The 57671-nt window shown below is 64.4% G+C and carries 50 protein-coding genes (2 of these 50 cut by a window edge); 16 read left to right on the top strand and 34 right to left on the bottom strand.

The genetic code is table 11. The annotated features are described in order from the left end of the window. Nucleotides 1–381, bottom strand: the beginning of a protein-coding gene (locus ACXJMY_RS21965) for an aldehyde dehydrogenase family protein (RefSeq protein ID WP_456621432.1). The gene continues 1050 nt to the left of window position 1, outside the view; only the first 381 of its 1431 coding nucleotides appear in the window; it begins with the start codon at nt 379–381; the stop codon falls past the left edge of the window. A 248-nt stretch (nt 382–629) separates the two neighbouring features. Continuing rightward, nucleotides 630–2993, bottom strand: coding sequence for a transketolase (locus tag ACXJMY_RS21960; protein ID WP_456621431.1), 2364 nt, complete (start codon nt 2991–2993; stop codon nt 630–632). 132 nt (nt 2994–3125) lie between these two features. On the opposite strand from ACXJMY_RS21960, the gene ACXJMY_RS21955 reads away from it, so the two are divergent. Next, nucleotides 3126–3587, top strand: coding sequence for an Lrp/AsnC family transcriptional regulator (locus ACXJMY_RS21955; protein WP_456621430.1), 462 nt, complete (start codon nt 3126–3128; stop codon nt 3585–3587). A gap of 96 nt (nt 3588–3683) precedes the next feature. Continuing rightward, on the top strand, nt 3684–4604 hold the full coding sequence (gene ppk2, locus ACXJMY_RS21950) for a polyphosphate kinase 2 (protein ID WP_456621429.1): 921 nt from the start codon (nt 3684–3686) through the stop codon (nt 4602–4604). A 75-nt stretch (nt 4605–4679) separates the two neighbouring features. On the opposite strand, the gene ACXJMY_RS21945 is transcribed toward ppk2, so the two are convergent. The 11 genes from ACXJMY_RS21945 to ACXJMY_RS21895 form a co-directional block, all read right to left on the bottom strand. Beyond that, nucleotides 4680–5759, bottom strand: coding sequence for a zinc-binding dehydrogenase (locus ACXJMY_RS21945; protein ID WP_456621428.1), 1080 nt, complete (start codon nt 5757–5759; stop codon nt 4680–4682). Between the two features lie 60 nt (nt 5760–5819). Next, nucleotides 5820–6761: a DMT family transporter gene (locus tag ACXJMY_RS21940; protein WP_456621427.1), complete on the bottom strand. Its 942-nt coding sequence runs from the start codon at nt 6759–6761 to the stop codon at nt 5820–5822. 188 nt (nt 6762–6949) lie between these two features. Next, complete coding sequence (locus ACXJMY_RS21935; RefSeq protein ID WP_456621426.1) at nt 6950–7789, bottom strand: aldo/keto reductase; 840 nt, start codon at nt 7787–7789, stop codon at nt 6950–6952. 166 nt (nt 7790–7955) lie between these two features. After that, nucleotides 7956–8852: an SMP-30/gluconolactonase/LRE family protein gene (locus ACXJMY_RS21930; RefSeq protein WP_456621441.1), complete on the bottom strand. Its 897-nt coding sequence runs from the start codon at nt 8850–8852 to the stop codon at nt 7956–7958. Nucleotides 8853–9107: 255 nt separating this feature from the next. Beyond that, a complete protein-coding gene (locus ACXJMY_RS21925) occupies nt 9108–11813 on the bottom strand; it encodes a molybdopterin-dependent oxidoreductase (protein ID WP_456621425.1) in 2706 nt (901 codons plus the stop codon). A gap of 14 nt (nt 11814–11827) precedes the next feature. Beyond that, on the bottom strand, nt 11828–13045 hold the full coding sequence (locus ACXJMY_RS21920; RefSeq protein WP_456621424.1) for an NAD(P)/FAD-dependent oxidoreductase: 1218 nt from the start codon (nt 13043–13045) through the stop codon (nt 11828–11830). A gap of 10 nt (nt 13046–13055) precedes the next feature. Further along, on the bottom strand, nt 13056–13484 hold the full coding sequence (locus ACXJMY_RS21915; RefSeq protein ID WP_456621423.1) for a globin family protein: 429 nt from the start codon (nt 13482–13484) through the stop codon (nt 13056–13058). 122 nt (nt 13485–13606) lie between these two features. After that, on the bottom strand, nt 13607–14986 hold the full coding sequence (locus ACXJMY_RS21910; RefSeq protein ID WP_456621422.1) for an MFS transporter: 1380 nt from the start codon (nt 14984–14986) through the stop codon (nt 13607–13609). Between the two features lie 338 nt (nt 14987–15324). Further along, nucleotides 15325–16119: an ABC transporter ATP-binding protein gene (locus ACXJMY_RS21905; protein WP_456621421.1), complete on the bottom strand. Its 795-nt coding sequence runs from the start codon at nt 16117–16119 to the stop codon at nt 15325–15327. 11 nt (nt 16120–16130) lie between these two features. Next, on the bottom strand, nt 16131–17027 hold the full coding sequence (gene ntrB, locus ACXJMY_RS21900; protein ID WP_456621420.1) for a nitrate ABC transporter permease: 897 nt from the start codon (nt 17025–17027) through the stop codon (nt 16131–16133). Nucleotides 17028–17085: 58 nt separating this feature from the next. Further along, nucleotides 17086–18405 carry a CmpA/NrtA family ABC transporter substrate-binding protein gene (locus ACXJMY_RS21895; protein WP_456621419.1) on the bottom strand — a complete coding sequence of 440 codons (1320 nt, stop codon included), beginning with the start codon at nt 18403–18405 and terminating at the stop codon, nt 17086–17088. 675 nt (nt 18406–19080) lie between these two features. Between ACXJMY_RS21895 and ACXJMY_RS21890 the strand changes: the two genes are divergently transcribed. After that, nucleotides 19081–19920, top strand: a complete 840-nt coding sequence (locus tag ACXJMY_RS21890) for a formate/nitrite transporter family protein (protein ID WP_456621418.1) — start codon at nt 19081–19083, stop codon at nt 19918–19920. 55 nt (nt 19921–19975) lie between these two features. Beyond that, nucleotides 19976–21712, top strand: coding sequence for a protein kinase domain-containing protein (locus tag ACXJMY_RS21885; RefSeq protein WP_456621417.1), 1737 nt, complete (start codon nt 19976–19978; stop codon nt 21710–21712). 157 nt (nt 21713–21869) lie between these two features. On the opposite strand, the gene ACXJMY_RS21880 is transcribed toward ACXJMY_RS21885, so the two are convergent. Next, nucleotides 21870–22070 carry a DUF6494 family protein gene (locus ACXJMY_RS21880; protein ID WP_130220955.1) on the bottom strand — a complete coding sequence of 67 codons (201 nt, stop codon included), beginning with the start codon at nt 22068–22070 and terminating at the stop codon, nt 21870–21872. 240 nt (nt 22071–22310) lie between these two features. After that, the gene (locus ACXJMY_RS21875; RefSeq protein ID WP_456621416.1) at nt 22311–22865 is read right to left on the bottom strand and encodes a hypothetical protein; all 555 of its coding nucleotides are present in this window, start codon (nt 22863–22865) and stop codon (nt 22311–22313) included. Nucleotides 22866–23174: 309 nt separating this feature from the next. Between ACXJMY_RS21875 and ACXJMY_RS21870 the strand changes: the two genes are divergently transcribed. After that, nucleotides 23175–23888 carry an imm11 family protein gene (locus ACXJMY_RS21870; protein WP_456621415.1) on the top strand — a complete coding sequence of 238 codons (714 nt, stop codon included), beginning with the start codon at nt 23175–23177 and terminating at the stop codon, nt 23886–23888. Between the two features lie 171 nt (nt 23889–24059). Here ACXJMY_RS21870 and ACXJMY_RS21865 read toward each other — a convergent pair whose 3' ends face one another. Continuing rightward, the gene (locus ACXJMY_RS21865; RefSeq protein ID WP_456621414.1) at nt 24060–24977 is read right to left on the bottom strand and encodes an intradiol ring-cleavage dioxygenase; all 918 of its coding nucleotides are present in this window, start codon (nt 24975–24977) and stop codon (nt 24060–24062) included. Nucleotides 24978–25153: 176 nt separating this feature from the next. On the opposite strand from ACXJMY_RS21865, the gene ACXJMY_RS21860 reads away from it, so the two are divergent. Next, the gene (locus tag ACXJMY_RS21860) at nt 25154–26428 is read left to right on the top strand and encodes a serine hydrolase domain-containing protein (protein ID WP_456621413.1); all 1275 of its coding nucleotides are present in this window, start codon (nt 25154–25156) and stop codon (nt 26426–26428) included. A gap of 51 nt (nt 26429–26479) precedes the next feature. On the opposite strand, the gene ACXJMY_RS21855 is transcribed toward ACXJMY_RS21860, so the two are convergent. From ACXJMY_RS21855 to ACXJMY_RS21845, 3 genes are all read right to left on the bottom strand, one after another. Beyond that, nucleotides 26480–27799, bottom strand: coding sequence for a TRAP transporter large permease (locus tag ACXJMY_RS21855; RefSeq protein ID WP_456621412.1), 1320 nt, complete (start codon nt 27797–27799; stop codon nt 26480–26482). Beyond that, complete coding sequence (locus tag ACXJMY_RS21850) at nt 27796–28311, bottom strand: TRAP transporter small permease (protein ID WP_456621411.1); 516 nt, start codon at nt 28309–28311, stop codon at nt 27796–27798. Before ACXJMY_RS21850 ends, ACXJMY_RS21855 begins: the two co-directional genes overlap by 4 nt. Nucleotides 28312–28392: 81 nt before the next feature. Then, nucleotides 28393–29391, bottom strand: a complete 999-nt coding sequence (locus ACXJMY_RS21845) for a TRAP transporter substrate-binding protein (protein ID WP_456621410.1) — start codon at nt 29389–29391, stop codon at nt 28393–28395. Nucleotides 29392–29774: 383 nt separating this feature from the next. Here ACXJMY_RS21845 and ACXJMY_RS21840 point away from each other — a divergent pair, with 383 nt between their 5' ends. Next, on the top strand, nt 29775–31232 hold the full coding sequence (locus tag ACXJMY_RS21840; protein WP_456621409.1) for a sensor histidine kinase: 1458 nt from the start codon (nt 29775–29777) through the stop codon (nt 31230–31232). 223 nt (nt 31233–31455) lie between these two features. Further along, on the top strand, nt 31456–34272 hold the full coding sequence (locus ACXJMY_RS21835; RefSeq protein WP_456621408.1) for a CHAT domain-containing protein: 2817 nt from the start codon (nt 31456–31458) through the stop codon (nt 34270–34272). A gap of 24 nt (nt 34273–34296) precedes the next feature. Here the strand turns inward: ACXJMY_RS21835 and ACXJMY_RS21830 are convergent, their stop codons facing one another. Both ACXJMY_RS21830 and ACXJMY_RS21825 read right to left on the bottom strand, forming a co-directional pair. Then, the gene (locus ACXJMY_RS21830) at nt 34297–35028 is read right to left on the bottom strand and encodes a cytochrome c biogenesis CcdA family protein (RefSeq protein WP_456621407.1); all 732 of its coding nucleotides are present in this window, start codon (nt 35026–35028) and stop codon (nt 34297–34299) included. Between the two features lie 206 nt (nt 35029–35234). Further along, complete coding sequence (locus ACXJMY_RS21825) at nt 35235–35501, bottom strand: hypothetical protein (RefSeq protein WP_456621406.1); 267 nt, start codon at nt 35499–35501, stop codon at nt 35235–35237. Between the two features lie 479 nt (nt 35502–35980). On the opposite strand from ACXJMY_RS21825, the gene ACXJMY_RS21820 reads away from it, so the two are divergent. The 4 genes from ACXJMY_RS21820 (at nt 35981) to ACXJMY_RS21805 (ending at nt 40121) form a co-directional block, all read left to right on the top strand. Beyond that, nucleotides 35981–37027, top strand: a complete 1047-nt coding sequence (locus ACXJMY_RS21820) for a LysR family transcriptional regulator (RefSeq protein ID WP_456621405.1) — start codon at nt 35981–35983, stop codon at nt 37025–37027. Between the two features lie 29 nt (nt 37028–37056). Continuing rightward, entirely contained in the window at nt 37057–37428 is a 372-nt protein-coding gene (locus ACXJMY_RS21815) for a helix-turn-helix domain-containing protein (protein WP_014497036.1), read from the top strand. Between the two features lie 386 nt (nt 37429–37814). Further along, nucleotides 37815–39179, top strand: coding sequence for a L,D-transpeptidase family protein (locus tag ACXJMY_RS21810; protein ID WP_456621404.1), 1365 nt, complete (start codon nt 37815–37817; stop codon nt 39177–39179). Nucleotides 39180–39299: 120 nt separating this feature from the next. Continuing rightward, nucleotides 39300–40121 carry an enoyl-CoA hydratase gene (locus ACXJMY_RS21805; protein WP_456621403.1) on the top strand — a complete coding sequence of 274 codons (822 nt, stop codon included), beginning with the start codon at nt 39300–39302 and terminating at the stop codon, nt 40119–40121. Nucleotides 40122–40180: 59 nt separating this feature from the next. Here the strand turns inward: ACXJMY_RS21805 and ACXJMY_RS21800 are convergent, their stop codons facing one another. The 6 genes from ACXJMY_RS21800 to ACXJMY_RS21775 form a co-directional block, all read right to left on the bottom strand. Then, nucleotides 40181–40852 carry a hypothetical protein gene (locus ACXJMY_RS21800; RefSeq protein WP_456621402.1) on the bottom strand — a complete coding sequence of 224 codons (672 nt, stop codon included), beginning with the start codon at nt 40850–40852 and terminating at the stop codon, nt 40181–40183. A gap of 56 nt (nt 40853–40908) precedes the next feature. Next, on the bottom strand, nt 40909–41082 hold the full coding sequence (locus ACXJMY_RS21795) for a hypothetical protein (protein ID WP_456621401.1): 174 nt from the start codon (nt 41080–41082) through the stop codon (nt 40909–40911). A gap of 158 nt (nt 41083–41240) precedes the next feature. Beyond that, on the bottom strand, nt 41241–42755 hold the full coding sequence (locus ACXJMY_RS21790; protein ID WP_456621400.1) for a DUF5939 domain-containing protein: 1515 nt from the start codon (nt 42753–42755) through the stop codon (nt 41241–41243). Between the two features lie 375 nt (nt 42756–43130). After that, nucleotides 43131–44210 (bottom strand): isocitrate/isopropylmalate dehydrogenase family protein, encoded by a 1080-nt coding sequence (locus tag ACXJMY_RS21785; RefSeq protein WP_456621399.1) that lies wholly within the window; start codon nt 44208–44210, stop codon nt 43131–43133. A 77-nt stretch (nt 44211–44287) separates the two neighbouring features. Beyond that, nucleotides 44288–45355: an alcohol dehydrogenase gene (locus tag ACXJMY_RS21780; RefSeq protein WP_456621398.1), complete on the bottom strand. Its 1068-nt coding sequence runs from the start codon at nt 45353–45355 to the stop codon at nt 44288–44290. A 146-nt stretch (nt 45356–45501) separates the two neighbouring features. Further along, nucleotides 45502–46698, bottom strand: coding sequence for a CaiB/BaiF CoA transferase family protein (locus ACXJMY_RS21775; RefSeq protein ID WP_456621397.1), 1197 nt, complete (start codon nt 46696–46698; stop codon nt 45502–45504). 193 nt (nt 46699–46891) lie between these two features. On the opposite strand from ACXJMY_RS21775, the gene glgA reads away from it, so the two are divergent. Beyond that, nucleotides 46892–48307 carry a glycogen synthase GlgA gene (gene glgA / locus ACXJMY_RS21770; protein WP_456621396.1) on the top strand — a complete coding sequence of 472 codons (1416 nt, stop codon included), beginning with the start codon at nt 46892–46894 and terminating at the stop codon, nt 48305–48307. A gap of 286 nt (nt 48308–48593) precedes the next feature. Here the strand turns inward: glgA and ACXJMY_RS21765 are convergent, their stop codons facing one another. After that, nucleotides 48594–49538, bottom strand: coding sequence for an oxygenase MpaB family protein (locus tag ACXJMY_RS21765; protein WP_456621395.1), 945 nt, complete (start codon nt 49536–49538; stop codon nt 48594–48596). A 90-nt stretch (nt 49539–49628) separates the two neighbouring features. Beyond that, nucleotides 49629–50777, bottom strand: a complete 1149-nt coding sequence (locus ACXJMY_RS21760) for a patatin-like phospholipase family protein (RefSeq protein ID WP_456621394.1) — start codon at nt 50775–50777, stop codon at nt 49629–49631. 198 nt (nt 50778–50975) lie between these two features. On the opposite strand from ACXJMY_RS21760, the gene ACXJMY_RS21755 reads away from it, so the two are divergent. Continuing rightward, entirely contained in the window at nt 50976–51863 is an 888-nt protein-coding gene (locus ACXJMY_RS21755) for a LysR family transcriptional regulator (protein WP_456621393.1), read from the top strand. Between the two features lie 132 nt (nt 51864–51995). Here ACXJMY_RS21755 and ACXJMY_RS21750 read toward each other — a convergent pair whose 3' ends face one another. Beyond that, nucleotides 51996–52712 carry a peroxiredoxin-like family protein gene (locus ACXJMY_RS21750; protein ID WP_456621392.1) on the bottom strand — a complete coding sequence of 239 codons (717 nt, stop codon included), beginning with the start codon at nt 52710–52712 and terminating at the stop codon, nt 51996–51998. Between the two features lie 275 nt (nt 52713–52987). On the opposite strand from ACXJMY_RS21750, the gene ACXJMY_RS21745 reads away from it, so the two are divergent. Further along, nucleotides 52988–53470, top strand: coding sequence for a cupin domain-containing protein (locus ACXJMY_RS21745; protein ID WP_456621391.1), 483 nt, complete (start codon nt 52988–52990; stop codon nt 53468–53470). 114 nt (nt 53471–53584) lie between these two features. Then, the gene (locus tag ACXJMY_RS21740; RefSeq protein ID WP_456621390.1) at nt 53585–54787 is read left to right on the top strand and encodes an MFS transporter; all 1203 of its coding nucleotides are present in this window, start codon (nt 53585–53587) and stop codon (nt 54785–54787) included. On the opposite strand, the gene ccoS is transcribed toward ACXJMY_RS21740, so the two are convergent. The 4 genes in view from ccoS to ccoG are tightly spaced (at most 15 nt apart) and all read right to left on the bottom strand, a layout consistent with a single transcriptional unit that may run on beyond the window. After that, nucleotides 54784–54951 (bottom strand): cbb3-type cytochrome oxidase assembly protein CcoS, encoded by a 168-nt coding sequence (ccoS, locus tag ACXJMY_RS21735; RefSeq protein ID WP_008138466.1) that lies wholly within the window; start codon nt 54949–54951, stop codon nt 54784–54786. The genes ACXJMY_RS21740 and ccoS overlap by 4 nt on opposite strands. Beyond that, a complete protein-coding gene (locus tag ACXJMY_RS21730; RefSeq protein ID WP_456621389.1) occupies nt 54951–57140 on the bottom strand; it encodes a cation-translocating P-type ATPase in 2190 nt (729 codons plus the stop codon). The genes ccoS and ACXJMY_RS21730 overlap by 1 nt, the downstream gene beginning before the upstream one ends. Nucleotides 57141–57151: 11 nt before the next feature. Continuing rightward, nucleotides 57152–57643 carry a FixH family protein gene (locus ACXJMY_RS21725; RefSeq protein ID WP_456621388.1) on the bottom strand — a complete coding sequence of 164 codons (492 nt, stop codon included), beginning with the start codon at nt 57641–57643 and terminating at the stop codon, nt 57152–57154. 15 nt (nt 57644–57658) lie between these two features. Next, nucleotides 57659–57671 carry the final stretch of a cytochrome c oxidase accessory protein CcoG gene (ccoG, locus tag ACXJMY_RS21720; RefSeq protein WP_456621387.1) on the bottom strand. It continues 1454 nt past the right edge of the window, so 13 of the gene's 1467 nt are visible here — the last part of the coding sequence; its start codon lies off the right edge, out of view; the stop codon is at nt 57659–57661.

The raw sequence follows: 57671 nt of genomic DNA, 5'->3' as shown, positions 1-57671 counted from the left end.
GACCGGTTCCTCGAAATGATAGTTCTTGAGCACGTCGAGCGTGGTCATGAGATGGCCGAGGCCGGCGCCGGCCTGGAGTTTTTCGGCCATCGGCAGCGGCGCGCCCATTTCGTCCGAGACGGCGGCGCCGATCTCCTTGAGGCGGCCCTTGTAGACCTCGATGACTTTCGTGAGCAGCGCCACGCGCTCGTCGCGGCTGGTCTGGGAGAACGTTGCAAAGGCGCGCTTGGCGGCGGCGACCGCCTTGTCGACATCGGCCTTGGAGCCCAGCGCAACCTCGTACATCGCCTCTTCCGTCGCCGGATTGACCACGGCGGTGGACTTCTTGACGGCGGGATCGACCCAGGCGCCGTCGATGTAGAATTGCATGCGATTGACCATCGTTAACCTCTTCTTGGGGGCTTGGAGGGGGCGTTTCGGCAGGCATCCTTGCACGAAAGCGCCGGCAATTGAACCCGCCATATGCGGGGCCAGCGTTGCGGCGGACGGAGGTTATATGAGCGGATGGCGGGAACGTGGCAAGGTGGCTCCGCCGTCATTCCGGGGCGCGCATCAGCGCGAACCCGGAATCTCGAGATTCCGGGTTCGATGCTTCGCATCGCCCCGGAATGACAGCACGGTTACCTCGACTAGACCGCCATCTTCCGATGCAGCACCGGCGCGCCGGTGGTGAGGCTTTCGGCCGCATCGATGATGGCGTTGGCGTCCAGGCCGTAGTGGCGGTAGAGGTCGGTGATGGTGCCGGTCTGGCCGAACTGCTCGACACCGAGCGCCTCGACGCGATGGCCGCGGACGCTGCCGAGCCAGCCGAGCGCTGCCGGATGGCCGTCGATCACGGTCACGATGCCGCAGTCGCGCGGCAGCGGCGCCAGCAGCTTCTCGATGTGGCTGAGGTGCTGCACGCCGCGCCTGTCACGCCGCAATTTCCGTGCGGTGGTCCATCCCGCATGCAGGCGGTCGGCCGATGTGATCGCGAGCAGGCCGATGTCGCGCCGGCTCTCGCCGATGAAGCCGGTCGCCTCGATCGCTTCGGGCGCCACCGCGCCGGTATAGGCGATCACGAGTTCGGCATTGGGGCCCGGCTTGCGCAGCCAATAGGCGCCGTCGGTGATGCCCTGCTGAAGCTCCGGCGTCATGATCCGCTGCGCCTGCTCGATGCTGCGCGTCGAGAGCCGCAGGTACACGGAACCGCCCTCGCCCGGATCGCGCTGCATGTGGCTGAACCCCCAGCCCATGATCACGGCGAGCTCGTCGACGAAAGCCGGCTCGAACGAGGCGAGCCCGTCCTGCGCCATGCCGATCAGCGGCGTCGCGATCGACTGATGCGCGCCGCCCTCGGGCGCGAGCGTAATGCCGGACGGCGTCGCCGCCACCATGAAGCGCGCGTCCTGGTAGCAGGCGTAGTTCAGTGCATCGAGACCGCGCTCGATGAAGGGATCGTAGAGTGTACCGACCGGCAAGAGCCGCTCGCCGTTGATCTGGTGCGAGAGGCCAAGCGCCGAGAGCATGATGAACAGGTTCATCTCGGCGATGCCGAGCTCGAGATGCTGGCCCTTCGGCGAGGCGTCCCAGTTGAACGTGGAGGGAATTTTCTCGCTGCGGAATAAGTCCGCCTTTTCGGCGCTTGCGAACAGGCCGCGCCGGTTCACCCAGGGACCGAGATTGGTCGAGACGGTCACGTCCGGCGACGTCGTCACGATGCGTTTTGCCAGCTCGCTGTCAGCGCGCGCGATTTCGTTCAGGACGAGGCCAAAGCCCTGCTGCGTCGACATCTGCGGCGACGGCTTGAAGGCGAGTTGCTGGGGCACCTCGACCACGGGCGCGGTCAGCCGGCGGCCGTCCTGGTTGAACGGCACGCGCGCGAGGAAGGCATCGAGCTCGGCGGCATCCTGCGCCAGGCCCTCGTACTTGTCCCATTCGTGGCCCGGGCGGATGTTCTGGCTCTCGCGATATTTCTCCATCTGCGCGACCGTCATCAGGCCGGCATGGTTGTCCTTGTGGCCCTGGAACGGCAGGCCGACGCCCTTGATGGTGTAGGCGATGAAGCAGACCGGACGGTCGTGGTCGATGGATTCGAAGGCCTCCAGCATGCTCGCCATGTCGTGGCCGCCGAGATTCGACATCAGCGCCAGCAGCTCCTCGTCGCTGCGCTTGTCGATCAGCTTGGTGATCGGGCCCTGGTCGCCGATCTCGTCGTGCAGATGCTTGCGGAAGGCCGCGCCGCCCTGGAAGCACAGCGCCGCGTAGAGCGCGTTCGGGCAATTGTCGATCCAGCGCTTCAGCGCCTCGCCGCCGGGCTCGGCAAAAGCCTCGCGCATCAGGCGGCCATATTTCACGATCACCACGTCCCAGCCGAAATTGCGGAACATGGTCTCGAACTTTTCCCAGAGCCCTTCGCGCACGACGGCGTCGAGCGACTGGCGGTTATAGTCGACCACCCACCAGGTGTTGCGCAGGCCGTGCTTCCAGCCCTCCGCGAGCGCCTCGAAGATGTTGCCCTCGTCCATCTCGGCATCGCCGACGAGCGCGATCATCCGCCCTTCGCGGCGATCCTTCATCCAGCCATGCGCCTTGACGTAGTCCTGCACCAGCGAGGCGAACAGCGTCTGCGCGACGCCGAGGCCGACCGAGCCGGTCGAGAAATCGACGTCGTCGATATCCTTGGTGCGCGAGGGATAGGACTGCGCGCCCTTGAAGCCGCGGAAATTCTCCAGCTTCTCGCGCGTCTGCCGGCCGAACAGATACTGGATGGCGTGGAACACCGGGCTCGCATGCGGCTTCACCGCGACGCGATCCTCAGGTTTCAACACGTGGAAATACAGCGCCGACATGATGGTGGCGAGCGAGGCGGATGAGGCCTGATGGCCGCCGACCTTGAGGCCGTCCGCGTTCGAGCGGACATGGTTGGCGTGATGGATGGTCCAGGACGACAGCCACAGCGCCTTGCGGGACAGTGCGGTCAGGGTGTCGAGACGAGCGGAATCAACGGGCATGGCGATGCTCCGAAAAACAAGGCCCGATCATACCCCTGCGGACGGCACCAAACTTCTCAATTTTTCGCGCCATACCCGCCGATATTGGGATATTTTACCAATGCATACCCCCGAAATATAGGTTTCATCCCAATGCCCGCGCTCGACGCCATCGATCGAAAAATCCTCAGCTACCTCCAGACCGACAGCCGTCTGACCATGCAGGAGCTTGCCGACAAGGTCGGCCTCTCGGTCTCGCCCTGCCACCGCCGGGTCAAGCTGCTCGAAGAGCGCGGCGTCATCTCGCGCTACATCGCCACCGTCGACCAGAAGGCGCTAGGCCTGCATGTCAGCGTGTTCATCTCGATCAAGCTGGCACGGCAGAAGGAGGAGGACCTCAACCGCTTCGCGCGCGCGATCTCGAAATGGGACGAGGTGCTGGAATGCTATCTGATGACCGGCAATCGCGACTACCTCCTGCGCGTGGTGGCAGCCGACCTCGCCTCCTACGAGAGCTTCCTGAAGACCAAGCTGACCCGGCTCGACGGCATCGCCTCGATCGAATCGAGCTTCGCGCTCAGCCAGGTGAAGTATTCGATTGCGCTGCCGGTGTGACTGCCCCACCAGGCCATTTCGGGGCCGGTGTCACATGGGCGCAATAAACCCCGCCGATGGTCACGGGCGACAGGCCCCCTGCCGAAAGAAGGACCCATGACCGCATCCGACCGCACCCCTGAAATGGCCAAACGCGAGCGCATCATCCGGGAAATGACCGACGATCTCGACGAGGAGCTGGAGATGGAGCTCGACGACAGCAGGCTCGACGAACTGCTGGACGAGACCGACGCGCTCCGCCCGACGGTGGATCGCAGGCTCTATTTCAGGGAACTGCTGCGGCTCCAGGGCGAGCTGGTGAAGCTCCAGGACTGGGTCCAGAGCGAAAAGAAGAAGGTCGTCGTGCTGTTCGAGGGCCGCGATTCCGCCGGCAAGGGCGGCGTCATCAAGCGCATCACCCAGCGCCTCAATCCCCGCATCTGCCGGGTCGCAGCCCTCCCCGCCCCGAGCGAGCGCGAGCGCACGCAGTGGTATTTCCAGCGCTACGTGTCCCACCTGCCGGCCGGCGGCGAGATCGTGCTGTTCGACCGCAGCTGGTACAACCGCGCCGGCGTCGAGCGCGTCATGGGCTTCTGCACCGACGAGCAGTACCAGGAGTTCTTCAAGACCGTGCCGGAATTCGAGCGGATGCTGATCCGTTCCGGCATCACTCTCGTCAAATACTGGTTCTCGATCACCGACGACGAGCAGCAGTTCCGCTTCAGCATGCGCATCAGGGATCCGCTGAAGCAGTGGAAGCTGAGCCCGATGGACGTCGAGGCCCGCAGCCGCTGGGAGGCGTACACCAAGGCCAAGGAGACGATGCTGGAGCACACGCACCTTCCGGACTCGCCGTGGTGGATCGTCGATGCCGTGGACAAGAAGCGCGCGCGCCTCAACTGCATCGCGCATCTGCTCAGCCAGATGCCGTATCAGGAGGTCGCCCGAGTGCCCGTGGTGCTGCCGCCGCGCGTCCGCAACCCCGACTATCACCGCGGGCCGATTCCGCCGGACATGTACGTGCCGTCGAAGTATTGACGAAGGTCTCGTAGGGTGGGTTAGCCGGCGGACTGCGCTTCGCGCAGCCGCGGGCTAACCCACCCTACGAAGAAATCACCGCCATGGCTGCACGATGATCTTGGTGTGCACCTCGGGATTGGCGAGGTCGGCAAAGGCCTTTGCGACGCCGTCGAGGCCCACTTCCGCCGTCACCATCGCCGCTGCATCCACCTGCCCTTCCGCGATCAGGCGCAGCGAATACGCGAACTCCTCGGGCGTGTAGCCGAGCACATATTGAACGTTGAGCTCCTTCATGATGCCGAGCATCGGCTCGGTCCTGTCGGTCTCCATGCAGACGCCGACCACGACGACGCGGGCATCGCGCGGCGCGCCCTCGAACACCTGCTGCAACAGGCCCGGCACGCCGACGCATTCGAAGATCAGCGCGGGCCTCAGGGCAGGCCACATCGCCTGCAACGGCGGCCGCGCCGCCCTCTCCGCCTCCGACATCTGGGCGTGCTCGGCCCAGTTCGCGTAGGGCTGCGACACCTTTGGATCGACGACGACGTCAGCGCCCAGCTGCGCTGCGAGCGCGCGCCGCGCCGGCGAATAGTCTGCGGCGACGATCGGATGCAGGCCCCTGATCTTCAGCGCCGCGATCACCGCGAGCCCGACCGGCCCGCAGCCGATGACGAGCGGCACCTCGCCGCCGCGAATGTTGGCCTTGGCCACGGCGTGAACGCCGACGGCAAGCGGCTCGGTGAGCGCGGCATGTTCCGGCGCAAGGCCATTGGGCACTTCCAGCAGCAGCGGCTCGCTCAGCAGCATCGCTTCGGCGTAGCCGCCGAGATTGTCGTTGGAATAGCCGATACCCTCGATGCCCTGCGGCGTGACGAGCGCCGGCAGCGAGCAGACGCGCGTGCCACGCTTCAGCTTGCGTTCGGTGCCCGGGCCGTAGTCGACGATCTCGCAGCAGAATTCATGGCCGAACACGACATCGCGCGACAGATCCATCGGCTTGCGCCCGACCTTCCTCGCCATCTCCACCATGCGATGGGCGTGCTGGCGTGCGTGCAGATCGGAACCGCAGATGCCGCAGGCGAGCGTCTTGACCAGCACCTGACCGGGGCCCGGCTTCGGCTGCTCCATCCGGTCGACGACAATCTCACCGTTCCTGAAAATCGCGGCGCGCATCCGGCTCCTCCCTTGTTGTTGGAACCGATGATAGCACGAAGCGGCGTGCGCGATATTGCGTCAGGCGTTCGGCGAACGCTCTTCGAGCACCAGGAGCTGGGCGCGGCGCACGCGCTCGCGATGGGCGATGTAGAGACCGCTGGCGACGATGAAGGCCGCGCCGATGATGGTCCAGACGTCGGGCAGCTCGCCGAAGACGAAGAAGCCCAGAATGCTGACCCATAGCAATTGCGTATAGGAGAACGGCGCCAGCACCGAGGCATCGCCATAGCGATAGGCAAGCACGACGATCCACTGGCCCGCGGTGGAGGCGACGCCGATGAAGATGCCGAGCGCGATCGCGCTCCAGGACGGCGTGACCCAGACGAACGGCACCATCACCGTCAGGATCGCAAGTCCGGTCAGCGAGGAATAGGCCATGGTGGTGACGACGGCTTCGCGGCCGCTCATCATGCGGGTCAGGATCAGCGTGCCGGCCCAGCAGGCCGCCGAGATCACCGGGAAGAACGCGGCTGGATGAAATGCGCTGGTGCCCGGGCGCAGGATGATCAGGACACCAATCAGACCGAGTGCGGTGGCGAACCAGCGGCGGATGCCGACCTTCTCGCCGAGGAAGAGGATCGAGGCCGCGGTCACAAATAGCGGCGCGACGAAGCCGGTGGCAGAAGCCTCGGCGATCGGCAGGAAACCGAGGCCTGTGATGAAGAACAACGAGGAGCCGAGCAGAGCTGCGCCCCGCATCACCTGCGTGCCGAGCCGCTCGGTGCGCATCGCATAGAGCGGCGAGGCCGGCAGCATCACCGGCGTGAACAACAGCGAGAAGACGAGGAAGCGGATCCAGGTGATCTCGATCGACGGCAGGCTCGTCGACAGATATTTCGCGGTGATGTCGGAGCAACCGAGAAACACCGTCGACAACAGCACGAGCGCGATGCCCTTGAAGGGATGATCGACACGCGCAGGCGCGCGGCGCGTCTCCTGCTTCTTCTCCGGCATGGGCATGGAGATACTGTCGAGCCTTGCGGCTACGGCGGGCGGCGGTGTCACGGCTGGAACTCTGGAAAATAGCGAATCGGGATCGGTCGTAAAAAACGACAAATGCGCCGCGTTCACAACTTCCGAAAACAGGATGCCGATATGCGCTGAGCTCCGCGCGCATCAATGCTCCGTTAACATTGGGCGTTGCTGCACTACAGCATGGGYAGGCCGCGCGGCCTGGGACCGCGTGGAAACGCCGCATCCAGCGCCGCAATCTCGTCTTTCGTCAGCACGAGATCGCCGGCCGCGGCGTTCTCGCCGGCGTGTTCCGCGGACGACGCCTTCGGAATCGCGAACACCGTAGTTGCACGGGTGAGAAAGCCCAGCGCGACCTGACGCGGCGTCGCGCGATGCGCCTCTGCGATGCGCGCCAGCACGGCGCCGCCCTTGCTGCGCGCGTCCGGAAAATCGTCATGGCCGAACGGCGAATAGGCGACCACGGCGACGCCGTGCCGCTCGCACCAGGGGATCACCGCATGCTCGATCGCGCGCTCCTTGAGATGATAGAGCACCTGATTGCAGGCGATCTTGCCCTCGCCGGCAACGTCGAGAATCTCGTCGAGGTCGTCGGCGTCGAAATTGGAGACGCCCCAGGATTTGATCTTCCCCGCCTTCACCAGCTCCTCGAATGCGGCAACCGTGTCCTCCAGCGGATAGGAGCCGCGCCAATGCAGCAGATAGCAGTCGAGACGATCGGTCTTCAGCCGCTTCAGCGAGCGCTCGCAGGCCGCGATGGTGCCGCGGCGCGACGCATTGCTCGGCAGCACTTTCGAGACCAGGAACACCTCGTCGCGCCGGCCCGCAATCGCATCCGCAATGACGAGCTCGGCATCGCCGTACATCTCGGCGGTGTCGACATGAGTCATGCCGAGATCTAGCCCGCGCTGAAGCGCCGCGATGGCGCGCTTGCGATCGCCATGGTCGAGATACCAGGTGCCCTGCCCGATAACGGAGACGTTGGCGCCGGTCTTGCCGAAGGGATTTGATTTCATTTTCTTCTCCGCTGTCCATTCTCCCTCTCCCCGTTGTTACGGGGAGAGGGTTGGGGTGAGGGGCATGCTTCCGCGAATTCGCTGACAGACGGGCTCGCGGAGACTCCCCCTCACCCGCCGCGCTACGCGCGCCGGCCTCTCCCCGCAAGCGGGGAGAGGCGAAGAGCTACAATTCGCCGATATCCGCGACCAGCACGCTCCCCGTCGCCGACTCCGTAATATAGAGCCGATCCTTGCTCGCGCCACCGATCGCGACATTGGTGCAATTCGGCCCCGCACAGGACTTGATCCGCGCGATCAATTCGCCGTTCGGCGCGAACACGAAGACGTGGCCGAGCGAGGCATGGCCGACGAACAGGCGGCCACGCGCGTCCATCGTCATGCCGTCGGGACCGCTGGTACCGAACAGCGAGCAGAAGCGGCCGACCTTCGACACGCTGCCGTCCCTCATGAACGGCAACCGCCACACCGCATTGTCGCGGGTCATCGCGACGAACAGCACGGTCTCGGTTGGATCGAGCACCAGGCCGTTCGGGCTGATGCCGGTGTCGATCAGGCATTCGAGCCGGCCGTTCGGCGTCAGACGATAAACGCGCCCGCTCGGATCATGCAGGCCGGTCTGGCCCTGGTCGGTGAAATAGATGTCGCCGTTCGAGGCGAGATGCAGGTCGTTGCAGCCGCGGAACGATTCCGAATTGCGCGCGGTCAGCACCGGCGTGATGCGGCCAGCCTTGGCGTCGAGCTCCATGATGCCGTGCATGTAGTCGGCGACCAGGATGCGGCCGTCGGCCGCGATCTTCAGCCCGTTCGGCCAGCCTTCATACTCGATCACCAGCGACCACTCGCCATTCGTGTCGATGCGGAAGATGCGGCCGAAGGGAATGTCGACGATGTAGAGATTGCCGTCCTTGTCGAACGACGGGCCTTCGATGAAGCTATCGGTCGCAACGCCGGGCCGGTTGGCGTCGGCCCAATCCGTCCGCACGCCCTTGCGGCGGAACTTGTCGGGCATGGCGGAGAAGATTTTGGTCTCGATCAGGCGCGGCGGCGTTTCCAGGTACATCATGGTTGTTATGTTTCTTGAGCTGGCGGAATGCGCGGCAGCATAGGGCACAATGGAGGGGCCGTCGATTGGTGTGGCGGGCATGGCAGAGATGGTACGACACCCTCCACCGTCGTCCCGACGAAGGCCGGGACCCATACCGCGAGGTCTATCGATCGCGCGCGGTAAGCGTACCGAGCGACGAGTCTTCGCCAAACTACTCCCTGGGGTTATGGGTCCCGGCCTTCGCCGGGACGACGATGGAGAGAGAGAACTCTACCCTGCCGCGCCCGCGAGCTTGGCCTGCTTCGCAGGCGCCGCTTCCGTCGTCGCGATCAGGCGCTTCAGCTCGGGGATGCAGGAGCCGCAATTGGTGCCGGCCTTGAGCTTTGCGCCGATCTCGGCGGCCGTGCGGGCGCCGCTCGCGATGGTGTCGCAGATCGTGCCGCGGCCCACGCCGAAGCAGGCGCAGACGATCGGGCCGGTCGAGGCGGCGCCTTCGCTGGACTTGCCGGACAGCAGCATGCGGCGCTGATCGTCGCTGACGCGATCGGCCGCGAACAGGCTCTTCACCACCTCCCAGTCGCCGGCATCATGCGCGGGGCCGACGAACAGGCAGGTCTCGATGCGGTCGCCGGCGAAAGACGCGGCCCGGTAGACGCCGCCGCCGAAATCGCGGTAGTCGGCGACATCCTCGCCGGCGACGCCGTCGAGCCAGGCCGGCCAGCGCGCGAGATCGGCATTGTCGGCGAAGAGATAGCCGAAGCCGCCGGCGACGGTCGCGCGGGTCCACAACAGGTTCGGCGGCAGATCGAGCTGCCTGCGCGACAGCGCGAAGCCGCGGAAGACGTATTCATACGGCGCGATCGCAGCAGGCGTGGCCTTCGACTCCGGCTGGCCCGAGAACGGATCGGTGAAGGGCGCGACCAGCGCGCCGACGCGGCCGTGCGAGGCGTTCATCGCGCTCCAGTGGATCGGCGCAAACAGCGTGCCGCGCTGCTGGCGGTCGCTGACGACGACCTTCAGGATGCACTGGCCGTAGTCGGTGGTGATACGGGCATGGCCGTGGTGGGCGATGCCGTATTTGTTGGCATCGTCGGGATGGATCTCGACGAACGGCTCGGGCAGATGCGCGCCCAGCCGCTGGCTGAGTCCCGTGCGCGTCATGGTGTGCCACTGGTCGCGGATACGTCCGGTGTTGAGCCGCAGCGGCCGCGACGGGCCGGTCTCGCCGCGCAGCGCCGGCACCTCCGGCGCGACGAAGCGGCCCTTGCCGTCATTGGTGAAGAAGCCGCCCTGCGCGAAGAAGCGCTCGACGGGCACTCCGCCTTCGCGCGCGGGCCACTGCACGGGCTTCAGCGCGTCGAAGGCTTCGTCAGACAACGAGGTGAGCGCGCCGATGTCGAAATCGCGGCTGCCATCGTTCTCGAAGGCCGAGAGCGCGGCGTGCTCGCGGAAAATGTCGGCCGCGGATCTGTAGTTGAAGCTGTCGCCGAAGCCGAGACGCTTGGCGGTCTCGCTCAAAATCCACCAGTCCGGCCGCGCCTCGCCCGGCGCCGGCAGGAACGAACGCTGCCGCGAGATGCGGCGCTCGGAATTGGTCACCGTGCCCGACTTCTCGCCCCAGGCGAGCGCAGGCAGCAGCACATGCGGGCCAGCCTCGACGGTGTCGTTGGAGAGCACGTTCTCGGAGACCACGAACAGCTCGAGCTTCTTCAGCGCCTCGCGCACGAAGTCGGCGTCGGGCAGCGACACCGCCGGGTTGGTGCCCATCACCCACAGCGCCTTGACCTCGCCGCGGTTGATCGCCTCGAACAGCTGCACCGCTTTCAGCCCCTCATGGGTGGCGATGCGCGGCGCCTTCCAGAATCGCCGCACGCGATCGATGTCGGGCGGCGTGAAGTTCATGTGCGCGGCGAGCTGGTTGGCAAGGCCGCCGACCTCGCGGCCGCCCATCGCGTTGGGCTGCCCCGTGAGCGAGAACGGCGAGGCACCCGGCTTGCCGATGCGGCCCGTGGCGAGATGGCAGTTCAGGATCGCGTTGACCTTATCGGTGCCCTGCGCCGACTGGTTGACGCCCTGCGAATAGAGCGTGACGACGCGCTCCGTGTCGCGGAACATCTTGAAGAAGGTCGCGACATCCTGCTCGGTGAGGCCGGTGGCAAGCGCGGTCGCGGTCACGCTGCCGGCGATGCTGCGCGCACGCGCCAGCGCGTCGTCGAAGCCCGACGTGTTGTTCGCGACGTAGTCCTTGTCGAGCGCGCCGTTGTCCGCAAGATGAACGAAGAGGCCCGAGAACAACGCAGTATCGGTGCCGGGCCTCAAGCCCAGGAACAGATCGACGTCGCCGGCCGTGTCGGTGCGGCGCGGATCGATCACGATCATGCGCGCGCCGCGCTCCTGCCGGTTCTTCAGCATGCGCTGGAACAGGACCGGGTGACACCACGCCGCATTCGAGCCGACGAAGACCAGGAGGTCGGCCTGGTCGAGATCTTCGTAACAGCCGGGCACAGTGTCGGCGCCGAAGGCGCGGCGATGGCCGGCGACCGAGGACGACATGCAGAGCCGCGAATTGGTGTCGACGTTGGCGGTGCCGACAAAACCCTTCATCAGCTTGTTGGCGACGTAATAATCCTCGGTCAGAAGCTGGCCGGACAGATAGAACGCGACCGCGTCGGCGCCGTCGCGCGCCACGATGTGCTGCATGCGGTGGGCGACGTGGTCGAGCGCATCGCTCCAGGCGACGCGTTCCAGCACGCCCTTGCAGCGGATCATCGGGTAAAGCAAACGACTTTCCAGCCCGACGGTCTCGCCGAGCGCGGAGCCCTTCGAGCACAGCCGGCCGAAATTCGCGGGATGATCGGGATCGCCCGCGATCGCCGCACCGCCCTTGCCGTCGGGCGTCGCCAGCACGCCGCAGCCGACGCCGCAATAGGGACAGGTGGTCTTGGTGGCGCGGAGGGTGGGATCGATCGCCGTCATATCGAGCCGCCTTATCAAGCTGCCTTGGCAGGACGCGCGAGCGCGCGGCCGAACATCATGTCGGTGCGGATCGCCGTCACCTTCTCGCGATTGCGGATCAGCTCGAGATACCACAGCGCATCGACGGTATCGCCGATCAGCACCGCGCCGGTGAGCCGGCCGTCGGCGATGACGAGCTTCTTGTAGGTGCCGCGCCGGCGGTCGGTCAGCACGAGGCTCTCGCTGCCCTCCCCGCCCATGAAATCGCCGGCGGAGAACACGCTGACGCCCGAGACCTTCAGATTGGTCGAGACCACGCTGCCCTGATAGGACGCAGGCCGCCCGGCGAGATGCCGCGCCAGCACGCGCGCCTGCTCGTAGGCCGGCTCGACCAGGCCATAGCAGGTGCCGCGATGCTCGGCGCATTCGCCGAGCGCGTAGATGTCGGGAGACGCCGTCTGCATCTCGTCGTTGACGACGATGCCGCGGTTGACCGCGATGCCGGCGTCCTTGGCCAGCGCGATATTGGGCCTGATGCCGGCGGCGAAGATCACGGCGTCGGCCTCGATGCGGCTGCCGTCGGCAAGCTCGACGGCCTCGACATGGCCGTCGCCATGGATGCACTTCGTGCTGGCATTGAGCAGGATGCGGATGCCCTTGCGCTCGACCAGCGTCTTGAGCAGGTCGGCCGCGGGCCCATCGAGCTGGCGCTCCATCAGCCGGTCCATCAGATGCAGCAGCGTGACCGGCGCGCCGGCCTTGGCGAGACCGTAGGCCGCCTCGAGCCCGAGCAGGCCGCCACCGACCACGACGACGCGCTTCTTCGCCGCAGCGAGCGTCAGCAGCAGGTCGACGTCGCGGGTGTCACGAAAGGTGTGCACGCCGGCGAGATCGGCGCCGGGCACGTTCAGCCGCAGCGGCGTCGATCCGGTGGCGAGCACGAGCTTGGAATATTCCATGCTCTCTTCGCCGGCGATCTTGAGCTCGCGGCGGCCGGTGTCGATCTCGGTGACGCGATAGCCATAGCGCACCGTGACGCCGCGATGCCGCCACCAGTCGGCCGGCCTGAGCTCGATCTCGTGCGAGCCGGTCTCCCCCGCAAGCACGGAGGAGAGCAGCACGCGGTTGTAAGCGAGCCGCGGCTCATCGCCGATGACGGCAACCGCGTAGCGGCCGAGTGCGGTCTTGGCGAGCTCATCGACAAGACGCGCGGCCGCCATACCGTTACCGACGATGACCAGCGGTTCACTCACACGGCATCTCCTATTCAGCGGCCTGCGGCTGTGCGCCGTAGGCCTCGGAAATCATGAAGCCGGACAGCACGCCGTAGGCGTCGGTCCAGGCTTTTGCCAGTTCGGGCGTCCAGGCTTCGCCGAGGCCCTTCTCCAGGGTCCACAGCAGGGTCGCGCCGACCACGGGATAGTGCTCGGCCTTCGCGCCATAGCCGACGTGACGCTTGGCCAGCGCCGAGGCCGCGGGAAGGATCGCTTCCAGGTTCGATAGGCCGCCGACGACGGCGGCGAGCATGCCCATCAGCTTCTTGCGCTGCTCGGTCATGTCCTCGGGAAACATCGCACGTACCGATGGCGCCACTTCGAACAGGCGGTCGTAGAACAGCACCGCGGCCGCCTCGGAAATCGGCGCGACCTTGGAAAAGCTCTGCTGGACGAGGGTGATCTGTTCGGGCGTCATGGTGTTCTCCTGCCTGTTTCGGTTTGCCTTTGTCCGCGCCGTTGCGGAAAAAGTTCATGGGTCAAACGTCATCAGCGAGACTTCTCCCCGCGTACGGGGAGAAGCGACATTCGTGCCAAGTGTCACACCCGCGCTTCGGCGAGGCTTGGCGCGCCTTCACTCTGCGGGCTGCGACGCAGGTAGAACCACCAGGTCAGCCCGAGGCAGGAGGCGTAGAAGGCGAGATAGATCGCGAGCGCGAGCTGCGGCCCGCCGGTCAGGGCGATCGACTTGCCGAAACCGCTCGGGATCAGATAGCCGCCGACGGCGCCGACCGCGCCGATGAAGCCAACCGCAGCACCGCTTTCGATGCTTGCCGTCTTCAAGGCAGCCGCACGCGCCGCATCGCCTTTGCCGCGCACCTTGAATAGGTTCTGCTCGCGGAAGATCGAGGGGATCATGCGGTAGGTCGAGCCGTTGCCGATGCCCGTGGTGACGAACAGGAGCAGGAACATCGACAGGAAGCCGATGAAGTCCTTGTGCCCGACGAAATAGAGCACGCCGACCGTGGCGCCCGCCATCACGATGAAATTCCAGAACGTGATGATGGAGCCGCCGACCTTGTCGGCGAGCCAGCCGCCGAACGGCCGCGCCAGCGAGCCGACCAGCGGACCGAGGAACGCGATCGAGATCGTCACCGTGGGGAACTGCGTCTTGATCAGCAGCGGAAACGCTGCGGAGTAGCCGATGAAGGAGCCGAACGTGCCGATATAGAGGTAGGCCATGATCCAGGTGTGCTTGCGCTTGACCACCGCGAGCTGGTTCCTGATCGACGACTTGGCGGTGGTGAGGTTGTTCATGAAGAACACCGCGCCCAACACCGCGATCGCGATCGGCAGCACCCACATCAGGCCGGCGTTCTGAAGGAACACGCCGTCGACGGGCGTGGCCTGGAACAGGTTGATCACGGCGAGCGTCATCAGGATCGGGGTCAGGAGCTGCACGCTGGAGACGCCGATATTGCCGCCGGCCGCGTTCAAACCGAGCGCCCATCCCTTCATCCGGTCAGGGAAGAAGAACGAGATGTTGGTCATGCTGGAGGCGAAGTTGCCGCCGCCAAGGCCGGCGGTCGACGCAATCAGCAGCATCAGCCAGAACGGGGTGTCGGGCTGGCTGACGAAATAGGCGAGCGACAGCGTCGGGATGAACAGGACAGCCGCGCTGAAAATGGTCCAGTTGCGGCCGCCGAAGGTCGTGACCGCGAACGTATAGGGGAAGCGCATGAAGGCGCCGATCAGCCCCGGCACCGCGACGAGCTGAAACAGCTGGTCGGTGGTGTAATGGAAGCCCGCCTGCGGCAGCTTGGTGGTGACGATGCTCCAGATCAGCCACACCGAGAAGCCGATATGTTCGGCGACGATCGACCAGATCAGGTTACGCCGGGCGATCGCTTTGCCGCCCGCATTCCAGAACGCCTCATCTTCGGGGCGCCAGTCAGAAATCCACGTCGGACTTTTAGTCATTGCTTATCCCTTCCAGGCTCACCGCTGCGTCGTTGCAGGCTCAGCCTCCGGCCACGGAGGCGCGCTCCAGGGCCAAGCCCCGGTGGCGAGTTCACGATGCTGATTGATGATGTTGAGGGACGTCGTCGTTGGCGTCGGAAAAGCTATTTCAATTTCCGTGCCAGTTGCGCGCGATCGGGAAATACAGGGAATTCAGAGGCTTGTTCGCATCGCCCGAAATTTTCGCAGGCCAATTTCGCATGCAAATTTTGCGATTCGCTCAATCCTTGTGCGGCGCACAAGGATTGAGCGAGCTGTCGATTATTTAGGCGCGCATATCTTCCGCGTTAAACCTTGGTTTACGCGGCTTCGACGAAGCGATGACGTTCGTAGAGGAATTCGAGCACACGCTGCCGGCACTTCAGATAGGTGGTGTTGGTCGCGAGCTCGAGCCGCTTGCGCGGGCGCGCCAGCGGCACCTCCAGCACCTCGCCGATGCGTGCGGACGGCCCATTCGTCATCATCACGATGCGGTCGGACAGCAGCACGGCCTCGTCGACGTCGTGGGTGATCATCAAAATGGTGTTGCCGAGCTTCTGATGCAGCGCCATCACCGAGTCCTGGAGATGCGCGCGGGTCAGGGCGTCGAGCGCACCGAAGGGCTCATCTAGCAGCAGCACTTTCGGCTCCATCGCGAGCGCGCGGGCAATGCCGACGCGCTGCTTCATGCCGCCGGAGACTTCCGAGGGCCGCTTGTCCTTGGCGTGGGCCATCTGCACGAGGTTGAGATTATGCATGACCCAGGCGTCGCGCTCGGCCCGCGTCTTGGTCTTCGCGAAGACCTTGTCGACGCCGAGCCTGACGTTCTCGTAGACCGTGAGCCAGGGCAGCAGGCTGTGGTTCTGGAACACCACCGCGCGGTCGGGCCCCGGCGAGTTGACCTCGCGGTTCTCGAGCAGCACGCCGCCGGTAGAGGCACCGGTGAGCCCGGCGATGATGTTGAGCAGGGTCGACTTGCCGCAGCCGGAATGGCCGATGATCGAGACATATTCGCCCTTCTCGATCGTCAGGTTGATGTCCTTCAGCACCTCGGTCGTGGCGGCGCCGCGGGTGAAGACCTTGTCGATGTGGTCGAGCTTCAGATAGGCGGTCATGTGCTTTCCCCTCAGTTCATCGCGGTGCCGCGGGTGACGATCTTGCCGAGGCCCGCGATCAGGCGATCGAGCACGAAGCCGATGATGCCGACATAGAACAGCGCCAGGATGATCTCGCTGATATGCGAGGAGTTCCAGGCGTCCCAGATGAAGAAGCCGATGCCGACGCCGCCGATCAACATCTCGGCCGCGACGATCGCGAGCCATGACAGGCCGATGCCGATACGAAGCCCTGTGAAGATGTAGGGCGCGGCCGCCGGGATCATGATCTTGGAGAAGAACTCGAGCGGGTTGAGCTGCACCACCGCCGCGACGTTGCGGTAGTCCTGCGGGATGTTGCGGATGCCGACTGCGGTGTTGATGATGATCGGCCAGATCGAGGTGATGAAGATGACGAAGATCGCCGAGGGCTGGCCGTCGCGGAAGGCGGCGAGCGACAGCGGCAGCCAGGCGAGCGGCGGGATGGTGCGCAGCACCTGGAACAGCGGATCGAGCCCGCGCATCGCCCAGACCGACTGGCCGACCAGCACGCCGAGCGCGATGCCGGCGATCGCGGAGAGCGAGTAGCCCAGCGCGACGCGCTGGAGACTGGCGGACAGATGCCAGAACAGGCCCTTGTCGATGCCGCCATGGTCGAAGAACGGATCGAGGATCAGCTCCTTGGTGTCCTTGAACACCCGCGACGGCGGCGGCAGCGCCGAGCCGGCGCGGCGGCAGACGAGCTCCCACACCAGCGTCAACAGCGCGATCACGACCAGCGGCGGGATGACGCGCACGGCGGTCTCCCTCGCCATCCGCGCATAGGTCTCGGAACGCGGCGGCCGCTTCGGCGTCATCGCGACGACTGGCGCGGCGGCACCCGCGGGCTTCGCGGTCTCAATGTCCATCTTCGTGGCAGGCATGTTCATCGCAATATTTCTCCGGCTCAAGGAAGATGCGGCCGCCCACGGGCGGCCGCTGGCTCCATCAGACTTCGACGCGCTTGATCGCGAGCGACTTCAGATAGGCGGCCGGATTTTCGGGATCGAACACCTTGCCGTCGAAGAAGGTCTCCTTGCCGCGCGAGGTGGAGGCCGGAATGTCTGCGGCTGCAACGCCGAGCGTCTTGGCCGCATCGCGCCACATGTCCTCGCGGTTGACCTTGGCGATCAACGCCTTGGTGTCAAAGCTGGCTTCGTATTTGCCCCAGCGGATGTCCTCGGTGAGGAACCAGAGGTCGTGGCTCTGGAACGGATAGGAGGCGAAGTCGCGCCAGTACTTCATGATGTGCGGAGAATTCTCGACCACCTTGCCGGGGATGCCGTAGTCGAACTTGCCAGCGGTGCGGTCGTAGACGTCCTCGACCGGGCAGTTGATCCACTGCCGCTTGGCCATGATGGTGGCGAGCTCCTGCTTGTTCTCGGCCTTGTCGGCCCATTGCTGGGCCTCCAGCACGGCCATCAGGATCGCCTTGGTGGCCTTCGGATATTTGTCGACGAAGGCAGCGCGCATACCGAAGGATTTCTCCGGATGCTTATTCCAGATCTCGCCGGTGTTGACCGCGGTATAGCCGATGTCCTGGTGGATAAGCTGGAGATTCCAGGGCTCGCCGACGCAGAAGCAGTCCATGGTGCCGACCTTCATGTTGGCCACCATCTGCGGCGGCGGCACAACGATGGTCTCAATGTCCTTGTCGGGATCGATGCCGCCGGCGGCGAGCCAGTAGCGGATCCAGAGGTCATGCGTGCCGCCGGGGAAGGTCATCGCAGCCTTAACGGCCTTGCCGCTGGCCTTCTTCTTCTCCAGCGCCGCTTTGAACGGCGTGGCGTCGGTGCCGAGCTTGAGGTCAGCATATTCCTTGGCGACCGAGATGCACTGCGCGTCGAGATTGAGCCGCGCCAAAATGTACATCGGTGTCGGCTGGTTGTTCTGCGTCACCTTGCCGGCCGAGATCAGATACGGCATCGGGGTGAGGATATGCGCGCCGTCGATGCCGTTGCCTTCCGAGCCGAGCACCAGATTGTCACGCGTGGTGCCCCAGGAGGCCTGCTTCTGCACGTCGACATCGGGCATGCCGTATTTGGCGAACAGGCCCTTGTCCTTGGCGACGAACAGCGGGCCGGCATCGCTCAGCGCAATGAAGCCGAGCTTGGCGCCCTTGACCTCGGGGCCTGCGTCCTGCGCGAACGCGCCGGCGGGGAAATTCAGTTTGGCGGCGGCGAGAAGAGCGGCGGTCGAGCCGGTGACCTTCAACAATTGACGGCGGCTGAGGCCAGTCTCCGAGGGCCGGCGAATGCGCTTGGTCATGGGTTGTGTCGTCCTTTGCGTCGTTGCGAATGATTGCGTCAGTGCGCACGAGCAGCCCGTCCGTCCGTGACGCCGAAAAAGGCGCATGCGGACGCGCGACGGGGAAACCCCCGCCCGGGTGGCGTCAGCAAATTCGGATGAGAAGTCTCGCGGGACGGCTTCAATGGCGTCGCTTGTAACTATTCAAGCTTCATGCCAAGCCCGCCGCCGCCAAAAGGCGTTTCAAATTAATGAGTTAGGGATAGCGCGCCAGACTGTCGCAGGCATGTTCCGCACGCGAAATTTGCGCCTTGCTCAATAATTGTGCGACGCACAAAGCTTGTGCATTCGCTCAAGCAAAAGGCCATCGAGCGCACAAAAGGCAGATCCAGACGAGCATCATCCGATTGATATTGCTTGTTTTTTCTGGCGCAGCCACCCGGCACGCAACTTGCATTTCCAGTGACGTCAACGAAGACTGCGGCTTTGCCGCATTGTTGCAGCCTCTGGCGGCCGCAACCCGGAAGCTCACCTGCTTCGCGGCCCTCCTCGGCTCAGTCGTCGTGACGCGATTCCCAAGGCTTCCAAACCTCTCCAGGCCCTCGTGCGCGGCAGGCCGCCCGCACGGCCAATCACATGCAGCCGCGCTCTCATGGGAGGGCGCGTCGATCTCTCATACGAGCAAAGGGACCATTGATGTCGTATCTCGCGCCTTCGGAATTCGTCACCAAGATGGTGGATGCGGGCGAATCCAAGATCTTCATGTCCACCCGGGATACCATCATCCGGGCCTACATGGCCGGCGCCATCCTCGCGCTGGCGGCCTGGTTCGCCGTCACCATCAACGTGAACACGGGCCAGCCGCTGGTCGGCGCGCTGCTGTTTCCGGTCGGCTTCGTCATGCTGTACCTGCTGGGCTTCGACCTCCTGACCGGCGTGTTCGTGCTCTCGCCGCTCGCGCTGATCGACAAGCGCCCGGGCGTCACCTTTGGCGGCGTGCTGCGCAACTGGGGCCTCGTCTTCGTCGGCAATTTCGCCGGCGCCTTCACCGTGGCCTTCATGATGGCCTTCGTCACGACGTTCGGCTTCACCCAAGACCCCGACAAGGTCGGCGCCGCCATCGGCAACATCGGCGAGGGCCGAACGCTCGGCTATGCCGCACACGGCGCGGCCGGCATGGCGACGCTGTTCCTGCGCGGCATGCTCTGCAACTGGATGGTCTCGACCGGCGTCGTCGGCGCCATGATCTCGACCTCGGTCCCCGGCAAGGTGATCGCGATGTGGATGCCGATCCTGGTGTTCTTCTACATGGTGTTCGAGCACTCCGTCGTGAACATGTTCCTGTTCCCGTCGGGCCTGATGTTGCACGCAAAGTTCTCGATCATGGATTATTTGATCTGGAACGAGATCCCGACCGTGCTCGGCAACCTCGTCGGCGGCCTCGCCTTCACCGGCATGACGCTCTACGCCACGCACGTCATGACCCTGCCGAAGCGCCAGGCCGGCAAGACCACGCAGCCCCGCGTTGCGGCCTGATACGTCTCGACAGGGGAGCCTCGCCCGATCAGGGTGAGGCTCCCCTCGCCCGGTGATGACGATGACCCGCGGTCTTCAGATTTCGGTCGGCCAGCACTCCGACAGGGGTCGCAAGCCCGTCAACCAGGATTTTCACGGCGTCCTGATTCCGGAAGAGCCGCAGCTCAGCCTGAAGGGCATCGCGGCCGTTCTGGCCGACGGCATCTCGAGCAGCACGGTGAGCCAGATCGCCAGCGAGTCGGCGGTCAAGAGCTTCCTGATGGACTATTACTGCACGTCGGAATCCTGGACGGTGAAGACGTCCGCCCGCCGCGTGCTGGATGCGACCAATTCCTGGCTCCACGCGCAGACGCGCAAGAGCCAGTACGCCTATGACCGCGATAAGGGTTACGTCTGCACCCTGAGCGCCATGGTCATCAAGGCCACCACCGCGCACATCTTCCATGTCGGCGACTGCCGCATCTACCGCGTCGCCGGCAAGGCGCTCGAGCAGCTGACCGACGATCACCGGATCATCGTCTCGTCGGAGCAGACCTATCTCGGCCGCGCGCTCGGCATCAATCCGCAGCTCGAGATCGACTACCAGGCGTTCGAGATCGAGGCCGGCGACACCTTCCTGCTCGCAACCGACGGCGCCTACGAATTCGTCGAGCAGCGCTTCATCACCAGCGCTATCGCCGAGCATGCAGCCGAACTCGACGGCGCCGCGAAGGCGATCGTCGAGGAAGCCTACCGGCGCGGCAGCGACGACAACATCACCGTCCAGATTCTCCGCATCGACGCGGTGCCGCAGCGCGAGCCGGCCGGCATTTTCAGTCAGACGTCACAGCTGCCGCTTCCGCCACTGCCGGAGCCGCGGGCGATGTTCGACGGCTACAGGATCGTCCGCGAGATCCACGGCAGCAGCCGCAGCCACATCTATCTTGCCGTCGATACGGAAACCGAGGAACCGGTCGCGCTCAAGCTGCCGTCGATCGATTTGCGCGACAACGCCGCCTATCTCAAGCGCTTCATGATGGAGGAATGGATCGCGCGCCGGATCGACAGCCCGCATGTGCTGAAACCGCTGTCACAGTCGCGGCGGCGCAGCTATCTCTATGTCGCGACCGAATTCATCGAGGGACAGACCCTGCGGCAGTGGATGACCGACAATCCGCGCCCCGATCTCGAGACCGTGCGCGGACTGGTCGAGCAGATCGCCGCGGGCCTGCGCGCCTTCCATCGCATGGAGATGCTGCATCAGGATCTGCGGCCCGACAACATCATGATCGACAAGACCGGCACCGCAAAGATCATCGACTTCGGATCGGTCAGGGTGGCCGGCGTCACCGAGGCCGCGCCGCTAGGTGAGACCGACGAAATCCTGGGAACGGTCCAATACACGGCGCCGGAGTATTTTCTTGGGCAAGGCGGCTCGCCGCGCTCCGACATGTTTTCGCTGGCCGTGATCTGCTACCAGATGCTCACGGGAAAGCTTCCCTACGGCACCCAGATCGCGAAGATCCGGCGAAAATCGGACGTGCGGAGGCTGCAATATCGCCCGGCCGACGACGACCGCAACGTGCCGGCGTGGGTCGACGGCGCGCTCCGGCGCGCGCTGCATCCAGATCCCTACAAGCGGCACGAAGATCTGTCCGAATTCGTCTTCGAGCTGCGCTCGCCCAATCCGGCCTATCTCGACACCCGGATCACGCCGCTCTTGGAGCGCAGCCCGCTGATGTTCTGGAAGCTGACCTCGGCGGCGCTCGCCTGCGCGGTCGTCGTGTTGCTGGCGCTGCTGCACGCGCGTTAGGGCGCAAAGGCGCGGACGTCAGCTTCTGGCGGCCAAGCGGAGACATTATCGTTCGTCAGAGCATTGCCGCTGGTGACCCAAAGCAGTCGTTGCTGGAAGTCAACAGGATTGAATGCTCCACCAAGAGGGCGGCAATGCCGGGGCAGCCGGGACATCGTCAGAGTGCGATTGTTTCCTCGACTACATGTTTCAGCGGCGTCCCCTCAGCGGACAGGGTCATTCGCAGTTTGAGCTTGCCACCTTTCACCGCCCCGCTACGCACCAGGTTCTCAATTTCACGCTGCGATGTAACTCCGACATGCTTCAGAAATTTACGGATAGCCATATTGAAGCGGTCTTCATCGAACTCGGCGGTCATGGCTGTTCTCCCTGGTCGGGCAGGCGAAGTCTAACACGAGGCGAGCAAAGACCAAACATCGAGGCCCAACTCGCGTCGCCGCCGGTTTCCTCCTCAACCTGATTGCCTACAACGTCGGCCCGGAGCGAAGACTACACCTGAGGTTGCAAGGTCGGCCGTTTGAGGTGGACCGGACACGGCTGGCGCTGTCCCCGACCGCCGCTTGTGACCCAAAGGCGACTTCCAGCCTCAAAGCCGGTGTCAGTTTGTGGGGTCGTCTGTTTCGATCATGATCGTGCGGCGCGGCTTGAAAATTCCAGCTCTAGTGGTGACTCCACCCAGCCTCGCGTGATCGGCTCTGATCTCATCCAACCAAGGGGTACTGATAGTCAGTCTAGTCAGCAGCGGCGCGTCGGGTGCTACCTCGATCGTAACGGGTCGCAATTCGATGTTCGCGCCGATCACGCGAGAGAATTCTTCCGGGCAGAGCTGCTGCGCCCGCTCGTAGGGCTGGCCGTGCGGAAACCAGATGAAGGCGGGGTATGAATCGTCGGTTAAGTCGCGCTTGCCGTCGCGCAGATTGGCGAGCGCCGCCGGCTCTTGGCTGAACTTTCCGGGCAGCGAGTCCGCCGTGAGCGACTTTTCGCAAACCAGTCCGTACTGCTTCTTACGCCTGAACCATTCCGTGCCATCGGAAGCCATCGACGCGACCAGCATGCCGTATTGGCCAAGGTCGATGACGGGGGCAACGCCCTTGACGATGGAATAGGTCGTCTTACCGGTTCCCCAGGAGGCCCCCCCGGTCCAGTAGCGCACTGCGATGATGCTGGAGCCAGACCTGACCGCTCCATTGACGCCGACCGAAAAGGACAGCCTGTAGCGAAACGTGACGTCGTCCCCACCCCGCAAGCCGCCAGCAAACCCAGAGCGCCCAGGCCCACAAAGACCGCGGTCAGGCGCATTCCCTCGCGCAAAAGCAAAGCGGCGAGGCCGCTGTAAAGTTTGTGAATGGTCATGGCGCACGTAGTAGCATGGGCACCTTGGACGGATCGTAAACGGTCTTGTTGACTGGGATCACTGCAATGACCGCGAGCGTACAAAGCCGTCAGTCGGCCGGGACGCAAAATGGCACCTACTGACCATCTCGCCGGACGGCATTCTCGTCTGGCTTCATCTAAAGATTGGTCGTCGCAACCTCACGAGGCAAAACAGAAAATGGCGTGGATCATAAGGGGTATGTATGGCAAGTCGGTGATCGGATATTCCGCCGAAGACGCCAACGTTCTAGAAGCTTATTTCGAGAATAATTTCGTTCAGCCGGGGTCGCTGAAGCGAGTATGTTGGAATTGCGGGGTGCCAATTCCCTCCGAGGTGATGCCGCGGCGCGTCAGGCTGGCCAAAGCCAAGACCATGAGCGACTGGATGCTGATGCGTCGAGGAGGCGACTTGGTCAGCTCTCGCGTAAAGGACGCCGTTGAAGAGCTTGACCCCGGGCGGCACCAGTTCTTTCCGGTTATAGTCGAAGACAAGGATGGTAGCGTTCGGGCCGAGCAGCAGCACTTTATCTTCAACGTCGTGGGGCGGATCGATTCGATCATCGCGCAGCGCAGTCATTTCGACGTGGTCGGACAGGCCAACACCGACAATTGGGCTTACAGCAAGCGTGTCGGGCCGTGGCATTGTACGCTAGACGTCTCCGTTATTGACGGGCGGGCATGTTGGGTCGAGCATCGCTATACCGACTGCTGGTTCGTTTCCGATCGATTGGCCGCGATGTTGCGCAAGCGCAAGGTCAACGGAATTAGGCTCGACTTCCACAGCGAAGAAGCGTCACTTTAGTCGTTTCGGCGAATTGCCAGTTGTGCGAACGGTGGCGTACTCGATAGTCCGCTAATGGCCCAACTCGGACCTCCGGGTAGGTCCGCTGTTGCGCCGCTACCGAAAGCACAGCGGACATAGTGGCGCCCCGAGGGCCGCACGGTTTTGAATTTGCGCCCCAACCGAGAACCCTCACGCCGGCTCCTCGGCCTTCACCCCCAGCGGCTTCGGCGCCATGCCGCCGCCGGGCTTGAGGTGGAATTCGTAAGTCATCAAGTGCCACTGCCCGTTTGCCTTGGTGCCGTCGGGCATCGCGGGATCGTTGCGCGGCTCGACCTTGGCGACGAGGTCGTCCTTGACGCCGAACACCACGTCGGAATCGAGATATTTGTCACCGTCCATGAAGACGTGGGTGATCAGCGGCTCGTAACCCTTCGCGTTGACCAGGAAGTGCACGTGCGCGGGGCGCATCGGATGACGCTTGGTCTGCACGATCATCTCGCCGACGGGACCGTCGGTCGGGATCGGATAGCTGCACGGCAAGATGGTGCGGAAGAAGAAGCGGCCGTCGCTGTCGGTGATGAAGCGCGCCCGCGCCGAGGCGCCGACCTCGTCATAGTTCGGCTTCTGTGAATCGTAGAAGCCGTCATCGTCGGCATGCCAGACGTCGACCGGGACATTCGCGAGCGGCTTGCCCTTGAGATCGGTGACGCGGCTCTGCACGAACATCCGCTCTCCGGTCTGATTGTTCGGCGAGATGTCGGTGCCGTGCGCGGTGACCTTGTGCTCGCCGACATAGAACGGGCCGAGCACCGTGGTCTGGGTGGCGCCTTCGCGGTCGCGGTGGTTGACCGCGTCGACCAGCATGGAGACGCCGAGCACGTCGGACAGGAGAATGAATTCCTGGCGGGTGTCGGTGCATTTCTGGCCGGTGCGGGTCAGGAAATCGATGGCGTATTCCCATTCCTCGAAGGTGAGACCGGTCTTGCTCACGTAATCGTGCAGCGACTTCACCAGTTCCTGGAGCAGGAATTTCGCGCGCGGGTTCGGCGTGTTGTCGAAGCTCTTGACGACGGCTTCGGTGAGCTCGGTCTCGTTGAACTGGGTCATGGTGCGTTTGCCTTAAGTTTTTCTCGTTGGCCCCTTTTGAGATTCCTTGGGGCTCCCTGGACGTGTTCCAAGGTGGAGCCTACACCAGTCGGCGGGGCCGCGTTAAGCGCGACCGGCTTGGAATGGGGCCGTCATTTCGGCTATCACCTTGTCGAGAAACTGCCCCGGAGGAACCGATGCTCGCCCCCAGCCCCGCCTCGCCCGAATCCGTCGGCCTGTCCAAGGCCGCGCTCGACCGCGTCGATGCACACCTGAGGAACCGGTACATCGATGCCGGACGCTTCCCGGGCGCGCATCTCCTGGTCTACCGCCGCGGCAAGGTCGCGCACAGCTCGGTCCAGGGCTTTGCCGATCTCGAGCGCAAGCTGCCGGTCAAGGACGACACCATCTACCGCATCTATTCCATGACCAAGCCTCTCACCTGCGTCGCCTTCATGATGCTGGTCGAGGAGGGCCTCGTCGCCATCGACGAGCCCGTCGCCAGATACATTCCGGAATGGAAGGATCTCGGCGTGTTCGTCGCCGGCACCGCGCCATCCTTCCTGACCCGGCCGCCGACCCGGCCGATGCTGATCGTCGACCTGCTGCGCCACACCTCCGGGCTGACTTACGGCTTCCAGCAGCGCTCCAATGTCGATGCCGCCTACCGGACGGAGAAGATCGGCGAGGTCGAGAAATCCGGCACGCTCCAGACCATGATCGAGGGCCTCGCAAAAATCCCGCTGGAATTCTCGCCGGGCGAAGCCTGGAACTACTCGGTCGCGACCGACGTGCTCGGCTATCTCATCGGCAAAATCTCGGGCATGCCGTTCGAGCAGTTCCTCAAGGCACGCATCCTCGATCCGCTTGGCATGACCGACACCGACTTCCACGTGCCGGCCTCGAAGGCGCATCGTTTCGCCGCCTGCTATTCGGCGGACCCGGGCGGCGGCATGACCTTCCATGCCGGCCAGCGCCGCGAGGGGTTGACGCTCCAGGACGATCCGGCGACGAGCTCGTTCCTGTCCCCGCCCTCCTTCATCTCCGGCGGCGGCGGCCTGTGCTCGACGGTCGCCGACTATCTCACCTTCTGCCGCGCGCTGCTCAATGGCGGCGAGCTCGGCGGGATCAGGCTGATCGGGCCGAAGACGCTGGCATTGATGACGACCAACCACATCCCGGGCGGCCGCTTCCTCCCCGAGGTATCGCGCTCGCTGTTCTCGGAGGCGACCTATAACGGCATCGGCTTCGGGCTCGGCTTCGCCGTGACCATGCGCCCGGCCGAGACGCTGATCGCCGGCAGCCCCGGCGAATACAATTGGGGCGGCGCGGCCACCACCTCGTTCTGGATCGACCCCGCCGAGGAGCTGATCGCGATCTTCATGACGCAGGTACTCCCGTCCAGCGCCTATCCGATCCGGCGCGAGCTGCGCAGCATGGTCTATGCCGCGATCACCGAGAGCAATCTGTGACCAATTGAATCGATCCCGCGGCCGTCGGCCGCGGGATCGCGATATCGGGCCTTATCTGAGCATCTCCGGCACGATCAGCCGCGGCAGGAACAACGAGACCTCGGGCCAGATGATCAATGCGGCCAGCACCAGCAGCATCGGGACCAGCATGATGGCCGTATCCTTCAGCGCATAGCGCAGCCGCACGCCGGCGATCGAGCAGGCGATCATCAGGCACAGGCCATAGGGCGGCGTGACCAGCCCGAACGCCAGCGAGACGATCGAGATGATGGCAAACTGCACGGGATGCAGGTCGACCGATTTGGCCAGCGGTTCGAGAACGGTACCGACGATGATGATCGCCGGAATGGCGTCGAGAAAACAGCCCACCACCAGAAAGCAGAAGGCGATGAAGAAACCCGCCGCGGTCGCGCCCATGCCCCAGGTCGAGACGTTGGCCAGCAGTTCCTGCGGGATCTTGTAATAGGCCAATAGCCAGCCGAACGCGCTCGCGGTGCCGACGCAGAACAGCGCGACGCCGGCCAGGCGTCCGGTGTCGAGCAGCGCCTTGTAGAGTTCGCGCGCCCCGGTTTCACGGTAGAAAAACGTCGACAGCGCCACGGAATACAGCACCGCGACGCAGGCGGATTCGGTCGCGGTGAACCACCCGAGCAGGATGCCGCCGACGATGATGAACGGCGTCATCAGCGCCGGTATCGACCGCCAGATGGCGCAGCGCATATCGACCCAGCTGTCTTTCGGGTAGGTCGGATAGCCGCGGCGCACGGCATAGACATGCACCGTCGCCATCTGCGCGCCTGCGATCAGCAGGCCGGGCACGATGCCTGCGAGGTACATCGCGGCGATCGAAGTCGAGATCAGCCCGCCCCACACGATCATCAGGATCGAGGGCGGGATGATGACGGCGAGCACGGCCGACACCGCGGTGATGGCGATGGAGAACGAGAGGTCGTAGCCCTCCTTGGTCTGGGCATCGATGAAGATCTTGGATTGGCTCGCCGCGTCGGCGGTGGAGGAACCGGAGATGCCGGCAAAGAACACCGACAGCACGACATTGATCTGCGCCAGCGATCCCGGCCAATGCCCGACCATCGAGCGCGACAACGCGACCAGGCGGTCGGTGATGCCGCCGATGCTCATCAGGTTGGCGGTCAGCAGGAAGAACGGCACCGCCAGCAGGATGAACGAATTGTAGGCGTTGAAGGTCTCCTGCGCGAGCGTCATGATCGACAAATGCGGCTCGATCAAAAGGATCGGCACACAGGCAAGGCCGAGCGCAAAGGCGACCGGCACGCGAATGATGAGCAGGCCGATGAAAACCCCGAACAGGACCAGTGCGGCCTGCCCGGCAGAAAGAACATTCCCACTCATGGTTTTGCCCCAAGCAGAATCCGCATCTCGTCGACGATCTGTTCGCCCGCAAATATGATCCACGTCACCCCGGCCACCGGCCAGGCGACGTGGATCATCCAGAGCGGCAGATCGGCCAGTTCAGACGTACGGTTCCAGGCGAACCGCGTGAATTCGAGCCCGCCCCACACAAACACCAACGCCATCGCCAGCACGCCGAGCCGGGCGAGAATCCGCACCATGGCCTCGCTTCGGCGTGACAGGTCAGGCCAGATGTCGACCTCGAAATGCTGCGACTCTCTGATGCCGACCATGGCGCCGATCATGATGGTCCAGACGAACAGGAAGCGCGCCATCTCCTCCGTCCAGATGTAGGAGGGAATGAGTGGGGTGTAGCGCGATATGATCTGCAGCGTCACCGGGATGACGAGAATGCCGACACAGGCCGCGAGCAGGATTTCGAGCAATTTCGCATAGGCCGCCGTCGCTCGGCGCCATAGCGACGGGGTCGCCGCAACAGGTATTTCGGTCATTGGAGCTCCGCGGTGGCAATCATCACCAAAGGGGCAAGCCGCAAGGCTTGCCCCGATATTCCGTCGGTCGACATGGAGCGGTCAGGCGACGTTGATCTTCTCGAAAATGCCCTCCGCGCCGATTTCCTTGGCGTAGGTGGCCATCACGGGATCGGCGAGTTTCTTCATGGCGTCCCGCTCCTCGAACGGAACGCGCTTGAGCTTGCCGGCCTTCTCGAGCGTGTCGAGCTTGACGACCTCTTCGCTCGACTCGAGCTGACGGCCGTAGTCGCCAGCCTCCTTGCCGGCCTTCATGATCGCGTCCTGCAAGTCCTTCGGCAACGTCTTCAGCGTCTTCACCGAGAAGCAGATCGGCCGGATCGACACGGCGTGCTGGGTCAGGTTGAGATGCGGGGCCACTTCGTAGAACTTCATCGCCTCGACGCCGGCGGCCTCGTTTTCACCGGCCGAGATCACGCCGTTCTGGATCGCGTTGTAGATTTCGTTGTAGGCGATCACCGTCGGGCTCATGCCGACGGCCGCGAAGGTCTTCGACCAGATCGGCGCGCCCTGCACGCGGACCTTGAGGCCCTTGAGATCGGCCAGATTCCTGAGCGGCTTGTTGGCGAAGATGTTGCGGATGCCACCGCCGGAATAGCCGATCAGAACGACCTCGGCTTTCGCCGCGACCTCGTCGGCGATCGGCGCCAGGATATTGGCTTCGACGACCTTGTTCATGTGCTCGATGCCCTTGAACACGAAGGGCGCATCGATGAACGGGGCCGCCTTGGCGAAGGTCGACATGTGGGCCGGCGAGACGATGCCGTAATCGACCGCCTTGCCCTGCGACATGTACTCGAAATACTGCTTCTCGAGGCCGAGCGAGGAGTTCCTGTGCAGGGTGAAGTTGACGGGCTTGCCGTAGTACGTCTTGACCAGCTCTTCGAACCGGAGCAGTGCCCGGTTGAAGGCGTGGTCGTCGTTGAACTGGACCGCGCCGTTCAGCGTGATCGGCGCCTGTGCCCTGAGGATCGACGGCATGCCAATCGTGGCCGCCGCAGTGGTCGCACCGATACCAGCGAGAAATGATCTTCGCTTCATCGTCTCCCCTCCCTTTGATGCTCCGGCCCTGTAGCCGGGCCGTGAGCGCAGCCGGCATGCGGCCAGCGTTCGCGGAGGGTATGAAAAACTGCGGCGGGACGGAAGCCAATTCGGATGCGTGGTCCGGACAATGATGAGCTCTCGACTGATACAGTTCGACGCAGGACCCGCACTCACGCCATCTATTGCACTGCAACCTTCACCTCTTGGATGCGCCTCCGGCGGCCCGGAACGGGTGCGGTCCATGACCAATTGTGCAGTGGCGCAATCACGGTGCTGCTTTATGCTCGGCTCATCCGGCGCCGTCGCGCCGGCTCCTAGGGCATTCGCGTTTGTCAAAGCTCACCCTGCCGGTCCGACTCGCTCTCCTGGTGGCGGGAACGATGCTGCCCCTGATCGTGTTCGCCGTCGGCATTGCCGTCTACAATTACAAGCAGGACCGCAGCGACGCGACGCGCCGCGTGCTGGAGAACGTGCGCAGCATGCGTCTCGTGCTGGACTCCGAGGTGCAGCGGATGACCGGCGGCCTCCAGGTCCTTGCGCTGACGAATTCGCTGCGCAACGACGACTTCCGGAACTTTCGCCGCATCGCGCTCGGCTTTCTCGACCAGTATGGCAAGGGCGGCCTCGTGCTGATCTCCGACCGCAAGGGCCGGCTGTTGTTTTCCTCGGCCACGGAAGACATTGCGAGCCTGCCTCACCGCGCCAATCTGGAGATCGTCGAGAGGGTCTTCTCGACCAAGGCGCCGCAATATTCCGACCTGTTCACCGGCGCGATCAATCGGCGCCAGATTATCACCGTCGAGGTTCCGGTGTTGCGCAACGGCGAGGTGATCTACGACCTCTGCTTCAGCCCGCCGATCGGCATCTTTCAGGATCTGGTGGAGAGGCAGCGGCCCGACCAGCAATGGACGGTGTCCCTGCTCGACGCCAAGGGCACCGTGTTCGCGCGCGCGCCCAACCCCAGTGAAACGTTCGGCAAGCGCGCTTCGCCCTCGCTTTACGCCGAGATGTTCCGCAATGACGAGGCATCGCTCCCGACCGTGTCGCTCGACGGCGTCGCGCTCGCCGCCGCCTACACCCGATCGCGGCTGACCGGCTGGACCGTCGCCGCCGGCGTCGCCGAGAGCTCGCTGGTCGCACCGCTCTGGCGCAACATCGCGATCACCAGCCTGATCGGCGGCATTTTGCTGCTGACCGGCCTGACCTTCGCGGTGCGGATGGCGACCGCGATCGCGCGCGGCGAGATGCTGCACGATCTCCTGATCGAGGAGCTCAACCACCGCGTCAAGAACACGCTGGCGCTGATGCAGGCGATCGCGGTCCAGACTTTCCGCAGCGCGAGCCGCGACGAGCGGACCAAGTTCGAGGGCCGTCTCGGCGCACTCGCCGAGGCGCATAACCTTCTGAGCGAGGAGAAATGGCAGGGATCCGAGCTGAAGGACGTGGTGACCCGGGTGCTCCAGCCCTTCCTGCCCGCGAACTCCGGACGCATCCGCATGACCGGCCCCACGGTACCGCTGTCGCCGCGGCTTGCCGTGGTGCTGTCGATGATCGTGCATGAATTGGCGACCAACGCCGCGAAATACGGCGCGTTGTCCAACGAGAGCGGCCGGGTGATGCTGGAGTGGGAGGTCATCGCCGACGTGCCGAAGCCGCGGCTGCGCCTGATCTGGACCGAGATCGGCGGCCCGCTGGTCACGGCACCGGTGCAGCGCGGCTTCGGCTCGCGCCTGATCGAGCGCAGCGCGCGCGACCAGCTTGGCGGCGAGGCGACCGTCGACTTCCTGCCGCGCGGCGTCGTCTGCACGATCAGCTTCGCGCTGGACGACGTGCGCTGAACGGACTGAAGGACTCTTAGGGGCGACACCAACCGCTCATGGCGACCGCTGGCGCAAGCCGAACGGTTGGCAGCGCCAGGCATCCAGTCTACCATCAAGCGTTTTTATTTTGATTTGGCGGGGACCTATGCGTCGCTTTTCGTCGTTGGGGCTGTTGTGCCTCCTGCTTTGCTCACTTTGCTCTCTTCCTTCACGTGCCGCCGAAGGAGACCTGCAAAAGCTCTTGCGCCTCTACCAGGAGGCCATGGCCGATGGAAGATACGTACAGGCCATCGAGTATGCGAAGACGTGGCAAGCCATCGCGTTGCCGCGCACGAACAAGAAATATCCACCCACCGCCGTCCGCGCCGTTTCCGAAGACAACATCGCCCGGGCGTATCTCCAGCTCGGCGACTACAGCAAGGCCGAAGAATTATCGCGCAGCGCCATCAGGAACGGAGAGCAGGCGTTCGGCGCCGACAATCCCATGATCGGGGAGATCCTTGCCGGTCTCGGCAACACGCTGAACCTGACCGGCGACTATCAAGAGGCCTTGAAGATTCATCTTCGCAGCCTCGAGCTGTTCGGCCGCACGACGCAAGGCAAGGAGTACAAGAACTTCGCGCTAGCGCAGACGTATTCGAATCTCGGCAATGTCTACAGCAACCTGGGCCGCTGGAAAGAGTCCGAGGAAGCATACAACGCCGGACTGACGGTTATGAGCGCGGTGTCGAAGATCCGGCCCGGAAGCTACAATCCGGAGACAAGCCTTGCCGCGACGGAAACTGTCCGCGGCAGGAACGATCGCATGGTGACGATGCTCATGAACAATCTCGGCTCACTCCTCAGAGAGGAGGAGCGTTACGAGGAAGCGGAGACGTTGCTCAAGCGGGCGCTGGCCATGGACGAGACCATCAAGGGACCCAATCACCCGGATCTGGCCAATCCATTGCAGAACCTCGCCGTCGTTTATACGGAGCTGAGAGAGTTCGACAAAGCCGCCCCGTTATTCCGCCGGGCATCGCGGATCGGAAACAACCCGACTGCCATGGCGAGGGCGGCGCTGGGCATGGGCAAGCTGGAGAAGCTGCGCGGCAACATGGATGCTGCTCAAGGGGAGTATCTCAAGTCATTGGACTACTTTGGGCAGGCTTTTGGGATGTCTTCCTTCATCCGGTGCGCGCCGCTGCTTCCGCTTGGTCAGATCGCATTGGCGTCCGGGAAATATTCACAGGCCGAGAGATATGCCGGGCAATGCCTGGAGCTCATCAAGGTGCCGGACACCGAACGTGAACTCTACATCGCCGAGGCCTATGAGATCATGGCGGGCGCCTCGTTGAAGCGAGGTGATCTCACTGATGCGATCGAGCGCTCGCGAAAGTCGATCGAGATCCGCCAAAGATTGCGCGACCATGTTGGGGGCGACACGATCACGGAAGGCGTGGAGAAGCATCTCGCCTTGCTTGAACAAGGGCGTGATGCGAACGTCGCCGGTGGCCCGGCGCGACTGTCCGCCGAGGCTTTCGAGGCTGCGCAGTTGCCGCTCCGCTCGACGACCGCGGCGGCACTGCAGTCGATGGGGCAGCGAGCGGCTGCCGGCTCTCCCGAGCTCGCCGGCCTCGTTCGCTCGGAGCAGGATCTGAACGGCGAGGTCGAGTCTCTGAGAAAGAGACTGGCCGATGGACTGGCCAGATCCGAGACGGAACGCAATGCCGCACTCATCGCTCAACAGCGGCAAACACTGGCAGCGAAGGAGGCCGAGCTCAACAGGATCAAGAGCAGCATCGCCGCCAAATCCCCGTCCTTTGTCGAGCTGACGTCGACCAGCGTTGTGAAGGGTGCTGAGGCGCAGCAACTTCTTTCCCCCGATGAAGCACTCGTGTTCTGGTCGCTGGGCCAGAGCAAGGGATATGTATTCGCGGCAACCAGGGAGCAGTTGATCTGGAAGAGCATCCCGCTCAGCCGAAGTGCCGCGGCTCAGAGGGTTGCCAGCTTCCGCAAGGGCCTCGGTGTGGATGACACGGAGATCTTCGATCTCGCCCGGGCCTTTGAACTCTACCGCGACCTGTTCGGCGCCCTTGACGAGCTGATCAAGGACAAGCGGCACTGGATCCTCGTTCAGAGCGACGTCCTGAGCGCGCTGCCGATGCATCTGCTGCTGACCGAGAGTCCTGCCATGACGGCCAAGTCTCGCGAGGACTTGGCAGCCTACAAGGACGCGCCATGGCTGATGAAGCGCAATGCCACCAGCGTTCTTCCGTCGGTCTCCGGCCTCAAGGCGCTCCGGTCTGCGCAGGAGCGTTCTGCGGCGGCCAAGACGATGGTCGGTTTTGGCGACCCGATCTTCAATGCCGAGCGGGAATCCGCCAGCACACGCGCCGCCTCGCGGTCGATGGCTGTTCCGTACACGTCCTTCTGGAGTGGCGCGGGCGTCGATCGCGCAAAGCTGGCCACGGCTCTGCCGCGCCTGGCCGATACGGCAGACGAGCTGACGACGATTGCCGGCACTCTGAACGTTCCACGGAGCGATATTCACTTGCGGAAGGAGGCAAGCGAGACGCTGGTCAAGAAATTGAATCTGTCGGAGTTCAAGATTGTCTATTTTGCCACGCATGGCCTGGTCGCCGGAGATGTCAAGGGTCTGGCCGAACCTTCCCTTGCCCTCACGATTCCCGGGGAATCGTCGGATCTCGACGACGGTCTCCTCACATCCAGCGAGGTGGCGCAACTCAAGTTGAACGCCGATTGGGTCGTTCTGTCGGCATGCAACACGATCGCTGGGGACAAGCCTGGCGCGGAGGCCCTGTCGGGGCTTGCTCGTTCGTTCATGTATGCCGGCGCGCGGGCATTGCTGGTATCGCATTGGCCGGTGGAGTCCGCTGCGACGACCCGGCTGACGACAACGGCCTTTGACCTGCTGAAGAACAAGCCGGAGCTGGGGCGCGCTGGAGCGATGCGTGCCGCCATGCTGGCCTTCCTGGAAAACCCGACCGCGGCTGAGGCTACCCATCCCGCCTACTGGGGGCCATTCGTCGTCGTCGGAGAGGGCGGAAGCAGATAGCGCTCGAGAGAGCCGCTATCCGCTCTAGCCGATCGTCTGCAACGCCGGGAACGTCTCGAGCAACCAGATGCTCACATTCGACACCGCGCCGGTGAGAAAGCCGATGCCGGTGATCACCATCAGCACGCCCATGGCGCGCTCGACATTGACGAGTTGGCCCTTCATGCGGGCGAACAGCGCCGAGAACTGCTCGATCATCAGGGCGGCGATCAGGAAGGGAATGCCGAGGCCTGCGGAATAGACCGCAAGCAGCCCTGCGCCCCTCGTCATCGTGGCTTCGGCTGCCGCGATCGAGAGGATCGCAGCCAGGATCGGGCCGATGCAGGGGGTCCAGCCGAAGGCGAAGGCGAGCCCCATGATGTAGGCCCCCCAGAGGCCGACGGGCTTGGGAATCGGCATCCGTCCTTCGCGCATCAGCAGGCCGATCCGCGTCAGTCCCAGGAAGTGCAGACCCATCACGATGATGACGATGCCGGCCAGGATCGACAGCTCCGCCGACCAGGCACGGATCAGCCCGCCGATCAGCGAGGCGCTGGCGCCGAGTGCCACGAACACCGTGGAGAAGCCGAGCACGAACAGGAGCGCCGACATCATGATCGCGCGCTTGGAGGCCGAGGCCGGCTCGTCGCTCTCGACATGCTCGATCGTGGCACCCGTCAGATAGATCAGATAGGGCGGGACCAGGGGCAGGACGCAGGGAGAGAGGAAGCTGACGAGGCCGGCAATCAGCGCCGCCGGGATCGAAACATGTTGCATGATGAAGTCGGAGCCATCTCATGCTCCGGGGCGGCGCGCGAGAGTGCACGCCGCATCGGAGCCGAACCGGCTCTGGTGTAACCGATACCGGGGAATGCGCAACTGAGGCGCTGGAAACCAAGGCTCCGCCCGATGCCGTCTGCAATCACAGATGCGGCATCGGGACGCGCACAAATCTCGCGCGAGCGCGAGGTCGGGCGGCGCGGCTACTTCACCACGCGGAGCAGCGGACGCCGGGGCTGGTCCTGCGTCTGCTTGGAAGGTGGCTGCGGTTCGCTGGCAGCGCCCCGCAGCATTTCGTCGCACAGTGCCTTGAGATCGGCACTGTCAATTCCTTTGAGCCTCATCCGCACGTCGAGGATGACGATGGACAGTAGCTCGGCCGACTCACGGCTGTTGGCCTCGTTGAGAACCCTGCGGCACTCCTCGAGCGTTTCCAGCACCGACTGCAATTGTTCGTCTGAATGCGACACCGGCGTTCTTTCCGTTAATTCGGCCTGCGAGAAATGCTTGTGACGATCCCCTTGGCCCCCATACGGAGCCGAGGATAGCACGAGGAGTCCGTGCCTTCGAATACGATTTCAGTTTGTTTCTGCGTTGAAACCGCGGTTCCAACCAACGTGGCTCCGCGGCGCGAGCGGCGAAGATCGAAGCAGTCAAAGGCAAAATGCTTGTCGAGACGCGAATGATCTAGTCCGCAACGCTGCGCGAAATCTCGCGCGCCGCCATCCGGTCCAGACAGACCCGGCAATCCCGCAGCCAATTCAAGGCTCGCAACGGAACGCACGCGTACCCCTCTTCCAGGCGATAACTCGCCCGATTCCCAGACCCCGGCACACTCCAATACCACTCTAGCACGCTAAGGATGACGTTCAAAACTCGCCAATCCCCAACCCGTCGTGGTTGTGGTTTGCGCTAGATTCTGCCAGTTTAGCGCCCAGAAGGGACTTGTATGCACTCCTTGGCGGAAAGGGGCGTTCCACTGGAGGAACGCCCAAAGACAAATCTCAGCGGCCTCTCCGATTGGGACGCGGCCCGGATATTTTTGGAAGTCGTCAGATGCGGCAGTTTCCGCTCGGCGGCCGAACGCCTGTCGCTGTCGATCAACGCTGTCCGCCGGCGAATCGACGATTTCGAGCGCCAGACCGGCACCACGCTATTCACCCGTGACGTCCACGGCACCCACCTCACCGACGATGGCGCGCTGGTCGTCTCCGCCGTCGAGCGGATGGAAGCGGCGACCTTCGATGTCCTGCGCGCCAGCGATTCGATGGCCAACGCCCTGTCCGGCGAGGTCCGGGTCGCGATCACCGAGGGGCTCGGGACATTCTGGCTCGCCCCGCGGCTGGTCGAATTCCAGCAGGCCTACCCGAAGATCCTGGTCGACCTGCATTGCGCGATGCGCTCGGCCGACGTCTCCCGCCACGAGGCCGACGTCGCCATCCATCTGTCGCGGCCGTCCGCGCTCGACATCAAGCTGGTGCGGCTCGGCCGCATGCATCTGATGTTCTGGGCTTCCGAGAAATACATCGCAAAGCATGGCGCGCCGCGCTCCGCGGTGGAATTGATCAAGCACCGCCTGGTGCTGCAATTCGCCGACCAGCTCGCCGCCAAGGAATCCTTCGAGAGCTTCTTCCCGGGCGTTTCGGAACGTGACCTTCTGGTCATGAAGACCAACGTCTCAAGCGCCAACTACTGGGCTGTCGCGAATGGCGCCGGAATCGGCGTATTCCCGAGCTACGCCATTGCGCTTGGCGGGAAGTTGATTCCACTGGAGGTCGAGCTGAACAGACCGCTGGATATCTGGCTGTCCTACCATCCCGGTAGTGGCCGGATTCCGCGCGTGCGGCACATGATTGACTGGCTGATCGAGGCCTTCAATCCGGCGCGATTCCCGTGGTTTAAGGAAGAATTCGTGCATCCGCATGAATTCAAGGACGAGTATATGGGCGAACCCCTGACCCAGCTCTTCGGGGGATTTTCAACCGAAGAACGATGAGAAAAACTATGAAGACAGCGGCGAAAAGAATGAAGCAGCGCAGTGCCGGCAAGCCGGACATTGAGCTGGGCAAGCGGATTCGTCTGCGGCGCGTCGAGATGAAGATCTCGCAGGCCGAGCTCGGCGAGAAGCTCGGTGTCAGCTTCCAGCAGGTCCAGAAATACGAGAAGGGCGTCAATCGCGTTGGCGCAGCTCGGCTTCAGCAGATCGCTACCGCGCTCGATGTGCCCGTCACCTTCTTCTACGACGGCGACAACAAGGCGCGCGAAGTCGAGAGCCTGCTGTTCCTCGATAGCGCCTTCAGCCTCCGGCTGCTGCGCGCCTACAGCAAGATCAAGGATCAGACGGTGCAACGTCAGCTCGTCTCGCTGATGGAATCGATCGCGGCGAACGAAGCCTGAGATCGATCGACGGTCTGGCCGCTACGGCCGATGTTCAATCCGCCGCGCCGCGGGGGCGCGGCCGGATTGGACGAGGTTCCGGCCCGTGCGTTCTCCGCGCGCGGCCTTGGCTTTCGGGGCGGCCTGACCGCCCCTTTTTTTTCTTCAATTTTCTCTTGGCCATTTGCCGCCTTCGTCGCGGTTTTCGCGAACCCATCCCGGCCTTGTTGCGACCCAATCGAGAGGCGCCGCATCGGACGCGCGGCGCTCTCGATGCGCTGTGCTTAAGGGGGCGGCAATCCTGAGGCGCTAGCCTGCCGCCAATTTTCGCGAATCGGCGCGGCGGCTGGGAATTGCCAATACGAGTGCCCGCCCGGGCCTCGTCCTTGTGGGGGAAGATAAGACCGATGTCGAAGCGCCATGCCGTGATCATTGCCAAGATCGTTTCGGTGGGCCTGTTCGCCAGCGCCACCGCGTTTGCGCAGACCGAGACCATTGGACAGGCCGGCCCCAAACCGGCGACTTCGGCCGGCACGGTGCCGGCTGCCGCCAATCCGGCTCATACGGCCGCGCCGAAGGCTGCCGCCTCGCCCGTGTCGACGCCGGAGGGCCGCTCGGCCGCGGCGCTCGCGCTGACGCACGAGCCGACCTATGACGAAGGCAGCGCGCAGCGGATCAAGGATGCGGCGTTCAGCTATTCCGATCTTGCGGTGCGCGGCGGCTGGCCGGCGATCCCGGCCGACGCCAAGTTCGCGCCCGGCGTCGAGGGCGCAAACGACGAGTTGCTGCGCAAGCGGCTGATCGTCTCCGGCGATCTCGCCGCCGACAAGGCGAGCGGCGCCTTCGACCAGGATCTGGCGGACGCCGTGAAACGCTTCCAGGCGCGCCATGGCCTGGCTACGACCGGCACCGTGACGCCGCGCACGATAGCGGCGATGAACGTCTCCGTACAGAAGCGCATCCGGCAGCTGGAGGCTTCGCTCCAGCGGCTCGAGAACATGAATTTCGGCTTCGGCCAGCGCTATGTCGTGGTCAACATCCCCGCCGCCTTTGCCGAAGCGGTCGAGAACGATGTGGTGGTGCGGCGCTATCGCGTCATCGTCGGCAAGACCGAAAAGCCATCGCCGACGCTGACCGCGCAGATCAGCAGCGTCGTCCTCAATCCGACCTGGACGGTGCCGTCCTCGATCGCCAAGACCGAAATCTCGGCGCATATGCGCAAGGATCCGACCTACCTCTCGCGCATGCACATGGAGGTGCTCGACGCTCACGACAATCCGATCGATCCGCATTCGGTCGACTGGTCGGGCACGCACACGCCGAACTTCACCGTGCGGCAGCAGAACGGCACCTTCAACGCGCTCGGCGCCGTCAAGATCGACATGCCGAATTCCTATTCGGTCTACATGCACGACACCAACCAGCGCAATCTGTTCAGCGACGACTACCGCTTCGATTCCCACGGCTGCTCGCGCGTCGACAATGTGCGCGATCTCGCCGCCTGGCTGCTGAAGGACCAGCCGAAATGGACCCGCGCCGCAATCGACGCCGAAATTGCCACCGGCCAGCATCTGGAGGTCGCCATGGCGAGGAAGGTGCCGGTGGCCTGGATCTATCTCACGGCGTGGATGACCAAGGATCAGACCGTCCAGTTCCGCAACGACGTCTATAACCAGGACGAGCAACTGCTGGAGGCCACGGCCGAAGAGGCGGCGTTTTTCAGCAATGCCGCCAACCATCCTCTGACCTCGCACATGCATGTAACGCAGTAGGCGCTTCTCGCGCCATGCAATCGCGGCACAGGCGGATGCTAAGCCCCTCGCCTTGCCGCGGTTGACCGCGGCCTTTCCCCGGCCGCACATTGCGCCCGGCCTACGACAAGCGAGCGCGCGATGCCCGAGATCCCCAACACGACCGAAACACCCTACGCCGACGGCAATATCCTCAAGCATGCCGCCGATGGCGTCGGGGTGATCACCTTCAACAATCCCGACAAGCGCAACGCGATGTCGCTGGAGATGTGGGAGGGATTTGGCGAGGCGCTGACGAGCCTGCGCGACGACGACGCGGTCCGTGTCGTGATCCTGCGCGGCGCCGGCGGCAAGGCGTTCGTGTCGGGCGCCGACATCAGCCAGTTCGAGAAGACCCGCCACAACGCGGCCGCCTCGGAGGAATACGCCAAGCGCAGCGCCGCCCAGCGCGCGCTGCTCGCCGACTATCCCAAGCCGACGATCGCCTGCATCCAGGGGTTCTGCCTCGGCGGCGGCATGCAGGTCGCGATGCTCGCCGACATCCGCATCGCCGCACACAGCAGCCAGTTCGGCATTCCCGCGGCACGGCTCGGCATCGCCTATGGCTATGACGGCTTGCGGCACCTGGTGTCGCTGGTCGGCCCGTCCTGGGCGCGGCTTCTGATGTACACCGGCATGCGCATCGACGCGGCGGAAGCGCTGCGGATCGGGCTGGTGGAGCGGATGATCCCGGACGACCAGCTCTGGGGCGAGACCATGATGATTGCCGAGACGATCTCGCAGAACGCGCCGCTGGCGATCAAGGCCGCCAAGATCACCATCGCGCAAGTCTTGAAGGACGAGAGCGCGCGCGACATGGAGGCGATCAAGGCGATCGGCACGGCTTGCATGGACTCGGCGGATTTCCGCGAGGGCCGGCAGGCGTTCATGGAGAAGCGCAAGCCGCAGTTTTCGGGGAAGTAGCCTCGGCGCCCGACCACGCCAGCAAAAATCTCATGAGCGCAGGCCAAGATAGGCCAAGATCACAGCACGCACCCGCAGCGGGCCGATTGGGCATAAGCCAAAAGCCGGGGGTCGGCCTTAGGATGCGCTTCGCAAAAGCGATCAATGATTTGGATGACATTCTCGCTGTAGTCTCGTTGCCAGTGTCCCAGCCCATGTAAAGCGCTCTCTTGGCAAGCCATCGAGTTGAGGTGAAGGATGCTTTCCATGGTACCCAGCGCGCAATCGTGGAGCGTTGGCAGACCTGGATCGCCGGTAAGCGCCAGGCTCGGAAACACATCCCACCACATGTAGCAAACACAGTTTAGTGTTCCAGCATCGGCTTCGCTGAGGTGAGACAAACTCGGAGTGCAACGAGGCTCAAACAATTTCGCAAATAGAGTAGCGATAGACCTTACGCAGCGGAGCCGGTCCTTGATCGGTACTTCAATTGAACAGAGCCATCTGCTATCGCCGCTAGCGCTCGTATTCACGAGGTAGGTTAAGCCCTGCGCAACTTGGCTATCGGCAAATCCCTGTAACGCCGGCTCCGGGTCTTCAAACAGTCGAGTGAGATAAGACACCGCTTCCATCGGGGCCGGATCCCACCAATCATGGGCCGGATCGAAATACCAAGGTGCTTGCTGAAAGCGAACTTCGCGTCCGAATGAGTGTTCGAGCCAATCATCAAAAGGCAGGTTTTGCAGGCGCATCACGACGGCCCCAACTGATCGCTAAACGACGCGGCCTTCCACCTTTCCGCTTGCTGCTACGTCTCGTGCTTGCCAGATATTTCTGGCCCGGCCAAGCGAAGCTCCAGCGCTTTGAGCTGTTCGATCAACTCTTCGACGATCTCTTCGTAGTCGGACGGCGTCAGCGAATGCACACCGCGCGATGTCAGTTGGTTCTGGAGAATCGTCGCCATGATGGCTTTGATGCTCATGGAGGCTTCTGAATACTCATGAAGTACAATGTGAAGTAGACGCCAAAGATTGATGAGGCGCAACGGCTGGGGCCTAACCTCCCGGCCCGTACAACTACGGCGGCCCCGCCGATATTGCGCTGCGAAGCAGCGGCTCCTTGCGCTGCATCAGCGGGTGCTCACCTCCGTGCCGGAGCAATTCCAATCCGATGAATTTCCATCTTCTGGCCGATGCCCTTCAAGTTCTCGTAGTCGCGCGAGGCCGGGCGTCCTTTGACGATGTCGCCGACACCTGGGGCTTCCATGACAGCTTCGGTCAGGCACACTTCGTTGACGTGGGCCAGGCCCTGCACGCGTGCAGCAATATTCACGTCCTGCCCGAAATAATCGATCCGGTCGTTGAGCCGTACGGCAACCGCTCTGCCTCTGTGCACACCGACCTTGAGGCCCAGCGGCCGTGAAGCGGTTTGGTTGAAGTGCAACAGTTCCTCGATCATCTCGACGGAGGCACGGACGGCGTCCTGTGGGCGCTCAAATCCGGCCATGACTGCATCGCCGATCGTCTTGACGATGGTGCCGGATCGTTCTCGAATGATCTTGTTCAAGATGTCGAAGTGCTGGCGAACGAGAAAATAGGCATTCACGTCGCCGACGCTTTCATACAGCGGCGTCGAATCTTTCAGGTCCGTAAACAGGTAAGTCATGTCGGAGACGGCGAGGCTCTCGCGCTCATCCACCAACTGCGTCTTGTAGAGTTCGCCGAAGCACGGGGTGAGCAGCAACCGCTTGCCAGACAGAAAGGGCTCGTACTCGACCAGATGAGGCTGGAACTGGGGAGGATACTGGAGGAACCAGAAGCGGCCGCGCTCGCTCGTGTGGTTCTCGATCATGATGGTATGCTTGCCCGGGCTGATATCGGTCGTCCGTCGAAACGCAAAGCGTCCATCGCCCAGCATCATGTCTCTCGCCCCAATCGATCGGTCCGGGACCACGAACCGACCCGATTCAAGTTGAATCTGCGTTCCCTGGGGTCCCGCCGGCTCACCGTTGGCGAAGAAGATCAGGAGCATCTTATGGCAGAGGTCAAGCACCTCGAAACGGCCGGCGGTCACGTCAAACTCGAAGCTGCTGCGTTGCCCGGCCTCGATATCGGAAAATCCGCGTGAGAGCGCCGCGACGAGTTGTTCGTGCGTCATTCCATGTGGAGGCCTGAAATCCCGGGAGAAATTGTAGCGCAGATAGTAGTCCTGCACGGACAGCTGCTCGGGATGGCGGAACGCGATGTCGCGGACGGCATCCGAGACTGTAAAGGCAACCTGGATATAGTCGTCCAACGCCACGTCGTTCAGTGCATTGCAGAACTCGCACTGGAAGCGTGGATGGACCTGGTCCAGTTCGCGAAAGCTGCCTGCGACCTGCGGGCAATAGGCGCAGATCAGCAGCCACTGCATCTCGAACAGGCCGACCTTGGCGGCGTGCACAAACAGGTCGATTCCATCGGCTTCGCTCAGCCCGTTGACGGTCGCGTAATTGATAGGGTTGATGCGAAAGAGATCGTAGTCGTCGCCGGTGCGAATGAAGCGCTCGAGGCCCTGGAGCACAGGCGGCGGCCAGTTTCGCGCAGACTCAAGCTCGCTCAAGCGCTGCGTCAGGACGCTTTCGTTGATTGACGCAGAGTTCAATCCTCTCGACATGCCAGCTCCGATCGTAGTTGCCAGCCTTCGCGGCCGTTGATCAAAAGCTGCCCCTTGCCGAATGTACCTGATTGCGGCCCAAAAGGTCCGGAAATTCCGGATATGTTGGCAAGTTGGCCCGATACAGCGCCAATAAACCCTGTCCGGAGGCGTTGATAGCGTTCCGGGACCGGCTTGCTCGTGGTCTTCCAAGCCCTCGCGAGCCACGCGATGGTGCGCTCCCTCGCCCCGTTCTTACGGGGAGAGGGGTGGGATGAGGGGCTGCTTCCGCAAAAATAGTGACAGATGGATTCGCGGAGGCTCCCCCTCACCCGGAATCCGCGCTTCGCGCGAATTCCGGCCTCTCCCGCAAGCGGGGAGAGGCGAGGCAATCCACTACAGCGCCGCGATCACCGCTTTGGTAATATCCGCCGTGCCGTTGCTGCCGCCGAACTCCATCGGCTTGATGCCGCCGGCATAGACCTGATCCACCGCGCGCTCGATCTTCTCGCCGGCCTCGGCGGCGCCCTCGACGCCGTGCTTGTCGGCGAGCCAGTCCAGCATCATCGCGGCCGACAGGATCATGCCGGTCGGATTGGCCTTGCCCTGCCCCATGATGTCGGGCGCGGTGCCGTGGCAGGGCTGGAACACGGCGTATTTGTCGCCGATGTCGGCCGACGGCGCCATGCCGAGGCCCCCGATCAGGCTCGCGGTGATATCGGAGACGATGTCGCCGAACATGTTCTCCATCACCATCACGTCGAAATCCCAGGGCCGCTTCACCAGCATCGCCGAGCAGGCATCGACATAGAGACGATCGGTCTTCACGTTCGGATGCTTCTTCTCGATCTCGTCAAAAATGCCGCGGAAGAACGCAAAGGCCTTGAACACGTTCGCCTTGTCGACGCAGGTCAGCATCCCCGGCTTGCCGCGCGCCTTGCGCCGTTCGGCGAGGCGAAACGAGAACTCGAACAGGCGCTCGGAGGTCTTGCGGGTGATCACCATGGTCTCGCGCGCGTCATCGTGGGTGACGACACCCTTGCCCATCGAGGCGAACAGGCCTTCGGTCGACTCGCGGATCACGACGAGATCGATGCCGCGCTGGTCGGCACCGACGATCGGGCTCGGCACGCCCGGGATCAGCCGCGCCGGGCGCACGCCGGCATAGAGATCGAAGATGAAGCGCAGCTCGATCTGCGGCGCGATCTCGGTGTTGTCGGGATAGCGCACCGACGGCAGCCCGCAAGCCCCGAGCAGGATCGCATCCGCCTCCTCGCACAATTTGATGGTGGTATCCGGCATCGACTTGCCGGTGGCGAGATAGTTGGTGGCCCCGGCCGGCGCCTCGGTGAAGCGGAACCGCAAGTCCGACTTCGCCTCGATCCTGCGCAGCACTTCCAGCGCCGGCGCCATGACCTCGGGACCGATGCCGTCACCGGCGAGCACGGCAATATGGAAGGCGTTGTTTGCGGACATGGGGTTTCCTGAGAGTTTGGCATGTCATTCCGGGGCGCCGTAAGGCGAACCCGGAATGACGGAGGAGAGACCGAAGCTTACGGCGTCAGCACTGTCCGCCCGACCACCGCGCCCTGCTGCAATTGCACCAGCGCGTCGTTGGCTTGGCTCAGCGGCACTGCGGTCACCGGGATCGGCGGGACCTTCTTGGCCCGCACGAGGTCGAGCAGCTCCTGCGTCTCGCGCAGATTGCCGACATAGCTGCCCTGGATCGTCACCGCCTTGATCGGGATCAGCGGCAGCGCCCAGGTCGCGCCGCCGCCGAACAGGCCGACGAGGACGAGCTTGCCGCCCTTGGTCAGGCAGTCGAAGCCGAGCTGCGTGGTGGCGGCGTTGCCGACCAGATCGATCACGGCGCGGATCGGCCCGCCCGCCTTCCTGGCGAGTTGCTCGAGCGCATCCGGCGCCTTGGGATCGACGGTGGCGAGCGCGCCGGCCTTTTCCGCCGCCTCGCGCTTCTTCGCATCGATATCGACCATGATCGCGCCCTTGCCGCCCATCGCCTTCAACAGCGACAGCGCCATCAGCCCGAGGCCGCCGGCGCCGAACATCACGATCGGCGTGTCGAAATGCTGCTCGACCTTCTTCAGCGCGCTGTAGGTGGTGACGCCCGAGCAGGCATAGGGCGCGGTCGTCGCGGGATCGAGCCCCCTGAGATTGAGCAGATAGCGCGGATGCGGCACCAGCATGTGGTCGGCATAGCCGCCGTCGCAATAGACGCCGAGCGAGCGCGGCGTCAGGCACATGTTCTCATCGCCGCCAAGACAGGTCGCGCATTTGCCGCAGCCGATCCAGGGATAGACCAGGCCGGCATCGCCGAGCTTGAGATCGCCCTGGTCGGTCGGCTTCACGTCCGGGCCGAAGGCAAGGATCTCGCCGACCGTCTCATGGCCCATGGTCAGCGGCAGGTTGATGCCGCGGTCCTTCAGCGAGAGCGGCTTGCGGCCGTGGCCGAGATCGTAGCCGCCTTCCCAGATGTGGAGATCGCTGTGGCAGACGCCGGCCGCCTTCACCTTGATCAGCACCTGCGTGCCCGTGGGCTGCGGCGTGGCCTCGTCGAACTCCTTCAGCGGCGCCTTGAAATCGGCGACCTTGAAACTCTTCATCGACGTCCTCCCGGATACTTTTCTTGTCGCATCACCATGCCACGGGCGGCGGGACCAGACAAACCTGGACCTGTGTAGTTGACGCCCGCGGAGGGTGGCAAGCCGACCGCGCGCAAAGCCGCATTGCTTGCCGCACGAGGCGTCCGTCAGCCTTGCACGGCCGTTTTGCCTGACGGAATTGGCGCGCCGTCGGCGAGGCCGACCTCATCGCGCAATTCGCGCGTGTGCTCGCCGAGCACGGCCATCGTCTGGCCCGGCGTGGTGTCGGCACCGGTCATCCGGAACGGCAGATTGAGGACCTGGAACGAGCCGCCCGCGTCCGTCACCTCGGAGAGCGCCTGGCGATGCGCGAGCTGCGGATCGGCCAGCGCCTCGGTCACGGTGCGGTAGGCGGAGGCCGGCACACCGGCCGCGCCGAGTGCGACGAGGCATGCGTCGGTCGCGAGCTGCCGCGACCAGGCCTCGACGCCGTCCATCAAGTCGGCCCAGTTCTCGCGGCGCGCAGCGTAGGCCGCGAAGCGCGGGTCGGAGATCCAGTCGGGGCGGCCGATCACGCCCATCAATCCCTGAAACGTCTTCTCGCTTGCGACGGTGATCATGACATAGCCGTTCGCCGTCTCGGTCGGCCCGAACATCGGGCGCGGCGGCGGCTTCACCGCGAATTGCGAGCTCTGCAACTCGACCACCGTCAGCGTCAGCATCGACTCCAGCATGGAGACGTCGATGTGCTGGCCGAACCCGGTCACGGTGCGCTGATACAGGGCGGAGGCTATCGCGCCAAAACCGTAGGTGCCGGTGACGACGTCGGCATGATAGATGCCGCAATAGTCGGGACGGTTGCGGCCGGGCTGGTAGGCGAGATGCGCCATGTCGTAGCCGGAGGCGGCATGGATCACCGGCGCATAGGCCGGCAGCTCCGCCGAGGGCCCGGTCTGGCCGTAGCCCGAGATCGAGCAGTAGATCAGCTTCGGGTTGACCGGACGCAGGCTGTCGTAGTCCAGCCGCAGCCGGCGCATCACGCCCGGCCGAAAATTCTCGACCAGGATGTCTGATGTCGCGACCAGCCGGCGGACCGCCTCCTTGCCGTCCTCGGACTTCAGGTCGAGCACGACGCTCTTCTTGCCGACATTGAGCTGGCCGAACACGGTGCTGCACCCCTTGCGCAGCGGCGGCCGGGTCCGCATCGTCTCGCCGCCATCGGTCTCGATCTTGATGACCTCGGCGCCCATGTCGGCAAGCATCCGCGCGCAGTGGGGACCGGCAATGGTGGTCGAAAAATCCAGCACCCGCAGACCTGCAAAGGCCTTTGTCGTCGTCCCCTCATGCTTATCTGCTAGTTGCATGCTTGCTGTATCCTTGGAGTCCCCAGGAACGTTCGATGTTCTCTGTTGTTGATTGGCCGACCCTAGATGGGGGCGGCTGAGTAGGAAAGTCTTTACCGAACGGACGCGCGTTGTGGGCGGGCTTTGGAATTGCGGGGCAACTGGACCCGTTCTTGCATAGCAGCAAACGGGCTCGGGCAGGGGGTGACTGTTCTTGAGGGTCTTGTTTGTCACGACAGAGATGGACGATTTCGTCCGCGTCGGCGGACTCGGTGCCGTTTCTGCTGCGCTTCCGAGAGCCCTTCGTCCCTTCGCCGATATCCGGATCATGCTGCCCGGCTATCGCGACATCATCGAGCAACTCACGCACATTCAGATCGTTGGCCGCTGTCCGCCGTTCGCGGAGATGCCGGCCTGCTCGCTTGGCCGGGCCGCAACCAAGGACGGTCTGCCGGTCTATGTGCTGCTGTGCTCCCAACTCTACGATCGTCCCGGCAACCCCTATGGCGATGAAGCCGGGCGCGACTGGCCCGACAACGACATCCGCTTCGCGCGTTTTGCCTCGGCTGCGGCTGAGCTGGCCGCGGGCAATCTGGACAAGAATTGGGCAGCAGACCTGATCCATGCCAACGACTGGCAGGCCTCGCTGGTGCCGGCTTATCTCGCCTGGCGCGGCAGCAAGCTGCCGTCGATCCTGACCATCCATAACCTCGCCTATCAGGGACTCTTCCCGAAGGACTCGCTGCGGCGGATCGGCGCACCGGAAAGCTCCTTCCATATCGACGGCGTCGAGTTCTACGACAAGGTCTCCTTCCTCAAGGCCGGACTGGTCTACGCCTCGCACCTCACCACCGTCAGCGGCACCTATGCGCGGGAGATCACCACCTCCGAATTCGGCTGCGGCCTGGAAGGCCTGTTGCGGCTGCGCTCCGACGCCGCCGAGCTCACCGGCATCCTGAACGGGATCGACGAGAGCTGGGACCCGCGCTCCTGCGCCCAGCTCGCCCAGCAATTCGGCGCCGGCGACTGGATCGGCAAGAAGGCCAATGCGGACTATGTGCGCAAGCAGTTCGGGCTCGCGGTGTCGCGCGGCCCGATGTTCGGCATCGTCGCGCGCCTCGTGCACCAGAAGGGCATCGACCTCGTGCTGTCGGCGGCCGACGAGATCATCGATGCCGGCGGGCAGATCGTGGTCACCGGCTCCGGCGAGCCGGCGCTCGAGCAGGCGCTGATCGACGCGCATCGCCGCCGCCCCGACGCGATCGGGGTCGCGATCGGCTTCAACGACGCCCAGGCCCGGCGCATCTTCGCCGGCAGCGACTTTACCTTGATGCCGTCGCGGTTCGAGCCTTGCGGGCTCAGCCAGATGTACGCCCAGCGCTTCGGATCGCTGCCGATCGGACACCAGACCGGCGGCTTGGCCGAGACCATCACCGACGGCGAGACCGGCTTCCTGTTCTCAAAACCCTCGCACGAGTCCCTTCTCGGCGGCGTCCGCCGGGCGTTCTCGACCTTCATGGCCCAGGACCAGCTCGATTCCATGCGCCGCAGCGCCATGGGACGATCGTTCTCCTGGAGCATCTCGGCCAGCTGCTACAGCGCGCTGTACCGGAAGCTGGCGGCGGTGTGAGAAAGCGACGGCGCTTCCACGTACTCCGTCATTGCGAGCGCAGCGAAGCAATCCAGAATCTTTCCGCGGMGACAGTCTGGATTGCTTCGCTGCGCTCGCAATGACGCTGCGGGGAGAGCGCGTGCCTCACTCTTCTCACGTGCCCCGGACGCAGCGCAGCGCTTCTTCAGCGATGCGCTGCAGAGCCGGGGCCCATGTCGCACAGGAGTCCGTGGCCTCTGGGTCCCGGCTCTGCGCCGCAATGCTCACGCGTTGCAGCTTGTCCGGGACACGCCGGGAGCGCTTCTTAGCGGCGCGTGTCCATCTGCGGCCGTCCGATCCAGGCACGGTTGAGGCAGCGGGTTATCCAGTCCGGCTGCAACTCTCCTCGCAGCCGCGCCTGCGCTTCCTGGTAGGGACCGACATAGCGCAGCCTGTCCGGCAATCTCGGATAGACGCGCCTGATCCATTTCATCGCATTGTCGGCGGATCTGATATCGCGCTCGTCCAGTTCGAACCCGAAGCCTGCGCGCAAGCGCTCCGGCAGCAGGCTTGCCGTGAGCGCACGATACCATCGCGGCGGACGCAACCACGGACGCGCGCCGTTGAAGATTTGTGTCGCGATCTCGCGCGCGGCCGGGCTGACAGTCAACGTCTCCGACCCCGCCATCGCCGCGGTGTAAGCGGCGAAGCCGGACCAATCCGCCGGCAAATCATCCCCGGTCAATCCGAACAGGGCGCCGAAGGTGCGGCTCTCGTTCCAGTAGCGCTCGCGCTCCTCGGCCGCGAGCGGCGGCAGGACCAGGTCGTGCGCCATCAGCGCGGTCTCGACCAGCGTGGCATGAACCCAGCGCAGCGACGGGATGTCGTTGGCGCAGTAGCGCGAGCCGGCCGCGAACGGACCGACGGCCTCGGGCATCTCTCCGACGATCATGGTATGGCGCCGGTGCAGCTGCCGGGACGACAGCATCGCCCGATCGAGCGAGCCGAACACCATGGCAAAGACGATGTCGAAGGTACGATGGAAGCGGCCGATCGGATCGGCAAGGGTCCGCGAATGCTCCGCGATGGCGGCAGCGACCCAGGGATGCGCCAGTTGCAGCAGCAGCGCACGGCCGGCGCCGAGGAAGATGACGGCCTCCCGGTCGATCCGCCAGGTCACCGAGGCCGGACCGAACACGCCCGGGACCGGCCCCGCGGCGTCAGCCCGGACCTGATCGAGGGCAGCTTCCAAATCGTTCTCAACGACCAATTGCGAGCCTCGCGACGAAGACGCCGCGACAATAGCCCAGACCGCGCGCCCGCAACATCGTCACGACCCGAAACAAACGACGGATGCGGCCTACTCCGCCGCAATCGGCATCTCGTCGATATGCTCGTGCAGCACCACGCCGGCGAGCGGATCGAATTCGCCGATCCACGGCTTTCGTGCGAGCACGGACTTCGTGTGGGCGTAGCCCGCATGCCAGCGCCGCGTAATGCCTGACGGGCTGAAGTCGATGTCCTTGGTATGGGTCTCGCGGTCGAGCTGCGGCGCCAGCAGCCGCACGACGTGCATGCGGGTCGGACAGCCGTAGCTCATCAGCTCCCTCACCGCGGGATCGCTGCGCTCGCTCTCGGGCAGACGCGCGGCGAGCTGGTTGATGACGTGACGCAGGCGATGGGCCTGTTGCTGTCGCACGATCTGGCTCGCGATGCGGCTGGAGTACTGCACGTCCTTATGGCGGTTCAAGACCTCCGCCATCGTGGTCGGCTCGGCGCCGACGGGATTCCACAGATGCACGGAGAAGATCAGCGAATCCCTGCGTGGATTGTCGTCGAATACGGCCTCCGTCGGCGTGTTCGACAGGATGCCGCCGTCCCAATAGAGCTCGCCGTCGATGCGCACCGCCGGAAAGGCTGGCGGCAATGCGCCCGAGGCCATGACATGTTTCACCGTCAGCTCGCCGTCGCGGCTGTCGAAATAGCGCATTTCGCTGGTGCCGACATGGGCCGCACCGACCGTCAGGCGCGGCGCGCAGCGATTGGCGAGGTCGAAATCGACCAGCTCGCTCAGCGTCTTCTCCAGCGGCGCGGTCGAATAGAAACCGGCGTGATCGGCGCCCAGCGGATAGGAATCCCCGGCATGCGCCAGCGCATTGGGCCGGAAGAAGCCGGGAATGCCGTGGGTCACGGTCGACCAATAGGCGAGCTTCTCGTTGAAGTCGGGAAACGCAGTGCGCCAGTTCCAGACCGGGTTCTGCTCCATCCGCTTCCAGAACTCCCTCAGGCGCGCGAGCCGGTGCTCCGGCGCGTTGCCCGCGATCAGGCTCGCATTGATGGCGCCGATCGAGGTGCCGATGATCCAGTCCGGCTCGATGCCGGCCTCGTGCAGCGCCTGGTAGACGCCGGCCTGGTAGGAGCCAAGCGCCCCGCCGCCCTGCAGCACGAGGACGACCTGACCCGGCAGGTCCATGCTCTTTCGTTGCCCGTTGTCCTGCATGCGGTTCATGTCTCGCTCCTGTCGAGCCTATGGTTATCATTCGTCAGGCGTAAGGCTATTGTTACGTCTTGCCATTTTCCGCGATTGTCGGGTCTTTTGGAAATGCCGATTGGCTTCCGAAACCATACGCACGCGCTATCGCGGCCAGGATATCATTCCCTGTCCCGATCGGTTAGATTTCCGGCCGATCCTGCCGGGAGCCCATCCATGGAAATGCACCAGGTCCGCTATTTCCTCGCGGTGGCGCAGCTCTTGAATTTCACGCGCGCCGCCGAGGAATGCAACGTGACGCAGCCCTCGCTGACACGCGCGATCAAGCAGCTCGAGGCCGAGCTCGGCGGCGACCTGTTCCGCCGCGAACGGCCGGCGGCGCAACTGACCGAGCTCGGCCAGCGCATGCATCCGCTGCTGAAGCAGTGCTATGACGCCGCCGCCGGTGCGCGCTCGCTCGCCTCCTCGTTCAAAAGTGGTGAGGTCGGCGCGCTCCGCGTTGCGCTGACGCATTCGGTCGACCTGGCGTTGCTTATCCCCCACCTCAACGAGATCAGGCGGCAGTTCAACCGGCTCGAATTCCGCTTCCTGCGCGGGACGAGCCGCGAGGTCGGTGAATTCCTGAAGAAGGGCGAGGCCGAGCTCGGCATCGCCGCCGAGATCGACGAGGCCTGGGATCGTCTCGACGTCTGGCCGCTGTTCACCGAGGCGTTCGATCTCATCGTCAGCAGGGGGCACCGGCTTGCCGAGCACGACACGATCGAGCCGGACGACCTGCGCGCGGAACAATTGCTCGGCCGCAGCTATTGCGAGCATTCCAAGCGCATCGCAGCGAGCCTGCGCGAGCACGGCATCGATGTCGATCACGGCCACGAGATTTCGAGCGAACGCGACCTGATCGAGCTGGTGGAGGCCGATATCGGCATCGCCATGATGCCCCACACCTCGCCCGTGCCGGACAGCCTGAAACGCGCTGCGGTTGCCGGCCTCGATGCCCGCCGCACCGTCAGCCTCTATGGCGTCGCCGGCCGCCAGCGCACGGCGGTGGCCAATTCCGTGATGCGCATGCTGCGCGGTGCGGACTGGCGGGCGATTGCGGGGTAGCTGCCGAGAACGATCGCTGCTCTTCCCCGCTCGTGACTCGCTTGCACTGAGTGCGCGGAAGCAAACCCCTCATCCGGCGCGCTACGCGCGCCACCTTCTCCCGCAAGGGGAGGAGGACGAAAGTGCGCAGCCTCACTTCTCCCGGCTTGCGCGCTCCAACGCTTCGAGCAGATCGTCGATCTCCATGCGCTTGCGGAAATCGGGATCGACGAAGCGGGCCTTGACGATGCCGTCGCGGCCGACCACGAACACCGCCGGGATCGGCAGCATCCAGCCGTCATTGCCGTGGAATTTCGCCATGTCCTGATAGGACAACAGTCTCTGGATCTCGGCGCCGAGCCAGATCGCGAGATTGAGCGACAGCGCATAGCCATTGTCGAGATCGGTCAGGATCCGAAATGGCGCACCGGAATCAGCCTTGAGCTGGCTAGTGTATTCCTGCGTCTCCGGCATGATCGCAACGATCTGCGCACCCATCGCCTCGACGCGGTCCTGCGCCTGGACCACGGCGCGGACATTGAGCCGGCAATAGGGACACCAGTGGCCGCGGAAGAACATCACCACGACGGGGCCTTGCGCCAGCAGCGCGGGCAGCGTCACGAGACGCCCGCCCTCGTCAGGCAGCATGAATGGCGGCATCACATCGCCCGGACGCGGCGCGTTCTCCCCGCCGCCGTTCCCGTTCAATCGCGCCACCAGGCGATCGACCGCCTCGCCATAGGCCGGAAACACCTGGCGGCTTGCGTCGGCATACGCGAGGAGCTGCTCGTTCAGCGTTCCCTCCATCTCGCGGCAGCGCTGGAAGGCAAGCTTGAGCTGCTCGGCATCTGCTGGTGAGAGAGACGTCATCTTCCGCTCCGGCGTTCGAAGGACGAATATTAGGTTCCTGGTCCGGCCGCCCGCAAGGGGCGGCTGTCGCCAATCGGGCGCCCCACCATCGGACGCCGGATATCCCGAAAGCGGAAATGCCGTTGCCCAATCGGTTCGATAGCCGCCGCGCATCGACATAGCGCGGGGCTATCGCACCGAAAGCGAAACGGCATTTCAGGACGGGCTCGCTCTCGACGAAGCTCCTGCCATAGCCGGCGACCAGCGAGGTTGCGGCCAACAGAGGAGACTTCCCCATGTCTAGGCATCACATATTGTCGCGCCTGGTCTGGCCCGGCCTTGCCGTTCTCGGCATGCTGCCCTTTGCAGCACAGCCGGCCCTCGCGGGCGAATGCCCCGCCGAGAAGATGAAGCCCAATGCGCGTCAGATGGTCGATTACAAGCCGGTCGGTGTCACCGACGTCACGCTCGGCGCCATCGATCTCGGCAAGCAGCCGGCGCATATCGAGGGTCGCGAGCTGCGCTTCCGCAAGCTCACCATCGAGCCCGGCGGCATCGTGCCCTGGCACAGCCACGACGATCGCCCTGCTCTGATCTTCGTGCAGCAGGGCGAGATCGTCGAATACGCCTCCAACTGCGTCGATCCGATCGTGCACAAGGCCGGCGACATCCGCCCCGAGGTATCAGGCACCTCGCATTGGTGGAAGAACCTCGGCAAGGAGACGGTCGTTCTCTATGTCGGCGACGTCCGCAGGGACCCCAACGATCATCACATGTAACGGGCGCTTGAACAGGCCGTCGTTCCGGGGCGCGAAGCGAACCCGGAATCTCGAGATTCCGGGTCTGGTGCTTGCGCACCAGCCCGGAATGACAGATCAACGGAGAGCCGAGCCATGACCGATCTTTCCGCGTCGATCAAACCGACCGCGATGATGACGGATGAGCATTCCCCGGGCCTTGCGCTTCGTTCGCTCGTCATCGGCCTCACCGCCTTCCTGACCGTCGTCGATCTCTTCGCGACGCAGGCGATCCTGCCATCGCTGACGCGCCATTACGGCGTCACGCCGGCAGCGATGGGCTTTGCCGTCAACGCCAGCACCTTCGGCATGGCGACGGCTAGCCTCGTCGTCGGCTTCTTCAGCCCGCGCATCAACCGGCGGACCGGCATTCTGCTCAGCCTCACACTGCTGGCGGTCCCCACGGGGCTGCTGGCGATCGCGCCCAATCTTGCGGTCTTCACCGCCTTGCGGATCGCGCAGGGCCTGTGCATGGCATCCGCCTTCGCGCTCACCCTCGCCTATCTCGGCGAGCAATGCAGCGCGATGGACGCCGGCGGCGCGTTTGCCGCGTACATCACCGGCAATGTCGCCAGCAACCTTGTCGGCCGGCTGATCTCGGCGGCGGTCGCCGACGGCCTTGGCCTCGCCTGGAACTTCTATTTCTTCGCGACGCTCAACCTCGCCGGCGCGGCGCTGGTCTATTTCACCATCCGACGCGCGCAGCCGATGCACGCCATGACGCCGGCGGGCCCACCGCTTGTCGCCATGATCGCGCATTGGCGCAATCCGCGGCTGCGCGCCGCCTACGGCATCGGCTTCTGCATCCTATTCGCCTTCATCGGCACGTTCACATTCGTCAATTTCGTGCTGGTCCGACCGCCGCTGTCGCTCGGCATGATGGATCTGGGCCTCGTCTATTTCGTCTTCCTGCCGTCGGTCGTCACGACGTTGCTCGCCGGCAGGGTGGCATCGCGGCTCGGGACGCGGCCGACGATATGGGGCTCGCTCGCTGTGGCCGGACTGGGCCTGCCGCTGATGCTGGCGCCGCATCTGGGCGAAGTGCTCACCGGCATGGTCCTGGTTGGTGTCGGCACATTCTTCGCGCAGGCGGCCGCGACCGGTTTCGTCGGGCAAGCCGCCACCGACAACCGCGGCGTCGCCAGCGGGACCTATCTTGCCTGTTACTTCTTTGGCGGGCTCGTCGGCACGGCCGTGCTCGGGCGGCTGTTCGACAGCTTCGGCTGGCACGCCTGCGTCGCCGGTGTCGGCGTGGCCCTCGCGGCCGCAGCCTTGCTCACATTCGCCCTCAAGCGCTAGCGCTTGACCGGGGCTTCCTGCGGCGGTTCGTCGTCGGCGATCGCGCGCCAGGCGGCGCCGTCGAGATCGTCGTACTGGCCGCTTCTGAGCGACCAGAGGAAGGCGACGAGGCCGGCGCCTCCCAACATCAGCGCCAGCGGAACCAGGATGACCAGGATTTCCATCACATGATCTCCCGCGAGGCGCTGCGTGCGCGCAGCGAATTCAGCATGACCAGGATCGACGATCCGCTCATGGCGGCGGCGGCAATCAGGGGCGTCACGACGCCGCTGATTGCGACCGGCACCGCGAGGACGTTATAGCCGATGGCAAGCCAGAGGTTCTCCCGCATCAGGTGCAGCGCCTTGCGCGCGGAATCGATCGCGGCGACGACGGGCGCCAGCGGCCGGCCGAGGAAGACGAGATCGGCGGTGGCCTGGCTGAGATGCGCGGCCGAGATCGGCGACATCGAGACATGGGCCGCCGCCAGCGAGGGCGCATCGTTCATGCCGTCGCCGACCATCAGCACTCTTGCACCGCGCCGCTTCAATTCCTCGATCCGCGCGATCTTGTCGGCCGGCGTGACGCCGGCGCGCCATTCGGGAATGGAGAGCGCGTGGGCCGCGGCCTTCACCGCCGGCTCGCGGTCGCCGGAGAGGATCTCGATGCCGATGCCCCGCGCCTTCAGCGCCGCGATCACGGCCTGGGCATCCGGACGCAGGCCCTGACGCACCGAGAGGATGAATTTTTCGGCTCCCTTGCTGAAAGCCACGACCGACGCTTCAGGATCGAGCGTGGCGCCGCCGACCAGCGCCTCGGCGCCGCAGAAGGACGGACGGCCAAGGCGGATCTCGATGCCGTCGGCGACTGCGCGCACGCCCTGCCCGGCCTCCTCGACCGCACCGACGATCGGCGACCTGGCGCCGGCGGCCTGTGCCACCGCGGCGGCGACCGGATGATGGCTCGACAGCGCGAGCCGCCCGGCCAGTTCGAAGATGTCGGCGGGAATGTCAGCCGCGTTCATCACTTCGAGATCGGGCAGCGTCAGCGTGCCGGTCTTGTCGAAGATGACGTGGTCGGCTTCCGCCAGCCGCTCGATCGCATCGCCGGAATTGAGCAGCACGCCCGCCTTGAACATCGCGCCGGAGGCCACGGTCTGCACCGTCGGAATCGCAAGCCCGAGCGCACAGGGACAGGTGATGATCAGGACCGCAACGCCGGTGACGATCGCATCATGCCATGTAGCGCCGGCGATGACCCAGCCGAGAATGGTGAGGAGCGCGGTCGCGTGCACCACCGGCGCGTAGAGCCGCGAGGCGCGGTCGGCGAGCCGCATGTAGCGCGAGCGGGCCTGGAGCGCGTGGTCGAGCAGCCGCGTGATCTCGGCGAGCAGCGTCGCCTCCGACGCGGCCGAGACCCGCACCCGCAGCGTGCCGGAGATGTTCATGGAGCCAGCATAGACAGGCGTGCCCTGCCCCGCCGTGACATAGAGCGTCTCGCCGGTGATTAGGCTCTGATCGATCTCTGAACGCCCCTCGATCACGGTGCCGTCGACCGCGCAGCGCTCGCCGGGCCGCAACAGCACGATGTCGCCGGGATGAATTGCCGCCACCGGCACCTGCGAGATCTCGTCAGGGCCGACGAACTTGGCCGCCGTCTCCGCCTTCAGCGCGGCGAGATTGCCCGCGACCGCGCGGGTCCGCCGCCGCATGTTCTGGTCGAGGAAGCGGCCGACCAAAAGAAACGTGAGCAGCATGATCGCGGCGTCGAAATAGGCGTGCTCGGCGTGGTGGATGGTTTCGACCACGGACATGCCGAGCGCAAGGCACACACCGATCGAGATCGGCACGTCCATGTTGGTGGTCTTGTTCGACAGCGCGCGCCAGGCCGAGCGGAAGAACGGCTGGCCCGCATAGGCCGCCGCCGGCAGCGCGATCAGCGCCGACAGCCAGTGGAAGAAATCGCGCTGCTCCGGCAGCATGTCCGAGACGTTGCCCGACCACACCGGGATCGACAGCATCATCACGTTCATGGTGGCGAAGGCCGCAACGCCGAGGCAGCGCAGCAGGAAGCGCGATTCCGCGACCTCGGCCGCCTCCGCGCTCTCGGTCTCGTAAGGATAGGCCTTGTAGCCGAGCTCATCGAGGCGATCGATGAAGCGGGCCGGATCGAGCGTGCCCGCCTTCCATTCCAGCGCGACGCGCCGGTCGGTGAGGTTCACACGCGCCAGCGTGACGTCGGGAATGGCGGAGAGTCCGCGCTCGATCTTGGCCATGCAGCCGGCGCAGTGAACGCCCTCGACCGCGAGATCGATGTGCTGGACGCCGTCGCCGGCGGTCCGGACGTAGTGCGAGAAATCCCGCGTGACGTGCATGCCGAATTCCTTCAGTTCAGGACGACGCGGTTGCGCGACAGGAAGACGCGCATCCCCCGCGCCTCGCCCTCGATCACCAGATCCCACTGACCGGGCGTGACCGAAGCGGCATTGCCGCGATAGATGCCTATGCCGGCCTCGGCGAGCTCGACCGCGAGGTCGGCGCGCTTGTCGGTCGGCCGCTCCAGGCGGCCGCCGAACTTGAGGCCGGTCACGGGCCGGCCGCTTGCATCGCGCGCCTCGACCTGGAGCGTGGCGCCGCCGTCGGCACGCCGCTCGATATGGGCGTTGACCTGCCATTTGCGCGCGGCCTGGTCCTGCGCCGCCGAAATCTCCCGGTCATAGGTGAGGCCTGCGGCATAGGGGCTGTCGACGTCGGTGCCGGGCAGCGTCGCGATCGCGAGCTTCATCATGGTCACGTTGACGCCGATCACGACGCCGAAAAAGGCGACCAGCATCAGGAAGACTTTGGTTCCGGTCAGCGGCCTGGGTGCGGATGCCATGGCGGTCTCCTGATCTCACGGCGAGACG

It is taken from the genome of Bradyrhizobium sp. P5_C12, assembly GCF_054049735.1.
The sequence above is the reverse complement of the archived record's forward strand: the minus strand, read 5'-3'. Positions and strand labels throughout refer to the sequence as shown.

Coding starts and splice junctions, on each gene's coding strand:
- ACXJMY_RS21960 (WP_456621431.1), bottom strand. CDS start 2,993: ATGCCCGTTGATTCCGCTCGTCTCGACACCCTGACCGCACTGTCCCGC.
- ACXJMY_RS21955 (WP_456621430.1), top strand. CDS start 3,126: ATGCCCGCGCTCGACGCCATCGATCGAAAAATCCTCAGCTACCTCCAG.
- ppk2 (WP_456621429.1), top strand. CDS start 3,684: ATGACCGCATCCGACCGCACCCCTGAAATGGCCAAACGCGAGCGCATC.
- ACXJMY_RS21945 (WP_456621428.1), bottom strand. CDS start 5,759: ATGCGCGCCGCGATTTTCAGGAACGGTGAGATTGTCGTCGACCGGATG.
- ACXJMY_RS21940 (WP_456621427.1), bottom strand. CDS start 6,761: ATGCCCATGCCGGAGAAGAAGCAGGAGACGCGCCGCGCGCCTGCGCGT.
- ACXJMY_RS21930 (WP_456621441.1), bottom strand. CDS start 8,852: ATGTACCTGGAAACGCCGCCGCGCCTGATCGAGACCAAAATCTTCTCC.
- ACXJMY_RS21925 (WP_456621425.1), bottom strand. CDS start 11,813: ATGACGGCGATCGATCCCACCCTCCGCGCCACCAAGACCACCTGTCCC.
- ACXJMY_RS21915 (WP_456621423.1), bottom strand. CDS start 13,484: ATGACGCCCGAACAGATCACCCTCGTCCAGCAGAGCTTTTCCAAGGTC.
- ACXJMY_RS21910 (WP_456621422.1), bottom strand. CDS start 14,986: ATGACTAAAAGTCCGACGTGGATTTCTGACTGGCGCCCCGAAGATGAG.
- ACXJMY_RS21905 (WP_456621421.1), bottom strand. CDS start 16,119: ATGACCGCCTATCTGAAGCTCGACCACATCGACAAGGTCTTCACCCGC.
- ntrB (WP_456621420.1), bottom strand. CDS start 17,027: ATGAACATGCCTGCCACGAAGATGGACATTGAGACCGCGAAGCCCGCG.
- ACXJMY_RS21895 (WP_456621419.1), bottom strand. CDS start 18,405: ATGACCAAGCGCATTCGCCGGCCCTCGGAGACTGGCCTCAGCCGCCGT.
- ACXJMY_RS21890 (WP_456621418.1), top strand. CDS start 19,081: ATGTCGTATCTCGCGCCTTCGGAATTCGTCACCAAGATGGTGGATGCG.
- ACXJMY_RS21885 (WP_456621417.1), top strand. CDS start 19,976: ATGACGATGACCCGCGGTCTTCAGATTTCGGTCGGCCAGCACTCCGAC.
- ACXJMY_RS21880 (WP_130220955.1), bottom strand. CDS start 22,070: ATGACCGCCGAGTTCGATGAAGACCGCTTCAATATGGCTATCCGTAAA.
- ACXJMY_RS21870 (WP_456621415.1), top strand. CDS start 23,175: ATGGCACCTACTGACCATCTCGCCGGACGGCATTCTCGTCTGGCTTCA.
- ACXJMY_RS21865 (WP_456621414.1), bottom strand. CDS start 24,977: ATGACCCAGTTCAACGAGACCGAGCTCACCGAAGCCGTCGTCAAGAGC.
- ACXJMY_RS21860 (WP_456621413.1), top strand. CDS start 25,154: ATGCTCGCCCCCAGCCCCGCCTCGCCCGAATCCGTCGGCCTGTCCAAG.
- ACXJMY_RS21855 (WP_456621412.1), bottom strand. CDS start 27,799: ATGAGTGGGAATGTTCTTTCTGCCGGGCAGGCCGCACTGGTCCTGTTC.
- ACXJMY_RS21850 (WP_456621411.1), bottom strand. CDS start 28,311: ATGACCGAAATACCTGTTGCGGCGACCCCGTCGCTATGGCGCCGAGCG.
- ACXJMY_RS21845 (WP_456621410.1), bottom strand. CDS start 29,391: ATGAAGCGAAGATCATTTCTCGCTGGTATCGGTGCGACCACTGCGGCG.
- ACXJMY_RS21840 (WP_456621409.1), top strand. CDS start 29,775: ATGCTGCCCCTGATCGTGTTCGCCGTCGGCATTGCCGTCTACAATTAC.
- ACXJMY_RS21830 (WP_456621407.1), bottom strand. CDS start 35,028: ATGCAACATGTTTCGATCCCGGCGGCGCTGATTGCCGGCCTCGTCAGC.
- ACXJMY_RS21820 (WP_456621405.1), top strand. CDS start 35,981: ATGCACTCCTTGGCGGAAAGGGGCGTTCCACTGGAGGAACGCCCAAAG.
- ACXJMY_RS21815 (WP_014497036.1), top strand. CDS start 37,057: ATGAAGCAGCGCAGTGCCGGCAAGCCGGACATTGAGCTGGGCAAGCGG.
- ACXJMY_RS21810 (WP_456621404.1), top strand. CDS start 37,815: ATGTCGAAGCGCCATGCCGTGATCATTGCCAAGATCGTTTCGGTGGGC.
- ACXJMY_RS21805 (WP_456621403.1), top strand. CDS start 39,300: ATGCCCGAGATCCCCAACACGACCGAAACACCCTACGCCGACGGCAAT.
- ACXJMY_RS21800 (WP_456621402.1), bottom strand. CDS start 40,852: ATGCGCCTGCAAAACCTGCCTTTTGATGATTGGCTCGAACACTCATTC.
- ACXJMY_RS21795 (WP_456621401.1), bottom strand. CDS start 41,082: ATGAGCATCAAAGCCATCATGGCGACGATTCTCCAGAACCAACTGACA.
- ACXJMY_RS21790 (WP_456621400.1), bottom strand. CDS start 42,755: ATGTCGAGAGGATTGAACTCTGCGTCAATCAACGAAAGCGTCCTGACG.
- ACXJMY_RS21785 (WP_456621399.1), bottom strand. CDS start 44,210: ATGTCCGCAAACAACGCCTTCCATATTGCCGTGCTCGCCGGTGACGGC.
- ACXJMY_RS21780 (WP_456621398.1), bottom strand. CDS start 45,355: ATGAAGAGTTTCAAGGTCGCCGATTTCAAGGCGCCGCTGAAGGAGTTC.
- ACXJMY_RS21775 (WP_456621397.1), bottom strand. CDS start 46,698: ATGCAACTAGCAGATAAGCATGAGGGGACGACGACAAAGGCCTTTGCA.
- ACXJMY_RS21760 (WP_456621394.1), bottom strand. CDS start 50,777: ATGAACCGCATGCAGGACAACGGGCAACGAAAGAGCATGGACCTGCCG.
- ACXJMY_RS21755 (WP_456621393.1), top strand. CDS start 50,976: ATGGAAATGCACCAGGTCCGCTATTTCCTCGCGGTGGCGCAGCTCTTG.
- ACXJMY_RS21750 (WP_456621392.1), bottom strand. CDS start 52,712: ATGACGTCTCTCTCACCAGCAGATGCCGAGCAGCTCAAGCTTGCCTTC.
- ACXJMY_RS21745 (WP_456621391.1), top strand. CDS start 52,988: ATGTCTAGGCATCACATATTGTCGCGCCTGGTCTGGCCCGGCCTTGCC.
- ACXJMY_RS21740 (WP_456621390.1), top strand. CDS start 53,585: ATGACCGATCTTTCCGCGTCGATCAAACCGACCGCGATGATGACGGAT.
- ccoS (WP_008138466.1), bottom strand. CDS start 54,951: ATGGAAATCCTGGTCATCCTGGTTCCGCTGGCGCTGATGTTGGGAGGC.
- ACXJMY_RS21730 (WP_456621389.1), bottom strand. CDS start 57,140: ATGCACGTCACGCGGGATTTCTCGCACTACGTCCGGACCGCCGGCGAC.
- ACXJMY_RS21725 (WP_456621388.1), bottom strand. CDS start 57,643: ATGGCATCCGCACCCAGGCCGCTGACCGGAACCAAAGTCTTCCTGATG.